The organism is Stenotrophomonas sp. Br8 (genome assembly GCF_014763005.1).
Taxonomy (GTDB): Bacteria; Pseudomonadota; Gammaproteobacteria; order Xanthomonadales; family Xanthomonadaceae; genus Stenotrophomonas; species Stenotrophomonas lactitubi.
In genome coordinates, this window is the sequence record NZ_JACGTN010000006.1 from 1 (window position 1) to 57,671 (window position 57,671).

Sequence of the window (57,671 nt, forward strand, 5' to 3'; positions counted from 1 at the left end):
TGGGTTTACGGCGTGTCCCGCCTGGCCGCCCCGACCCATCCCAGCACGTATCAACACAGAGTCATGAGCGCTGTTGCTGTTGCTGTTGCCCCAAAAGCCTGCCGCAGGCAGCGCCGCAGCCGCCGCTGCAAGAAAATCTGAATACGTTCGAACAGCCCACCTCAATCCCCCGCCCCCGCGGCCGATAACGGTCATGTCACCGCTGCTCCCGACCAGCACCGGCGCCTCCACCCACCACGACCCGGGTACTGCTCGATGAATCTCCTGCATCGCTGGCAACACTACTTCAGCAATCTCTCCGTCCGACGCAAGCTCAATCTGCTCACGCTGCTGATCGCGCTGGGCGTGATCGCGCTCTCGGTGATCGCTGCCCGCATGCAGTACCTGGACCTGACCGATACCCGCAAGTCTTCGCTGAAGACCCAGGTCGAACTGAGCTACGGCATCCTCGACCACTACCATCGCCTCGCCGGAACCGGAGAGCTCAGCGAAGAGGCTGCAAAGGCCGCCGCGCTGCAGGCGCTGGAGGTCATGCGCGCGCACAACGACACCTACTACTACAACATCTACGACACCGGCTATCACGTGCTCATGCACCCGTTCCGCAAGGATCTGGTGGGCAAGGACATGAAGGATTTCCGTACCGGCGATGGCATCCGCATCTACTACGACCAGATCGAAGCGGCCAAGGCCGGCGGCGGCTTCGTCGCCTACCGCTGGGCCAAGCCCGGCGAGAAGGGCGAGGTCGAAAAGGTCGCCTATGCCGGCATGTTCAAGCCCTGGAACTGGGTGGTCAGCAGCGGCGTCTACATGGATGACGTGCAGCAGCAGGCACTGGTCTTCACCGCCATCATGACCCTGGCCGGCGGCGTACTGGTGCTGATCGTGCTGGCGTTGAGCTGGGTCATCGGCAACCGCATCGCGCGACCGCTGAAGCAGGCCACCGCCGTGGCTGAAGGCATCGCCGGCGGCAAGCTGGACAGCCACATCGGCCCGCAGCCGCATGACGAACCCGGTCGCCTGCTCGAAGCGATGTCACGCATGCAGCAGCAGCTGCACGCGGTCATCAGTGGCCAGCGCGAAATGGCACGCCGTCACGATGAAGGTGAACTCAGCTACCGCATCGACGCCAGCGCCTTCCCCGGCGAGTACGGGCTGATGGTGCAGGAAACCAATGTCCTGGTCGGCAGCCACGTGCAGACCCTGCACGATGTACTGAACGTGGTGCAGCAGTACGCCGTCGGCGACCTCAGCGGCGACATCGCCCGCTACCCAGGCGAAAAGGCGGCGATGACCACCACCGTCGACACGGTCAAGGCCAACCTCGGCCGCATCAATGCCGAGATCAAGCAGCTGGCCAGTGCTGCAGCTGCGGGTGACTTCAGCCAGCGCGGCGACGCACAGCGCTTCGATCACGATTTCCGCACCATGCTGGAAAACCTCAACGCCATGATGGCGGTCAGTGATGACAACCTCGGCAAGCTCTCGCAGCTGCTGTCGTCCATCGCCGACGGCGACTTGACCGCCCGCATGCACGGTGACTACCAGGGCGTGTTCGCGCGCATGCGTGACGATGCCAACGCCACGGTCAGCCAGCTGACCCAGATCGTTGGCCAGATCCAGCTCAGTGCTTCCAGCATCACTTTGTCGGCCGGCGAAATAGCCTCGGGCAACAGCGACCTGTCGCGTCGCACCGAACAGCAGGCGGCCAATCTGGAAGAAACCGCCGCGTCGATGGAGGAACTGACCTCCACCGTGCGCCAGAACGCCGAACACGCGCGCCAGGCCAACCAGCTTGCCATCGGTGCGCACGGCGTGGCCTCGCAGGGCGGCAGCGTCGTTGGCCAGGTGGTCACCACCATGTCGGCCATCGAAGCGTCCTCGAAGAAGATCGCCGAGATCATTTCGGTCATCGATGGCATCGCCTTCCAGACCAACATCCTGGCACTGAACGCTGCGGTCGAATCCGCCCGTGCCGGCGAACAGGGCCGCGGTTTCGCTGTGGTCGCCAGCGAAGTGCGTACCCTCGCCCAGCGCTCGGCCGCCGCCGCCAAGGAGATCAAGGGGCTGATCGACGAATCGGTCGGCAAGGTCGCCGAAGGCTCCAGCCTGGTCCACCAGGCCGGCAGCACCATGGGCGAGATCGTCGCCTCGGTGCAGCGCGTCACCGACATCATGGCCGAGATTTCCGCCGCCTCGCAGGAACAGTCGGCCGGCATCGAGCAGGTCAACCAGACCGTGGTGCAGATGGACGAAACCACCCAGCAGAACGCCGCGCTGGTGGAAGAAGCCACTGCTGCAGCGCGGGCGATGGAGGAACAGGCCGCGCAGCTGGCCGACGCCGTGGCGATCTTCCGCCTCGACAACCAGGTTGCCGTCGCAGTGAAGGCGGTGACCGCCAAGGTCGCGCCGAAGGCCGCCAGTCCTGCGCCTTCGCGGCCGTTGTCGACGCCCGCACCGATCCGCCGTACCCACTCCAGCGCCGTCGTCTCCAACGACGGCGACTGGCAGGAATTCTGATCCTCGCGGCGGCTGCGGCCGCCGCCCCGCCGATGGACACGTCACCCGTGCAGAGCCCTACCCCCATCGTCAGCGGTACGCGCGAATTCGAGTTCGCCGACCGTGATTTCCGCCGCGTCTGCGACCTGATCTACCAGCGCGTGGGCATCGCCCTCGCCCCAGCCAAGCGCGACATGGTGTACGGACGCCTGTCGCGTCGGCTGCGCACGCTGGGCATGCGCAGTTTCCAGCAGTACCTGGATCACCTGGAACAGGGCGATGGTGACGAGTGGCAGGCATTCACCAATGCGCTGACCACCAATCTCACCGCGTTCTTCCGCGAGCCGCACCATTTCGACAAGCTGCGCGAGGAGCTGCAGCAGCGCAACGGCCGCGGCCCGCTGCTGCTGTGGTCGTGCGCCGCCTCCACCGGTGAAGAGCCCTACTCGATGGCGATCACCGCCTGCGAAGCGTTCGGCACTCTGAAGCCACCGGTGCGCATTGTCGCCACCGACGTCGATACCCAGGTCCTGGCCACCGCCGGGCGCGGTGTCTACAACATCGACCGTGTTGCTGGCCTCGATCCAGACCTGCGTCGCCGCTACTTCCAGCGTGGCAGCGGTCCCAACGAAGGCCAGTGCCGCGTGCTGCCGGCGCTGCGCGAGCTGATCGAGTTCCGCCCATTGAACCTGCTGGCACCGCGCTATGACGTCGGCGGTCCGTTCGACGCACTGTTCTGCCGCAACGTGATGATCTACTTCGACAAGCCGACCCAGCGCGCGATTCTTGGCCGCCTGGTCAACCACCTGGCCGACGACGGCCTGCTCTACACCGGCCACTCGGAGAACTACCTGCACGCCGCCGATCTGATCCAGCCCTGCGGCCGTACCCTGTACCGGCGCGCGCAGGGAGCCAGCGCATGAATGCTTCGCTGCGCACCGATGATGTGATGCGCTACCAGGACGCACGCTTCAAGACCATCGCCGCCAAGCTGCTGCCGACCCAGTACCTGGTGGTGGATGACACCACTGCGCTGACCACGACCCTCGGCTCCTGCGTGGCGGCATGCCTGCGCGACCCGGTGCTGAAGATCGGCGGCATGAACCACTTCCTGCTGCCCGAGGGCAACGCCGGCGACGGCGCGCCCGCACGCTATGGCAGCTATGCGATGGAACTGCTGATCAACGACATGCTCAAGCGCGGCGCCCACCGCAAGCGCATCGAGGCGAAGGTGTTCGGCGGTGCCAACGTGCTGAAGGGCTTCACCAGCAATCCGGTAGGCACGCGCAACGCCGAGTTCGTGCGTCAGTACCTGCAGGCCGAGCACATCCCGATCCTCGCCGAAGACCTGTGCGGCATCCACCCGCGCAAGATCTGGTTCTTCGCCGATACCGGCCGCGTCGTCGTGCAACGCCTGCCGCATGCACACGAAGCCGAAGTGGCCGCGACCGAATCGGCCGTGCGCGCACGCCTGTCCAAGGCCCCGGTCACCGGTGGCGTGGAGCTGTTCGAATGACCCTGACCGGCAACGCCCCCTGCCGGGTCCTGATCGTCGACGATTCTGCCGTCGTGCGGCAGATGCTCACCGAAATCCTGTCCAGCGATCCGGCCATCGATGTAGTCGGTACTGCCGCCGACCCGCTGCTGGCCCGCGAGAAGATCAAACGCCTGGCTCCGGACGTGATCACCCTGGACGTGGAAATGCCACGCATGGATGGCCTGGCGTTCCTGGAAAACCTGATGCGCCTGCACCCGCTGCCGGTGGTGATGATCTCTTCGCTGACCGAACGCGGTGCCGATACCACCCTGCAGGCGCTGGGGCTGGGCGCGGTGGACTTCGTCTCCAAGCCCAAGCTTGATGTAGCCCGCGGCCTGCAGGCCTATGCCGATGAAATCATCGCCAAGGTGAAGATGGCTGCGCGCTCACGGGTACGCCCGCTGGTGCGCGTGGCTGCACCGAAACTCACGCTGGACGCCGCCCCTGCCGTGCGTCCGGCAGCAACGCAGTTCCGCACCACCGACCGTCTGATCGCCATCGGCTCGTCGGCCGGTGGTACCGAAGCACTGCGTGTGGTGCTGGAAGGCATGCCCGCCGACGGCCCCGCAGTGGTGATGACCCAGCACCTGCCCGCCAGTTTCAGCACCGCCTTCGCCGAGCGTCTGGACCGCCATTCGGCGATGGCCGTACGCGAAGCCAGCGATGGCGAAGCGGTGCTGCCCGGCCACGCGTACCTGCCGCCCGGCGGCAAGCACCTGCGGATCATCCGCGACGGTGCGCGCTGGCGCTGTCGGGTCGACGACGGTCCGGCGGTAAACCGGCACAAGCCGGCGGTGGACGTGCTGTTCCGTTCGGTGGCGCAGGCCGCAGGTGGCAATGCCATCGGCGCCATCCTCACCGGCATGGGCGATGACGGCGCACGCGGCCTGCTGGAAATGCGCCAGGCCGGCGCCCCGACGCTGGTGCAGGACGAGGCCACCAGCGTGGTCTGGGGCATGCCCGGCGCAGCGTTCAAACTTGGCGCGGCCGAGGAACAGGTACCGCTGGAGCGCATTGCCGAGCGTTTGCTGGCGCTGGCACGCGGCTGATGGGACGGCTGTAGAGCCGAGCCCATGCTCGGCTGCTTTTCGGGCCCCGCTCCGGCAAGCCGAGCATGGGCTAGGCTCTGCCGGCCATCACGCAACAAAAAACTTCGGCATTCACCGGGGTTCTTCGGTTCAACGGGCTGCCCGCATCTGTGCTTTGATAGCCGTATTGCACAAGGAATGCTGCGCATGATCACAGGGATATGGAAGGCCGTGCTGACGGCCACACTGCTGTCACTGCCACTGGCACCCGCCGTCGCCAGTGGTGATCTGTTCTACTTCCAGGCCAAGCAGGGTGATGTGTTCTTCATGCTGATGCTGGTGGGGCGCGAAGACCCCGGCGCGGTGAGCGTCAGCTGGAAAGGCGCGTCGATCCCGAAGTATCCGAACGTTCATCGCCGCTACTACATCGAATTCGACCGCGCAAAGCGCCAGGCCTACGTGCGTCCGCTTACCCGTGATGGACTGCCCTGGTTCGAGATGGACGTCTCCGGCGGCCGGGGCAATGTGCTCTTTGCCGGGAAGCGCCTTCAAGGCACTGCCGACTGGACCATCCAGTAGCAGACAACCCTCGGAATGCGCCCGTGGTTCTCCGCTTCAACTGCCTGCCGGGCAATGCCCGGCACCGCCACATCACGCAGTCGCAGTCGCAGTTACGGTCCCGACACCGTGATCCGCACCTTTCCGCGCACCGGTACGCCATCCCTGCTGGCGGCGTTGTAGTTCCATCGATACGCCGCCTCCACGGCCGCCGCATCCAGCGCCGCCGATCCACTGCCGCGCGCGATCTCCACAGCATACGGGCGGCCCTGCTCGTCTACGTCCACCAGCAGCGTGGCCGCACCAGCTCCGCGCTCGGGTGGCTGATGGTTCTCAAGCTGCACGGGATGCTGCCGCTGCGAGTCGGCATCGACCGAGGCGTAGGTTTCCACCTTTTCGGCTGTCTCAGACCTTGACGCGTTGGCCCGGGCGATCTCCAGGAACTGTTCCTGCAGCAGGAACACCCTGCGCTCGTCAGCGCTCATCCGCGTATCGGCAGACGCTTCATCGGCCCGCACATCCTGCTGCGCGATTGCAGCCGGTGCCATGGCCCAGCCCGCCATCATCGCTGCCAGCGCTACCCAGTGTCGTCGATCCGCCAACATCCATGTCCTCCTGAAAAAGCAGGTCGAAGTCTAACGCGCAGCCAGCGCCGCTGGCGCCCACAAAAAAACCCCCGGCTTTCACCGGGGGTTCTTCGTTTACATCATCAACCGATCAGCAGGATCAGGCAGCGACCGTGTTGGCCACGTCCTGGTATTCCTCGATCTGGTCAAAGTTCATGTAGCGGTAGATCTCCGCGCCGCTGGCGGCGATCACGCCCACATCGGCCATGTACTCTTCCTTGGTCGGAATGCGGCCCAGGCGCGAGCAGATCGCGGCCAGTTCCGCCGAACCCAGGTACACGTTGGTGTTGCGGCCCAGACGGTTCGGGAAGTTGCGGGTCGAGGTCGACATCGCGGTGGAGCCTTCGCGGATCTGCGCCTGGTTGCCCATGCACAGCGAGCAGCCCGGCATTTCCATGCGTGCGCCGGTGGCGCCGAAGGTGCCGTACACGCCTTCCTTGGTCAGCTCGGACGCATCCATCTTGGTCGGCGGGGCCACCCACAGGCGGGTCGGCAGGTCGCGCTTGCCTTCCAGCAGCTTCGCAGCGGCACGGAAGTGACCGATGTTGGTCATGCACGAACCGATGAACACTTCGTCGATCTTCGCACCAGCGACTTCGGACAGGGTCTTCACGTCGTCCGGGTCGTTCGGGCAGGCCACGATCGGCTCGTGGATGTCGGCCAGGTCGATCTCGATGACGGCGGCGTACTCGGCGTCGGCATCCGGCTCCAGCAGCTCCGGGTTGGCCAGCCACGCTTCCATCTTCTCGATGCGACGCTGCAGCGAACGCGGATCCTGGTAACCCTCGGCGATCATCCACTTCAGCAGCGTGATGTTGCTGGTCAGGTACTCGATGATCGGTTCCTTGTTCAGGCGCACCGAGCAGCCGGCAGCCGAACGCTCGGCCGAGGCATCGGACAGTTCGAATGCCTGTTCGACCTTCAGTTCCGGCAGGCCTTCGATCTCCAGGATGCGACCGGAGAAGATGTTCTTCTTGCCAGCCTTGGCCACGGTCAGCAGGCCCGACTTGATCGCGTACAGCGGGATCGCGTTGACCAGGTCACGCAGGGTCACGCCCGGCTGCATCTTGCCCTTGAAACGCACAAGCACCGACTCCGGCATGTCCAGCGGCATGACGCCGGTGGCAGCGGCGAAGGCAACCAGGCCCGAACCGGCCGGGAACGAAATGCCCACCGGGAAACGGGTGTGCGAGTCACCACCGGTGCCGACGGTGTCCGGCAGCAGCATGCGGTTGAGCCAGCTGTGGATCACGCCGTCACCCGGACGCAGCGAGATGCCTCCGCGGGTGGAGATGAATTCCGGCAGGGTGTGGTGGGTCTTGACGTCCACCGGCTTCGGGTAGGCCGCGGTGTGGCAGAACGACTGCATCACCAGGTCGGCCGAGAAGCCCAGGCAGGCCAGGTCCTTCAGCTCGTCGCGGGTCATCGGGCCGGTGGTGTCCTGCGAGCCCACCGAGGTCATCTTCGGTTCGCAGTAGGTGCCCGGGCGCATACCCTGCCCTTCGGCCAGGCCACAGGCGCGGCCGACCATCTTCTGTGCCAGCGAGAAGCCCTTGCCGGTATCGGCCGGCTGCACCGGCAGGCGGAACAGGTCGGTCGGGGCCAGGCCCAGCGCTTCACGCGCCTTGCCGGTCAGGCCACGGCCGATGATCAGCGGAATGCGGCCACCGGCACGCACTTCGTCGAACAGTACTTCGGACTTGACCTGGAACTCGGCGATCACTTCGCCGTTCTTCAGCGCCTTGCCGTCGTACGGACGCAGCTCGACCACATCGCCGTGCTCCATCTTCGACACGTCCAGCTCGATCGGCAGCGCGCCGGCATCTTCCATGGTGTTGTAGAAGATCGGTGCGATCTTCGAACCCAGGCAGACGCCACCGGCGCGCTTGTTCGGGATGTACGGAATGTCATCACCGGTCCACCACAGCACGCTGTTGGTGGCCGACTTGCGCGAAGAACCGGTGCCGACCACGTCGCCGACATAGGCCACCAGGTGGCCCTTGTCCTTCAGCGACAGGATCTGCTGGATCGGGCCACGCTTGCCGTCTTCTTCCGGGGTGAACGCTGCATCGTCACGCTTGTTCTTCAGCATCGCCAGGGCGTGCATCGGAATGTCCGGGCGGGTGGTCGCGTCCGGTGCCGGCGACAGGTCGTCGGTATTGGTTTCGCCCGGCACCTTGAACACGGTGACGGTCAGGCTCTGCGGCACTTCCGGGTTGCTGGTGAACCACTCGGCATCGGCCCAGCTCTGCATCACGGACTGGGCGTTGGCGTTGCCGGCCTTGGCCTTTTCCTGCACGTCGTGGAAGGCGTCGAACACCAGCAGGGTCTTCTTCAGCGCGTCGGCAGCGATGGCGCCGACGCTGGCGTCGTCCAGCAGCTGCACCAGCGGCGCGACGTTGTAGCCGCCCAGCATGGTGCCCAGCAGTTCGGTGGCGCGCTCGCGGCTGATCAGCGGGTTCTGCTCGCTGCCCAGTGCGATCGCGGCCAGGTACGAGGCCTTGACCTTGGCAGCGTCATCGACGCCGGCCGGCACCCGGTGGGTCAGCAGGTCGAGCAGGAACTCGGCCTCGCCCTGCGGCGGGTTCTTCAGCAGTTCGATGACATCGGCCGTCTGCTGCGCGGTCAGCGGCAGGGGCGGGATGCCAAGCGCAGCGCGCTCGGCGACGTGGTGGCGGTAGGCTTCCAACATGACAACTCCCGGGTAATGCGTGAGGTGAATAAAAAGTGGGCTCAGGCTTGCGGCACGATCAGCTTCAGGCCCTTGAAGTAGTCGCGATAAAACGTGTCGTTCCAGGTGATCAGGCCATCGCACTGCAGCAGGGCGTGGGCACCGATCATGAATTCGTCCAGGCCACGGCGCTGGCCGCTGCCGCGCTGGCGATGGCGGCGGTGCATTTCACCGGCGCGCAGTGCCGATTTGGCTTCCAGCGCGTTGAAGTGCACGCCCATTTCTTCCAGCGCTTCCAGTACCTCGGCACCGCCGCGCAGGGCGGCGCAGATCTCGGCCAGGGTGGCGCCGCAGACCACCACGCGGCCGCCGACCAGGCTCTGCCGCAGGCAGGCTTCCACCGCATCGGCCTGCGGGCCGTTGCTGAGCAGTTCGACCAGCACCGGTGAATCGACGGCGATCATCACCGCTTACTCCTCGTCGCGCAGGTCGCGCACGGCCGCGTCGGCCGATTCGAAGCCGTCCAGCGAGAACTTGCCGCGGGCGCGGGAGATCGCATCGTCCACGCTCTTGCGCAGGATGATCCGGCTGCCTTCCAGCTCCACCTTCAGCAAGGTGCCCTTGGTCAGGCCCAGCGCATCACGCACTGCCTTGGGCAGGGTGATCTGTCCGCGTTCAGCAACGGTGGCTTCCATGGGGTACGCCTCAAAAAGTATGTATGAATTATACATACCCGTCGCATCCGGAACAAACCACCTGATATGTGACCTTCATCCCGCGTCAGTCGCATCCGGGGGTTAGACTCCCTCGGCAGCCCTGCTGCGCTCCGGCTGGACGCCCCCGGCGCTCCTACCGCACCTATCCGCTCCATAAATAAGGAAGTTTCATGCGCGCTCTCACTCTTGCCCTGATGCTGGCTGCCCCGTTGGCCCTGTCGGTCCCGGCGGCCCACGCCTTCAACCCGTTCGGTGCCTACGTAACCGGCACCGAGATCACCCCGGCGCAGATGGACGCGGCGGAGATCGGCAAGACCACCCAGAAGCAGGTCAGCGAGGCCTTTGGTGCACCCAATCGCCGCGAGCAGCTGGGCGACACCCAGGTCTGGTACTACGACTTCACCAAGATCAAGAGCTTCGGCAAGAACATCAACGAATCGACCGTCTTCGAATTCAACAAGGCCGGCGTGCTGACCGCCAAGTCCAAGAGCAACGGCACCAGTGGCGCCAAGACCGGCAACCCGCTGCTGGATGCCGCCAACGGCAAGTAACTCCTGCAGCCGATGCATTCCTGGACGGGGCGCCCATGAGCGCCCCGTCTGCGTGCGGGCCGGCGCAAAAACGATGGGTACGCTGACACGAAGGCTACACACATCGCTGTAACCTTGCGTTCCAAGCCTGCCGGGTCATTGCCGGGCGCTGGATCGCCGATACTGGGCAGGATCCGGGGCCGGAGTGCCACCGGCAAACGCAAGCAGGCCCGCCCATGCGGGCCACTGCAAGCCATCCGCAAGAGGAGTCATCCCGCATGAGCGATTCGTTCTCCACCCGCAGCCAGCTGGACGTCGGCGGCAAGACCTACGACTACTTCAGCCTGCCCAAGCTGGGCCAGCGCTTCGACATCTCCCACCTGCCCTACTCGATGAAGATCCTGCTGGAGAATCTGCTCCGGCACGAGGATGGCGGCGTCACCGTCGGCAAGGATCACATCGAGGCCGTCGCCCGCTGGCAGCCCAGCGCAGAGCCCGACACCGAAATCGCCTTCATGCCCGCACGCGTGGTGCTGCAGGACTTCACCGGCGTGCCCTGCGTGGTCGACCTGGCCGCGATGCGCGATGCCGTGGTCAAGCTGGGCGGTCGCCCCGAACAGATCAATCCGCTGATCCCCTCCGAACTGGTCATCGACCACTCGGTGCAGGTGGATGTGTTCGGCAAGCCCGACGCACTGGACCTCAACGGCAAGATCGAGTTCCAGCGCAACCAGGAACGCTACGGCTTCCTGCGCTGGGGCCAGAAGGCCTTCGACAACTTCAAGGTGGTGCCGCCCAACACCGGCATCGTCCACCAGGTCAACCTGGAAAACCTGGCCCGCGTGGTGATGACCGCGGACAAGGACGGCAAGGCCATCGCCTACCCCGATACCGTGTTCGGCACCGACAGCCACACCACGATGATCAACGGCATCGGCGTGCTCGGCTGGGGCGTGGGCGGCATCGAGGCAGAAGCAGCCATGCTCGGCCAGCCCTCGTCGATGCTGATTCCGCAGGTGGTCGGCTTCAAGCTGACCGGCAAGCTGCCCGAAGGCGCCACCGCCACCGACCTGGTGCTGACCGTCACCCAGATGCTGCGCAAGCTCGGCGTGGTCGGCAAGTTCGTCGAGTTCTATGGCGACGGCCTGCAGCACCTGCCACTGGCCGACCGCGCGACCATCGGCAACATGGCCCCGGAATACGGCGCCACCTGCGGCATCTTCCCGATCGACAACGAATCGCTGACCTACCTGCGCCTGTCCGGCCGCAGCGAAGAGCAGATCGCCCTGGTCGAAGCCTATGCCAAGGCGCAGGGCCTGTGGCACGACGCCAACAGCCCGCATGCGCAGTACAGCACCACGCTGGAACTGGACATGGGCACGGTGAAGCCCTCGCTGGCCGGCCCCAAGCGCCCGCAGGACCGCGTGCTGCTGGAAGACGTGCAGAAGAACTACCGCGACGCGCTGGTCGGCATGACCGCCAACCGTGACAAGCGCAGCGAGGATGTCTCCACCTTCGTCAATGAAGGCGGCGGCGCCGCCGTGGGCAACGAGCAGTTGGCCAAGGGCTACGCCGACATCGAAATGGACGGCAGGAAGGTGCGGCTGAAGGATGGCGCGGTGGTCATCGCCGCCATCACCTCGTGTACCAACACCTCCAACCCGGCGGTGATGATCGGCGCCGGCCTGCTGGCCCGCAACGCGGCCGCCAAGGGCCTGGATCGCAAGCCATGGGTCAAGACCTCGCTCGGCCCAGGCTCGCGTGTGGTCACCGACTATCTGGAAAAGGCCGGTGTACTCACCGAGCTGGAAAAGATCGGCTTCTATGTGGTCGGCTATGGCTGCACCACCTGCATCGGCAACTCCGGCCCGCTGCCGACCGAAGTCAGCGCCGGCATCGCCAGTGGTGATCTGGTGGTGACCTCGGTGCTGTCGGGCAATCGCAACTTCGAGGGCCGCGTGCACCCCGAAGTGAAGATGAACTACCTGGCCAGCCCGCCGCTGGTGGTGGCCTACGCCATCGCCGGCACCACCGACATCGACCTGACCACCGAGCCGCTGGGCACCGGCAGCGATGGCCAGCCGGTGTACCTGCGCGACATCTGGCCGAGCAACAAGGAAATCGGCGACGTCATCGCCGCTACCGTCGGCCCGGAGATGTTCAAGCAGAACTACGCCGACGTGTTCAAGGGCGATACCCGCTGGAACACCATCGCCTCGCCGGACGGTGATCTGTACGAATGGAGCGACGCCTCCACCTACATCAAGAACCCGCCGTACTTCGACGGCATGACCATGCAGGTCGGCACCATCGATGACGTGCACGGCGCGCGGGTGATGGGCCTGTTCGGCGATTCGATCACCACCGACCACATCTCCCCGGCCGGCAACATCAAGAAGGATTCGCCGGCAGGCCGCTTCCTGCAGGAGCGCGGCGTGCAGCCGGCCGACTTCAACAGCTACGGCAGCCGCCGCGGCAACGATGACGTGATGGTCCGCGGCACCTTCGCCAACATCCGCATCAAGAACCTGATGTTCGGTGGCGAAGAAGGCGGCAACACCCTGTACTACCCGGCCAACGGCGGCCAGCCGGAAAAGCTGGCGATCTACGATGCCGCCATGAAGTACAAGGCCGACAAGGTGCCGCTGGTGGTGCTGGCCGGCAAGGAATACGGCACCGGTTCCTCGCGCGACTGGGCCGCCAAGGGCACCCTGCTGCTGGGCGTGAAGGCGGTCATCGCCGAGAGCTTCGAACGCATCCATCGTTCGAACCTGGTCGGCATGGGCGTGCTGCCGCTGCAGTTCCGCAACGGCGAAAACGCACAGTCGCTGGGCCTGGATGGTTCGGAAGTGATCGATGTCACCGGCCTGCAGGATGGCGCCAGCAAGCGCGCCACGGTCACCGCGACCAAGGCTGATGGCACGAAGAAGACCTTCGAAGCCTCGGTGATGCTGCTGACCCCGAAGGAAGTGGAGTACTTCCGCCACGGCGGCCTGCTGCAGTACGTACTGCGCCAGCTGGCTGCGCGTTGATCGATCGCACTGCATAGGTAGAGCCAGGCCATGCCTGGCTGCTGTCAGCGGAAAGACGAAAGGGCCGGATCCTCGCAGATCCGGCCCTTTGCTTTACACGTTATGGGCGCACAGCAAACAGATGCCACGCGGTCCGCTGCGGGGGCCCATGCGCATCCAGAAAGCCCAGCCCCTCTTCCCACAGCGTGTGCCCGTCGGCCGCATCGACATTGATGACCTGCACCACCATCACACCTCCCGCATGCGGGGTGTCCTCCATGCGGTAGCAGACCGCCCCCTGGCCATTGCGATACAGGTTGAACTGGAATCCCGACGGGCACTGCACGCCGGTCACCTGATAGCCGCTGACCACTCCACTGTCCATGGTATTCATGTGGATCGAGTAGAGCGCCAGCCCGCCCGCATGCGGAGCCAGCTGCAGGCGCACCGGCGCGGTTTCACCCAGCACCAGCACCGGGAAATCCAGCTGCACAGGAGGGGCGGCCACCGCCGCCGGCAGGCAGCAAAGGGAGAAAATCAGGGAAACAACCAGGGTACGGACCATCGCGCGACTCCTTCAGAAGCATGTCGAGCGATGATTGCAGTCGGCAGGTACGGCTGTCTTTCAGAGAACGACGAAATCCTCATCACCCACCCTTATCGCCGCGGTGCATCCGGGTCGGTACGCAGCGCCTTCAACAGGCCCCACATATAGAACGCCAGGATGAACGAGAACGGCAGGCCGCACAGCACCACCGCTGTCTGCATCGCGCTGAAGTTGCCGGCCAGCAGCAGGCCGACGCTGGCCACGGTGATGCCCGCCGCCCAGAACACGCGCAGCCAGATCGGCGCGTCATGCCCATCCTCCACGCCATCGTCGACACGCCGGGTGCACAGGTTGGCGATCATCAGCGTGCCCGAATCGACCGGGGTCAGGAACAACACGAAACCGATCACCACCGCCGCGCCGGCGATGTACGGCGCTGCAGGCAGATACTCCAGCAGCTTGAACAGGGTCATCGCCGCATCATGCTGGGCCACTTCGCCCAGTGCCGCCTGGCCGTGGTTCAGCACCAGGTCGATGGCGGTGTTGCCGAAGATCGACAGCCACGCCAGGGTGAAGCCGAGAGGGATCAGCAGCACGCCCATAATCACTTCGCGGATGGTGCGGCCGCGCGAGATGCGCGCCACGAACAGGCCCACGAACGGCGCCCAGGCAATCCACCACGCCCAGTAGAACAGCGTCCACGAGCCCATCCACTCACGCCCCTTCGGGTCATTGAGGTACATGTCGAAGCTCTTGCGCACGAACGCGCCCAGATAGTCGCCGGTGTTCTGCACCAGGCCGTCGAACAGATGCAGGGTCGGCCCGGTTACCAGCACGAACAGCAGCAACAGGCACAGCAGGCGCACGTTGAGGTTGGACAACCAGGCGATGCCCTTCTCCACACCGGCAACGACGCCGATGGTGGCCACGACCATCATCACCAGCACGATCGCCACCAGCACCTGCGGCGTATCCGGGATGTGGAACAGGTAGACCAGGCCGGACTGCACCACCAGCGCACCGATGCCGAGGTTGGTAACCATCGAGATCAGCGTCGCCAGGATGCCGAAGCCATCGACCATGTCACCGATGCGGCCATGGATGCGCTCGCCGAAGATCGGGTACAGCGCCGAACGCAGCGCCAGCGGCAGGTTGCGTCGATAGGCAAAGTAGCCCAGCGCCACGCCGACCAGCGCGTACAGCGCCCAACCGTGCAGGCCCCAGTGCAGGAAGGTCAGCACCATCGCTTCGCGGCCGGCCGCAACCGTGCCGCCGGGCTGCCCGGGCGGGTTGAGGAAATGGTCCAGCGGCTCGTAGGCGCCGTAGTACAGCAGCGCGATGCCGATGCCGGCCGAGAACAGCATCGACACCCAGGCCACGTAGCCGAAGGCGGGCGACTCCTCGTTATGACCCAGGCGGATGCGGCCATACGGCGAGAACGCCAGCCACAGCACGAAACCCAGGCAGGCCACGATCAACAGCATGTACCACCAGCCGAACGCCGCCGAGACCTCGGCCTGCGCCCATTGCAGCCAGTGCTCGCTGGCCTGCGGGAAGAACACGGTCAACGCACCGAGGATGCCGATGGAGACCGACGAACTGAAGAACACGAAACGGTTCAAGCGCAGGGGCGAGCGCTTGGGATGAGCCAGGGAAGACATGGGGTCGTCTCATCAGTCCAGGGGGGCACATGGGCGGGGCCGGACCGGAAACCGGGCCCATGGCGTGGGGGCGCGACCGGCATCGTAGGGTTTATTGATTGAACGTTCAATCAATAAAAAGTATGATCTTCACCAGCCCGGCATCCCGGGTCGCAATCCGTGGAGAGACAATGCCGAAGAAAGGCGTGGAACCGGTCCGCCGCGAGCAGTTGATCCGGGCCACTTTCCAGACCATCGACGAGATCGGCATGGCCGATGCCACCGTCGCCACCATCGCAAAGAAGGCCGGCCTGTCCAGCGGCATCGTCGCCCACTACTTCGGCGACAAGGACGGGCTGCTCAATGCCGCGATGCGGCAGATCCTGCGCGAGCTGAAGGCCGCCGTCGCCCGCTATCGCGACGCCGCGCCGGATGACGCACGTTCACAGCTTCGCGCCATCGTCGATGGCAACTTCGACGACAGCCAGACCAACGGGACCGCCATGCGTGTATGGCTGACGTTCTGGGCCGCGAGCATGCACCAGCCGGAACTGACCCGGCTGCAGCGCGCCAACGACCAGCGACTGTTCTCCAACCTCTGTCACCAGTTCAACCGCCAGCTGCCGCATGCGCAGGCACGCCTGTCCGCACGCGGACTGGCCGCCATGATCGACGGCCTGTGGCTGCGTGGCAGCCTGGTCGGCGGTGACTTCAACGCCGACAAGGCACGCCGCATCGCCTACGGCTACATCGATTTCCAATTGCAGGCCAACGCGCCCTGAGCGCGCCAGCAACCCGCCCCACCCCTTCCAGGAGCAAGCCGATGACCACCCTGCCCGTGCAACAGCTCTACATCCACGGCCGCCGCGTCGATGCCACCAGTGGCAAGACCTTCCAGACCATCAACCCGGCCACTGGCCAGGTGCTGGCCGACGTGCAGATCGCCAGCCAGGCCGATGTCGAGCGCGCGGTTGAAAGCGCCAGTGAAGGCCAGAAGGTGTGGGCAGCGATGACCGCGATGGAGCGCTCACGCATCCTGCGCCGCGCCGTCGAGATCCTTCGCGAGCGCAATGACGAGCTGGCCCACCTGGAAACCCTGGATACCGGCAAGGCACTGGCCGAAACCACCACCGTGGACATCGTCACCGGCGCCGACGTGCTGGAGTACTACGCCGGCCTGGCCACCGCCATCGAAGGCATCCAGCTGCCGCTGCGCGAATCGAGCTTCTTCTATACCCGCCGCGAGCCGCTGGGCGTGGTCGCCGGCATCGGCGCCTGGAACTACCCGATCCAGATCGCCATGTGGAAGTCGGCCCCGGCCCTGGCCGCCGGCAACGCGATGGTCTTCAAGCCGTCCGAAGTGACCCCGCTGACCGCGATCAAGCTCGCCGAGATCTACACCGAAGCCGGCGTGCCGGACGGCGTGTTCAACGTCGTGCAGGGCCCTGGCCGCGAGATCGGCAACTGGCTGACCGAGCACCCGGTTATCGAGAAGATCTCCTTCACCGGCGGCGTCGCCACCGGCAAGAAGGTCATGGCCAGCGCCGCGTCGTCGTCGCTGAAGGAAGTGACGATGGAACTGGGCGGCAAGTCGCCGCTGGTGATCTGTGACGACGCCGATCTGGACCGCGCCGCCGACATCGCAGTGATGGCCAACTTCTTCAGCTCCGGCCAGGTCTGCACCAACGGCACCCGCGTGTTCGTGCCGCGCAGCATGCTGGCCGCGTTCGAGGCCGCCGTGGTCGAGCGCGTCAAGCGCATCCGCATCGGCGACCCGATGGCCGCCGAGACCAACTTCGGCCCGCTGACCAGCTTCCCGCACATGGAAAACGTGCTGCGCTTCATCGAAAGCGGCAAGAGCGAAGGCGCGCGCCTGCTGACCGGCGGCGGTCGTGCCACCGATGCAGCCCTGGCTGATGGCGCCTATGTGCTGCCCACAGTGTTCTCCGACTGCCGCGATGACATGACGATTGTCCGCGAAGAAATCTTCGGGCCGGTGATGAGCATCCTCGCCTACGACGACGAGGACGAAGTGGTGCGTCGCGCCAACGACACCACCTTCGGCCTGGCCGCAGGCGTGGTCAGCAAGGACATCAGCCGCGCACATCGCATCATCCATCGCCTGGAAGCCGGCATCTGCTGGATCAACACCTGGGGCGAGTCGCCGGCCGAAATGCCGGTGGGTGGTTACAAGCAGTCCGGCGTCGGCCGCGAGAACGGCATCTCCACCCTCGGCCACTACACCCGCATCAAGTCGGTGCAGGTCGAACTGGGCGACTACGCCAGCGTGTTCTGACCGGCGCGCCCTGAGCACCGCCCATCGTCCGGCCACCGCGCCGATCCGACATTCCGCCGGGACGCCTGCATGCAGCGCGCCCGGCCTGCAGGAGAGCAACCATGAGCACCCATAACGAGTACGACTACATCATCATCGGCGCCGGTTCGGCCGGCAACGTGCTGGCCACCCGCCTCACCGAAGATGCCGACGTCAGCGTGCTGCTGCTGGAAGCCGGTGGCCCGGACTACCGGCTCGACTTCCGTACCCAGATGCCGGCCGCGCTGGCCTTTCCGCTGCAGGGCAAGCGCTACAACTGGGCGTACAAGACCGATCCCGAGCCCTTCATGAACAACCGCCGGATGGATTGCGGTCGTGGCAAGGGCCTGGGCGGTTCGTCGCTGATCAACGGCATGTGCTACATCCGCGGCAACGCGATGGACTACGACAACTGGGCCGGCATGCCGGGCCTGGAAGACTGGACCTACCTGGACTGCCTGCCGTACTTCCGCAAGGCCGAAACCCGCGACATCGGCGCCAATGACTACCACGGCGGCGACGGCCCGCTGCGCGTCACCACGCCCAAGGCCGGCAACAACGAACTGTTCGCGGCGATGGTCGAGGCCGGCGTACAGGCCGGTTACCCGCGCACCGACGACCTCAACGGCTACCAGCAGGAAGGCTTCGGCCCGATGGACCGCACGGTCACGCCGAAGGGCCGTCGTTCCAGCACCGCGCGTGGCTATCTGGACCTGGCCAAACCGCGCCCGAACCTGACCATCGTCACCCACGCGCTGACCGACCGCATCCTGTTCTCGGGCAAGCGCGCAGTGGGCGTGCAGTGGCTGCACAACGACCAGCCGCAGCGCGCCACCGCACGCCGCGAAGTGCTGTTGTGCGGCGGCGCCATCGCCTCGCCGCAGATCCTGCAGCGCTCCGGCGTCGGCCCGGCCGACCTGCTGCGCAGCCTGGACATCGACCTGGTGCACCACCTGCCCGGCGTCGGCGCCAACCTGCAGGATCATCTGGAAATGTACCTGCAGTACGAGTGCAAGAAGCCGGTCTCGCTGGCCCCGGCACTGAAGCTGTACAACCAGCCGGCAATCGGCGCCGAATGGCTGTTCCTGGGCACCGGCATCGGCGCCAGCAATCAGTTCGAGGCGGGCGGCTTCATTCGCAGCGATGCCGAATTCGACTGGCCCAACCTGCAGTATCACTTCCTGCCGGTGGCGATCAATTACAACGGCTCCAACCCGATCAAGGCGCACAGCTTCCAGATGCATGTCGGCTCGATGCGCTCGCCGAGCCGTGGCCGCATCCACGTACGCTCGAAGGACCCGCGCGAAGATCCCAGCATCCTGTTCAACTACATGTCGCACGACCAGGACTGGCGCGAATTCCGCTCGGCGATCCGGATCACCCGCGAGATCTTCGCGCAGCCGGCGCTGGCACCGTACAGCGGTCGCGAAATCTCGCCGGGCAGCGCGCTGCAGACCGATGCGCAGATCGATGCGTTCGTGCGCGAGCATGCCGAGACCGCCTACCACCCGTCCTGCTCGAACAAGATGGGCCACGCTGATGATCCGATGGCGGTAGTCGACGGCCAGGGTCGCGTGCATGGCCTGGAAGGCCTGCGCATCGTCGATGCCTCGATCATGCCGCAGGTGGTCACCGGCAACCTCAACGCACCGACCATCATGATCGCCGAGAAGCTGGCCGATGTGATCCGTGGCCGCACTCCGCTGCCGCGCAGCACTGCACCGTACTTCAAGGCCAACGGCGCGCCGGTACGCAGCCGCGGCTGACGCGGCTACTCCGCCGGGCACGGCCCGGCGCTACCGGCACCTTTGCCCCCTTCGGTAGCGCCGGGCCATGCCCGGCGTCTTTTGCCGCATCCAGCCGCTACGCGGCGGGCCTCTTCGCGTTTTCCCTACGGGGCGGTATGCTGCGGAGAGCGGTTCTGGCGGATACTGTCCGCGCCGCACCCATCATCACGATTCCTGGAGGGGGAATATGAGTCTGGATCGTCCCTGGCTGCAGAGCTATCCGAAAGGCGTTCCCGCCGAAATCGACGTCAACGAGTTCCATTCGGTAGTTTCGGTCTTCGACGCCTCCGTCGCGAAGTTCCGCGACCGACCGGCCTACTCCAGTTTCGGCAAGACCCTCACCTACGGTGAGACCGACGCCCTGGTCGAGCAGTTCGCCGCTTACCTGCTGGGCGAGCTGAAGCTCAAGAAGGGCGACCGCGTCGCCCTGATGATGCCCAACTGCCTGCAGTACCCGGTGGCGACCTTCGGCGTGCTGCGTGCCGGCTTGACCGTGGTCAACGTCAACCCGCTGTACACCGCGCGCGAGCTGAAGCATCAGCTGGTCGACGCCGGGGTTGCCGCGATCGTGGTGGTGGACAACTTCGGCGACACCGTCGAACAGGTCATCGCCGATACGCCGGTCAAGCATGTGGTCACCACCGGCCTGGGCGACCTGCTCGGCACCAAGGGCGTGATCGTCAACTTCGTGCTCAAGTACATCAAGAAGATGGTGCCCAACTACCATCTGAAGGGCGCGGTGCGCTTCAAGCAGGCGCTCAAGCTGGGCAGCCGCCACACCCTGCCGAAGGTCGAGATCGACCACGACGACGTGGCGTTCCTGCAGTACACCGGCGGCACCACCGGTGTGGCCAAGGGCGCGATGCTGACCAACCGCAACCTGATCGCCAACATGCAGCAGGCCTCGGCCTGGATCAGCGCATCGGGCATCGAGATGGGCAAGGAATGGATCATCACCGCCCTGCCGCTGTACCACATCTTCGCGTTGACGGCGAACGGCCTGGTCTTCATGAAGTTCGGTGGCTGCAACCACCTCATCACCAACCCGCGTGACATGAAGGGCTTCGTCAAGGAGCTCAAGTCGGTGCGCTTCACCGCGATCACCGGCGTCAACACGCTGTTCAACGGCCTGCTCAACACCCCCGGCTTCGACACCGTCGATTTCTCCTCGCTGAAGGTGACCCTGGGCGGCGGCATGGCCGTGCAGCGTGCGGTCGCCGAGCGCTGGAAGAAGACCACCGGCGTCACCCTGGTCGAGGCCTACGGCCTGACCGAGACCTCGCCGGCGGCCTGCATCAACCCGCTTACCCTGGCCGAGTACAACGGCTCGATCGGCCTGCCGATTCCGTCCACCGATGCCTGCATCAAGGACGACAACGGCAACATCCTGGCGCTGGGTGAAGTGGGCGAACTGTGCATCCGCGGCCCGCAGGTGATGAAGGGCTACTGGCAGCGCCCCGAGGAAACCGCCAAGGCCATCGACGCCGACGACTGGCTGCACACCGGTGACATGGCGAAGATGGACGAGCACGGCTTCTTCTACATCGTCGACCGCAAGAAGGACATGATCCTGGTGTCCGGCTTCAACGTGTACCCCAATGAAGTCGAAGACGTGATCGCGATGATGCCGGGCGTGCTGGAAGTGGCCGCAGTCGGCGTACCGGACGAGAAGTCCGGCGAGGTGGTCAAGGTGGTCATCGTCAAGAAGGACCCGAACCTGACCGCCGAGATGGTCAAGGAACACGCCCGGGCCAACCTGACCGGCTACAAGCACCCCAGAATCGTTGAATTCCGAAAAGAGCTGCCGAAGACCAACGTCGGCAAGATCCTGCGTCGCGAACTCCGCGATACGCCCGCCCCGTAAGGGTTTGCGGAAAGTTGAACGCGCTCAGGCCCGGGTCGGCAACGACCCGGGCCTTTTCGCGTGCGTGGGCCCGGGGCCGGTGTAGCATCGCCGCGTGAGTGGACCGTTCGGCCCGCCGGCCACCACCTTGATCTGCGGGCCGCACCGCCGAGGACCCTTCCATGAGTACCATCGAAAAGCTGCCCAGCAGCGGCTCGCCCTATGCCACCATCCGCACCCAGGACAGCGCCGACGGCGCCGCCCACTGGCTGTTCATGCACGCCGACGCCTCCACCGGCGTGCGTCCCTGCTGCCGCAAGGACATGCTGGACGAAATGTGGAGCTACATGAGCGCCATCACCCGCGGCCCGGCGCAGCGCCACAGCGGCCAGCTGCGCCATTTCGTGCTGGCCTCCGACGCCGCCGCCTACAACCTGGGCGGCGACCTGGACCTGTTCACCCGGCTGATCCGGGAAGGCAACCGCGACCTGCTGCTGACCTACGCCCAACGCTGCGTGGAAGGCGTGCACCACCTGCACACCGGCTTCGGCGGCGACGTCCGCTCGATCGCCCTGATCCAGGGCGACGCATTGGGTGGCGGCCTGGAAATGGCACTGGCCTGCCACACCATCGTGGCCGAGGAAGGCTGCGGCATGGGCCTGCCCGAAGTGCTGTTCGGCCTGTTCCCGGGCATGGGCGCCTATTCGTTCCTGTGCCGCCGGGTGTCACCGCAGCTGGCCGAGAAGATCATCCTCGACGGCCGTGTCTACAGCGCCGAGGAGATGCACGCGATGGGCGTGGTCGACGTTCTGGTCAGGAAAGGTGAAGGCCGCAGTGCAGTGGAAGAGATGATCCGCCAGCAGCAGCGCCTGCCGCAGTCGTACCTGGCAATGAATGCCGCGCGCAACCTGGCGCAGGCGGTCAGCTATGACGAACTGCTGGAAATCACCAAGGTCTGGGTCGATTCGGCACTGGCCCTGGGCGATCGTTCGCTGCGCACCATGGACCGTTTGATCAAGGCGCAGACCCGACGCGCCAATCTGGATGTGGCCTGATACGTTCCCCTCCCCCGCAGGGTTCAAGCCCGGCTGGCCACCGGGCTTTTTTTATGGGGCGCGCGAGCATGGGTAACCCGCCGCACAGGTCGGGCAGGCCCGGCGCTAGCGTTCGCCGTCGTCGGCCACGCCACGTGCCTTGCGTTCGGCGCGCGCATCGAGTGCATGCCGGCCTTCCTTGATCGCCCCCTGCAGCACCGCAAGACGCTGCCGCCATTCGGCTTTCAGCTGCCAATCGGCCATCCGCATCAATTCACCGGCGCGGTTGGACGCGCGTATCAGGCCGAGGTTGCTGGCCACACCCTTGATCGCATGCGACTGCTCGCGGAAAGCGTCCCAGCGTGCCGCTTCGCCATCGCCTTCGGCCTTGCGCAGGCACGATTCGGCATCATCCAGGCACTGGCGGATGAACTCGCGTTCGAAACCCTCGCCCATTCCCAGCGACGCCAGTTCATCCAGCACGCCGGTATCAAGCACGCCATCGAGGTTGGTGACGGTGCGCACGATCGGCGGCGCACTGGACTTGAGCTGGGCGTTGTTGGCGATCTCGGCCAGGGTGTCCAGCAGGCGCACGGCCACCACAGGCTTGGCCAGGAACGCGTGTGCACCGGCCTGGGTACAGCGCTGGATCGCTTCGGGAGTAACGTCGGCGCTGAGCACCAGCACTGGCGTGCGCGGGCCGCCACCGGCCTGCATCACCCGCAGCTCCTTCAGCATGTCCAGGCCACTCATGCCCGGCATGTGCAGATCGACGATGGCCGCATCGAACTCGCTTTCGGCCAGTGCGTCGAGCACTGCCTCGCCACCATCGACGCACAGCACCTTGTGCCCGGCCTTCTGCAGAAGCCGCTGCAGCACCATGCGGTTGGCCTCGTGGTCGTCGGCGACCAGGATCTGCATGCTGCGCACCCGCGCGCGATGGCGCAGGAACGGGTCGGCGAACGCAATGACGTTGCCGCCAGCATCGGCTTCGTCGCCCGCAGCAAGGGTCGGCACCGCACCTGGGACCACCGGCTGCGGCGGCGCGAACGGCAGTTCCACCCAGAAGTGGCTGCCCTGCGGCGGGTTGTCCAGATACCCGATCTCGCCGTCCATCGCTTCGACCAGCCCCTTGGCGATGGTCGTGCCCAGGCCGGTACCTTCATGACGACGGGCCATGCTGACGTCGGCCTGCTCGAAGGCCTCGAACAGACGCGGGCGCATCGCCGGTGCGACGCCGATGCCGGTATCGAGAATGTCGAAGCGCAGCCGCACCCCACCCTGCGTGTCTGCATGGACAACGCAGACGCGGATCTCGACCCGGCCATGATCGGTGAACTTGACCGCGTTGCCGGCCAGGTTGAGCAGGATCTGCCGCAGATGCCCGACATCGCCGCGCAACGTCGGCGGCACGGTCTCGGCTACCTTCACCCGATAGTCCAGGCGCTTGGCCTTGGCCTGCGGCAACAGGATCAGGCCGATGGCCTGGATCACCTCGGAAAGGACGAAATCCTCGGCAACGACGCGCAGTTTGCCGGCCTCGATCGCCGAGATGTCCAGCACTTCCTCGACCAGCGCCAGCAGGCTGCGCGATGACGCCTGGATGGTACTCACGCACTCACGCTGTTCGTCGTCCAGGCGCGTGGTCGCCAATACTTCTGTCATGCCATTCAATCCATTGAGTGGGGTACGAAACTCGTGGCTCATGTTGGCCAGGAATCGACTCTTGGCTTCGCTGGCGCGCCGCGCCTCGGCCATCGCTTCGGTCAACTGCCGCAGCAGCGTGGAAAAATACAGGGGAACCGCCGCCAGGCCAAGCCACAGGCCGATGGCCAGGCGTGCGTTCTGCTGCCAGTACGGGGTGGACAGTGCGGTGCTGCCGAAGCTGACCATCGCCATCGCCACAGCCACATACAGGTAGTGGTTGCCGAAGCGCATGCCGTTGCCCACCGTCACCCACATCACCACGATGTAGACCCACGACAGCGGCTCACCCATCTGGATCATGCCGGCGGCGATCAGCCCGTAGTCGGCCAGCATGCCCAGCACGCGCCGGGGATCGGAGCGCTGCGGTCGCCACAGCAGCCAGCCGAACAACAGCAGCGACAGGCTCAGGCCGGTCAGCACGATCGCCAGCACACCGACATACTGGCTGTGCGGCAGTTCATGCCGTGCCGAAGGCAGCAGCACGTACGCCAGGATCAGACTGATCAGGATGATGCGGACGATCTGCTGTCCGTGCTCGCTGTCCTGTCGCTGGGACAGGCGCAGCCGCAATCGCGACAGCAGGCGTTTCACGCGCCCAGTCCCGGCCGTGCAGAGGCGATGGAGTGCTCGGCGCAGATCTGTTCCAGCTGCTCGCGGCCGCGCAGCAATGCATCCACGCAACGCGGATCGAACAGACGCCCACGCTGAGCGTACAGGTAGGCCATGGTGGCTTCCATCGTCCACGCTTCCTTGTAGGGGCGTGGCGAGATCAGCGCATCGAACACGTCGGCCACGGCGACGATACGCGCCTCCAGCGGAATCGCGTCGCCGACCAGGCCATCGGGATAACCACTGCCGTCGTAGCGCTCATGGTGACGCAGCGCGATCAATGCACCGACCTGGATGAAGCGGTTCTGGCTGCCACTGAGCAGCTCATGGCCAATGCGCGGATGCCGACGCATGATCGCCAGCTCCTCATCATTGAGCTTGCCCTGCTTGAGCAGCACCGCATCGGGAATGGCGATCTTGCCCATGTCATGCAGCGGCGCAGCCATTTCGATCAGTTTGACGTCGTCTTCCGGCAGGCCCAGCTGCTCGGCGATCAGGCCCGCCACGCGCGCCATCCGTTCAAGGTAGGCACTGGTTCCGGCATCACGGAACTCGATCGCACGTGCCAGCCGCGAAAGCGTCTCACGCTCGCGCTCCTCCACCTCATGCATGCTGGCCAGCAGCCGCTGCTCCAGTGACAGGGCGCGCTGCTTCACGTTCTCGGTCTGCTGGCGCAACTGCAACAGGTTGTAGCAGCGTGCGCGCAGCTCGCGCGGGCGGATCGGCTTGACCAGGAAATCGATCACGCCGGCTTCGAGCGCCGCCTGCCGGATCGGCTCGTCGCCGACCACGGTGATCAGGATTACCGGGATATCGCGATGCTTGGGCAGCCGGCGGAAGCGGCGGGCGAATTCCAGCCCGTCCATCTCCGGCATGCGGTAATCGAGAAGCAGCAGGTCGACCGGATACGATTCGCACCATGCCAACGCGGTCAACGGATCGCCGAAGTCATGCACGCTCAGTTCCGGCGCGATGTCTTCGATGACGTGACGAAGCATCGTCCGTGCGGAAGTCTGGTCATCGACGATGACGATGTTCAAGGCGTTCTCTGCCTGCCTTCTCGACCATGCTGAAAGGTCAGCGGGCGAGGATACCCCGCCGCTGTGCACGCTGGCACCCTGCATCGGCTCGACTCCCGTCACAAGCTCCCCGATTCATGATCGTCGTCACAATGTGAAGCGGATTCTCCACATTGCGGCCTCCCCTGACGCCATCAAGCCATAGCCGGTGTCAAGGTTGTGCAATAACGATACGCCGAGTGCGGGACGCGTCAATCGCGCCGTCTCAAACCGAGACGGCGCGCACAAACGGACGCCGAAAAAGCCGGTTACTGCTCCGGACGCATGTACGGGAACAGCAGCACGTCGCGGATCGAGCTGCTGCCGGTCAGCAGCATCACCAGGCGATCGACGCCGATGCCGAGGCCGCCGGTCGGCGCCATGCCGTACTCCAGCGCACGGATGTAGTCGGCGTCGTAGTGCATGGCCTCGTCGTCGCCGCCTTCCTTCGCCGCCACCTGCGCCTGGAAGCGCTGGGCCTGGTCTTCCGGGTCGTTCAGCTCGGAGAAGCCGTTGGCCAGCTCCTTGCCGTTGACGAACAGTTCGAAACGGTCGGTGTAGCCCGGATCGTTGTCGTTGGCGCGGGCCAGCGGCGAGACCTCCACCGGGTGATCGGTGATGAAGGTCGGCTGGATCAGGGTGTGTTCGACGGTGGCTTCGAAGATCTCAAGCAGCAGCTTGCCCCAGCCGTAGGACGGCTTGACGCGGATCTTCAAGCGCTCGCAATGGCGCAGCAGCGCATCACGGTCGGTGCAGTCGGCAGCGGAGATTTCCGGGTTGTGGTGGCGCACCGCCTCGTCCATGCGCCAGCGGCGGAACGCCGGGCCCAGGTCGATGTTGGCGCCATCCCACTCCACCGTGGTGGAACCGTTGACCGCCTGCGCCACGTCACGGATCACGCCTTCGGTCAGGTCCATGATCTCGTTGTACGTGGCATACGCCTCGTACAGCTCCATCATGGTGAATTCCGGGTTGTGGCGGGTGCTGACGCCTTCGTTGCGGAAGTTGCGGTTGATTTCGTAGACGCGCTCCAGGCCACCGACGGTCAGGCGCTTGAGGTACAGCTCCGGCGCCACGCGCAGGTACAGGTCAAGGTCCAGCGCATTGTGGTGGGTGGTGAACGGCTTGGCCGCCGCGCCGCCCGGGATGTAATGCATCATCGGCGTCTCGACTTCGAGGAAGTCGCGGTTGTCCAGCCATGCACGCATCGCACGGATGATCTTCGAGCGCTTGATGAACACCGCGCGCGACTCCGGCGTCACGATCAGGTCGACATAGCGCTGGCGGTAGCGCTGCTCGACGTCGGCCAGGCCATGCCACTTGTCCGGCAGCGGGCGCAGCGACTTGGTCAGCAGGCGGATCGACTCGGCCTTGACCGACAGCTCGCCGGTCTTGGTACGGGTCAGGCCACCTTCGACCGCAATGATGTCGCCCACGTCCCAGCCCTTGAAGGCGGTGTAGGCATCGCCCAGCACGCTGCCCTGCAGGAACAGCTGGATGCGGCCGGATTCGTCCTGGATCTGGGCGAAGCTGGCCTTGCCCATGACCCGCTTGGCCATCAGGCGACCGGCCATCTTCACCTGGCGGCCGTTGCCTTCCAGGGTTTCGGCGGTCCACTGTTCCGCGTCGGCGAACTCGTCCTGCAGGCTGCCGGCGAAGTCCTCGCGACGGAAGTCGTTCGGGTACGCGATGCCCTGCCCACGCAGCGCTTTGAGTTTCTCACGGCGCTCGGCGATCAACTTGTTTTCGTCGACGGGGGGGGTATCGGTAGCTTCGCTCATGGATCTGCGGGAATCGTGTAGTGAGGGGGAGTCTTGCGCCCGGCACAGCCGGTTGCCCAGCATACCAAAAGCGCCCTGCCCCGGCCCCTGGGCGGCCCCTCCCCCGCCGTGGGCCGCCCCTGCTCGGTAGCCGCCAACCCAGGTTGGCGATTCATCGTGTGTCGACCAAGGTCGACACCTACCGGATATCACGGCACCGACGCCCTGGTAGCCGCCAACCTTGGTTGGCGCCCCCGTGTCGACCAAGGTCGACACCTACCGGGCCATGCCCCGGATTCACCCGTTCCCGGGGAATGCCTGCCGCAGCTCGTCCACCAGCACCCGCTGGTTCTCCGAATAATCAATCGGCACCGACACCAGGTGCACGCCGCCCGCGGTGAAAGCCGCTTCCAGCGTCGGAATGAACTGCTCGATCGCGGTCACCTCATGCCCCTGGCAGCCATAGGCCTCGGCGTATTTGACGAAGTCCGGATTGCCGAAGGTCATGCCGTAGTCGGCGAAGCCGTCCACCGCCTGCTTCCAGCGGATCATGCCGTAGGCGCCGTCGTTGAGGATCAGCACCACCAGGTTCAGGCCCAGCCGGCGCGCCGTCTCCAGCTCCTGGCTGTTCATCATGAAACCGCCATCGCCACATACCGCCAGCACGCGGCGCTGCGGGTACAGGATCGAGGCCATGATCGCCGACGGCAGGCCCGCACCCATCGTCGCCAATGCGTTGTCCAGCAGCAGCGTGTTCGCCACCTGGGTGCGGTAATTGCGCGCAAACCAGATCTTGTACATGCCGTTGTCCAGCGCAACGATGCCGTCCGGCGGCATCACCTGGCGCACGTCATGCACCAGCCGCTGCGGCGTGAAGCCGGCCTCTTCGGCACGATCGGCGATGTGCTCCAGGATCGTCGCACGCAACGGCAGCAGCGCCGCGGCGTTGTCGACCTTGCCTTCGATGCGGTCGGCCAGCAGGGTCAGCGAACGGCCGATATCGCCGATCACCTCCACCTGCGGGAAATACACCTGCTCAACCGCGGCCTGCGAATAGCCGATGTGGATGACCGTGCGGCCACCCGGGCGCATCACGAACGGCGGCTTCTCCGTCACCTCGTGGCCAATGGTCACGATCACGTCGGCCTGGTCGATGGCCATGTGCACGTAGTCGCGCTCGCTCAGCGCCGCCGTGCCCATGTACAGGCCCGAGCCGCCGGCCACCGCGCCCTTGCCCATCTGCGTGGTGACGAACGGAATGCCGGCGCGCAGCACGAAGGCCGACAGCGCCTCGCTGGACTGCGGCCGCGATGCCGCCGACGCGATCACCAGCAACGGCCGCTTGGCGTCGCGGATGATCTGCGCCGCGCGATCCAATGCCTCGGGGCTGGCAATCGGCCGATCCACCGGGTGCGGCGGAATCATTGCGACGTCCTCGACCTCCATCGCCGCAATGTCCTCGGGCAATTCCAGCAGCACCGGGCCGGGGCGTTCTTCCAGGGCCGTGCGGAACGCCTCGCGCACGATGATCGGGATGGTGCGTGCCGAGACGATCTGCCGTGCGGACTTGGTCAGCGGCTTCATCGTGCCGACGATGTCCACGATCTGGAAGCGCGCCTGCTTGCTGGCAACGATGCCCTTCTGCCCGGTGATCATGATTACCGGCCACGCACCGAGCAGTGCATAGGCCGCACCGGTGGTGAAGTTCAGTGCGCCCGGGCCGAGCGTGGCCAGGCAGACGCCCGGCTTGCCGGTCAGGCGGCCATAGGTGGCGGCCATGAACACGGCAGCCTGTTCGTGGCGGGTGATGACCAGCTCGATGCTGGAGTGGCGAAGCGACTCGACGACATCGAGGTTCTCTTCACCGGGAATGCCAAAAATGCGCTCGACGCCCTCGTTTTCGAGTGCGGCGACGAGCAGATCGGAACCCTTGGACATGGAATGACGTCCTTCTCGCAATGCGTGATGATGGAACGTTGCAGGGATGCTGACAGGAAGCGTGGATGGTCCGCGTCAACGACGGTCGAACCACACCGTCTGCGCGTTGACGAATTCGCGGATACCGAAGTGCGACAGCTCGCGGCCGAAGCCACTTTTCTTCACGCCTCCGATCGGCACGCGCGGATCGGAGGCCGAGAAGCCGTTGACGAACACGCCACCGGTCTGCAGACGGCGTGCCAGCTGCATCGCGCGGGCGTGGTCGCCCGTCCACAGATTGCCGCTGAGCCCGAACTCGCTCTGGTTGGCCAGTTCCACCGCATGATCGGCATCGCGCGCGCGGCTGATCGATGCCACCGGCCCGAAGGTCTCGGTGTCGAAGGCCTGCATTCCCGGCTCGACGCCGGCCAGCACGGTGGGGGCATAGAAGCTGCCGGGGCGATCGAGCTGCTTGCCGCCCACCAGCAGCTGCGCACCGGCCTCGACCGAGGCGCGCACCTGCGCATCAAGCTGTTCAAGCAGGTCCTGGCGGGCCATCGGGCCGATCCGGTTGCCGGCCTCTCGGCCATCGCCCACGGTCAGCGCCTGCACCCGCTCGCAGAACAACGCCACGAAGCGCTCGTACACCGGCGCTTCGACGATGATGCGCTTGCCGGCAATGCACACCTGCCCGGTGTTCTGGAAACGCGAGGCCACAGCAGCATCGACCGCGGCATCGAGGTCGGCGTCAGCCAGCACGATGAACGGATCCGAGCCACCCAGTTCAAGTACCACCTTCTTCAGCGCCTGCCCGGCCTGCGCGGCGATGCTGCGCCCCGCGGCGACGCTGCCGGTCAGGGTCACTGCCGCGATGCGGTCATCGGCGATGGCAGCACTGGTGCCCTCGCGGCTGATGTTGGCGGCGATGAAGGCGCCCTCCGGCAGGCCCGCATCGCGCCACGCAGCGGCGAGCAGCGCGGCGGTGCCGACGATGTTTTCGGCAGGCTTCAGCAGGAAGCCATTGCCGCCCATGAGGATCGGCACGGCCGCGCGCATCACCTGCCAGTACGGGAAGTTCCACGGCATGATGCCGAGCACCACGCCCAGCGGCAGATAGGAGACATAGGCCTTGTTGTCGGCCACCGCCGTCGGCTCGTCGCGCAGGAACGCCGCGCCGTTGTCGGCGTACCAGTCACACAGGACCGCGCACTTCTCGATCTCAGCCAGCGACTCGGCGTGGACCTTGCCCATCTCGGCGGTGGCCAGCTCGGCCAGGGGCTGGCGGTCGCGACGCAGCACGGCCGCCATCGCACGCAGCACGCCCGCGCGTTGTTCGAGTGACTGCGCACTCCAGGCAGCAAAGCCGGCCTGTCCGCGATCAAGGATCGCTTCCAGCTCGGCGTCAGTGGCGAAGGGGTGGCTGGCGATCTGCTGGCCGGTGGCCGGATCGCGGGAAATGGCAGCGGGGGCTGCGGGGGAAGCGGACATGCAGGTCTCCTGTTGTCTCGACAACGGGCGGCTGCCCGTTTCCTGACAAGGAATGTGGACCCGATCGGCAAAGGCAACAAGGCGTCTGTCTATCCTGTGACCTGCACTTACCTGCCTGAATAGGGTTTGTTTCCTGGCAGGGCTTGCAGCCCTGCACCCGCGGTAGTGCCGGCCGCTGGCCGGCAACCTCAGTAGCCGAAGCAACATCAACAGCGGCACTCCGTGGGATGGCGGGGTGGGTCCGGTTGCGGGAGACGCCGTAAACCCATCCATGGGGGCTTGTCCGCGGCATCCATGCCGCGGACACTCCCGCCACCGGACCCACCCCGCCTTCGACAATTTCCTGCTGCTGTTGGTAGGTGTCGACCTTGGTCGACACGGTAGATCCACGCCATGCGTGGATGAATTTCCATCGAGATCGAATATCTCGAATTGAAATCGAAAAGCATCCACGCATGGCGTGGATCTACCCGATCGCGGGGATCTGTCAGAGGTGGGGCGGTGTCGGATTGCGGGGTGTCAGCCGCATGGATGCGGCTGCCAAGCCCCCAGGGATGGGTTCACGGCGCCCCCGCAATCCGACACCGCCCCGCCAACTCAGGGACAGCCCGCTGTTGCTGTTGCTGTTGCTACTGAGGTTGCCGGCCAGCGGCCGGCACTACAGCAGGTGCAGGGCTGCAAGCCCTGCCGAACAACCCTCTACCTGCGCGGCAGGTAGGTCACCAGTGACAGGTCATGCCGGCTCTCCGGCACCAGCGCCACGTACTGCAGGTCCAGCAGCCCGCGCGTGGGATGGTTCAGCTTCTTGGCACCTTCGTCGAAACGACGCACATCGTGCTCCGGCCACCACTCACGGAACTGCTCGCTGTGCGTGCCGATATCCTCGGCCAGCGCCAGGAACGGCGCCTTGTCCGGTGCCTGCGCCATCGCCGCACGGAAGCTGGCCAGCAGGCCGCGGGTCATTTCTTCCCAGTTGAGAATCAACGTTCTGTACGGCGGATACAGGAACATCAGCCGCAGCGTATTGCGTTCATGCGGCGCCAACTGACCGTAGTCGACAAACAGATCGGCGATGGCCGGATTCCAGGCCAGGATGTCGAAACGGGTATTGCGCACGTAGGCGGGGATCGGCTGCATCGCCTCCACCAGCTGGCGCAGGCCGTCGGTCACCGTTTCGTCGGGGGACTCCAGCGGCACCCCGTAGCCGGACAGCGCGAACGCGTAGGCGCGCTCGTCGTCGCTCATCCGCAGCACCTGCGCCAGGCGCTCCAGCACCTCGGGCGAGGCACGAACTTCGCGGCCCTGCTCGATCCAGGTGTACCAGCTGACGCTGACCCCGATCGCCAGCGCGACTTCCTCGCGCTTCAGGCCCGGCGTGCGCCTGCGCCCCGCGGGCAGCCCCAGTGTTGCTGGCTCGACCCGAGCGCGGCAGGCCTTGAGAAAGCCACCCAGTTCCTTGCGTTCGGCTTCACTGCGCATCATCGCCCTGCCCTGCAGGTTTCAACAGCATTGCGGGACGCCCATGACGTCCCGCAACGCAGGGCCCGGACAGCGGACGGTACCGCTGTCGCCGGGCACGCATCAGGCGTCGATGCGCTTGGAGCCGACCGCCAGGCCGGCCTTCAGGCTGGCCTCGACGAATTCGTCCAGGTCACCATCGAGCACCTTCTGCGTATCCGAACGCTCGATGCCGGTGCGCAGGTCCTTGATACGGCTCTGGTCGAGCACGTAGTTGCGGATCTGGCTGCCCCAGCCGATGTCGGACTTGGTGGCTTCCACCGCATCGCGCTCGGCGTTGCGCTTCTGGATTTCCAGCTCGTACAGCTTGGCGGCCAGCATCTTCATCGCGTTGTCGCGGTTCTGGTGCTGGCTGCGGCCGGTCTGGCAGGCCACGACCGTGTTGGTCGGGATGTGGGTGATACGCACCGCCGACTCGGTCTTGTTGACGTGCTGACCACCGGCACCGGACGAGCGGTACACGTCGGTACGCAGATCGGCCGGATTGATGTCGATCTCGATGTTGTTGTCCACTTCCGGCGACACGAACACCGAGGTGAAGCTGGTATGGCGGCGGTTGTCCGAGTCGAACGGCGACTTGCGCACCAGGCGGTGCACGCCGGTCTCGGTCTTCAGCCAGCCATAGGCGTAGTCGCCTTCCACGCGCAGCGTGGCCGACTTGATGCCCGCGACGTCGCCACCGGAGACTTCCATCAGCTCGGTCTTCCAGCCACGCGATTCGCACCAGCGCAGGTACATGCGCAGCAGGATCTCGGCCCAGTCCTGGGCTTCGGTGCCACCGGCGCCGGCCTGGATGTCGACGAACGCCGGGGCGGTGTCCATCTGGCCGGAGAACATGCGCTGGAACTCCAGCTTCTCCACGTGCGCCTGGTGCTTGTCCAGGTCGGCCACCACGGCCAGCGCGGTGTCCTCGTCCTGCTCGGACTCGGCCAGCTCCAGCAGTTCGGTGGCGTCGCTCAGGCCTTCCAGCACCGCGGCGATGCCGCCCACGGTCTTTTCCAGGGTCGAGCGCTCGCGCCCCAGGTTCTGGGCGTACTCGGCGTTGTTCCAGACGTCGGGGCTTTCCAGCTCCCGCGTTACTTCTTCAAGACGCTCTTTCTTGGCGTCGTAGTCAAAGATACCCCCGGAGCGACAACACGCGATCGGTCAGATCGGCGATGCGCTGGCGGACAGGATTCAGTTCGATCATGTCGGCGGTTATGCATTCAAAAGATGACTGCAAATGATACCGCAGCCCGGAGTGAACCGGCGCAAAAGCCAGGTTCGTACAGCCCCGGCCCTACCCGCCCAGTGCCTGCCGCAGCAGCGGCAGCTGGCGCCGGCTGCACGGCACCCGGGCCCCGTCAGCCATGTGCAGCAAGGCCTCGCCGCCATCCAGCGGCTCAATCGAGCGCAGCTGGTCACGATTGACCAGCCAGCTGCGGTGGCTGCGCAGGAACAGGACCGGGTCCAGCCGCGCTTCCAGCACCGCCATGGTGATCCGCAGCGGGTAGTCATGGCCGCGCACCCGCAGGTTCACGTAGTTGCCGGCGGCCTGGGCGTACTCGACATCGGCCGTGGCCACCAGGAACTCCTTGCCCAGCTTGCGCACCAGGAAATGGTCGGGACGATCGACCGGCTCGACCGGCGGGCCCTCATCGGGGGCGGCCAGAAGGGTCGCTTCGCCCTGCCTGCGCCGACCGAACCAGGCCACGGCATGTACCGCCGAGACCAGCAGCGCGTAGGTCTGGATGTCCTTGAAGAACTCATAGAACCATTGCGCCGGCCAGTCACCGAAGGTGTAGTGGCTGCCAAGCAAGGCGTGCGCGGCCTTGCGCAGCAGCACCATCCCACTCACGTGCAGCAGCCACCACGCGACCGCACCCAGCAGGTACGGCATCAGTCGCTGCCGCCAGGTATCGGCATGCAGCGGCCAGCGTGAGGCGGCACGGATCAGCAACACCAACAGCAGCAGCGACACCAGCGCACTGCTGAATTCATCGATCGTCACCGCCATCCACTGCGGTGGCACTCCGTCACGCGCCGCCATCATCACCTTGGCCAGCACGTTGGCCGCCGCCGTACCCAGGAACAACAGGGCCCAGAACACGGCCACCTGCCGTCCTTGCCTGCTGCTGCCCATCGGTTCGCCACGCACTTGCGGGTCCTGCTGGTTGTGCTCGTCCATCACTGGATTATCGCCAACCACAGCCCCGGTGACGTACGCCATTCGTCCCCCAGCCCCGCCATTGGGCCCTGCGGGGCATCCAGCCGCCCCCTCCTGCTGGTGACACCCCGGAAGACCTTCCACTCTGCGACAACGCCAACACGGATGCCGCCATGACCCGCCGCCACGACCTCGACACCCTGCGCATCGGCGCCTTCGGGCTGTTGATCCTCTATCACGTGGCCATGGCTTACGTGGCCGGATGGGACTTCCACCTCAAGAGCGCTCACACGGCCGGGTGGCTGCAGTGGCCGATGATCGCGCTGAATCGCTGGCGCATGCCCCTGCTATTCGCGATTTCCGGCATCGCGCTGGGCCTGTGCCTGCCCGCGCACGGCCGTTGGCAGTTTGCGTTGCGGCGCGGCTGGCGCCTGTTGTTGCCGCTGCTGTTCGGCATCGTCGCGGTCGTCTCGCTGCAGGCCTACTGCGAGGCGGTGGACAAGGGCGAGGTCACGCCGGGGCTCGGCGCATTCCTGTGGCGCTACTGGCAATTCCGGCCGTGGCCGGGCGCCAGCTTCAGCGGTGCAGCCTATGGCTTCACCTGGAACCACCTGTGGTACCTGGCATACCTGATCCCCTACACGCTGCTGGCCATCCTGTTGGCCAGCATGTTGCGGCCGCTACGCCAGCGCCTGCCGGATCTGCCTCTGGGCGACCGTTGGATCGCCACGCTGGGTCTGCTGCTGCCGGTGCTGTGGCTGGCGTGGGCACTGCTGGTCATCCTGCCCGCGCACCCGCCAACCCATGCGCTGGTCGATGACCTGTACGTCCACGCCGAATCGCTGCCCCTGTTCCTCGGCGGCTTCCTTGCGGCGCGCTGGCAGCGTGGATGGGACCTGCTGGTGCGTGGCCGGCGGTTGACCCTGGTATTGGCCGTGATCGGGCTGACTGTCGAACTGGGCATCCGCGCACTGGCCCGGATGCCCGACGTTGGCGATCTGCCTGAGTGGGTGCTGTCGCTGCCATGGGCGCAGACCGAGCGCGTCGGCCGCGCGATGTACACCTGGTGCGCCCTGCTGGCCATCTTCGGCTGGGCACAGGTCCTGCTTGCGCGGCCATGGCGTGGCCTGGGCTACTGCCGCGAGGCGGTCTTCAGCTGGTACATCCTGCACCAGACCGTGCTGATCGTACTGCTGTACTGGCTGCGGCCGCTGCAACTGGGCGCTTGGCTGGAGCCGGTGCTGGTGATCATCGGCACTGTCGGTGGCTGCCTTCTGATTCACGAACTGCTGGTGCGGCGTGTGTGCTGGCTGCGGCCGCTGTTCGGGCTGCGTGCCAATCCGCCGTCGTCGCCGGCTGTACTCGCCGTGACAGTGCAATGAGGTCGTCGCCGCTGTAGAGCCGAGTCGGCGCTCGGCTGCTTCTGCCATGAGCCGAGCATAGGCTCGGCTCTACCTCGAGGCAGTCGAGCAAGCTCGACGCTACAAGAGCCCGGGATCGATCAACGCACCTCGAATTCGCCGACCAGCACGGTCTCAGCACGGTCCTTCAGCCGCATCGTCACCATCTGGTCCTTCTGCTTCGACGTGCCCCAATGAGTAGTCAGGCGCAGCATCAGCGTCGTCGCACCGGTCACCAGCTGCTGGCGGCTGCCGAAGTAGTTCGCCTCCACCTTGTACTTGCCGGGCTTGGCGTTGCGCAGCGAGAACTGTTCCGGGCCATAGCCACCGGTGAAATCCTGTGACATCTGCCCGCCCTGGTAGGTCAGACGGTTGCCGTAGTACGCGCGCTCGCCGTTCGGGTCGGTCACCCACAGGTCCATGTCGCTGTTGTCGGCATCCCAGGCCAGCACCACGCGCAGGTCCAGCGGCATCGCCTGCAGCAGGCGCGGGTCGATGCCCCGGGTGTCCAGGCGCGGCTTGCTGCCGGCCACCAGGTTGGTCAGCTCATCCAGGGCGATCAGCGCGATGCCGTCGAAACGGGAATCCCAAGGGCGCACGACCACCTGATACAGCGGCGCCAACGCCTGCTGCGGTTTGCCCGCTGCAGCCAGTGCCAGGCCAAGGTCGCGGAAGCTCTGCGGTTCCTCCTGACCCATCGCCAGCACCTGCTCGAACACCGGCACCGCCAGCGCCGGAGCGTCGGTCTGCAGCAACCGGTAGCCGAGCACGCGCAGCAGATGGCGATTGTCCAGCTCCATCTCGGCCAGGTTGGACAGCACGCGCAGGGCAAGATCGCGCTGCCCCTGTTCGATCAGCAGGTCGGCCACGTCGAGGAAGAATGCGCTGCTGTTGGCATGCGCATCGCGCTCGGCCAGATAGCGGTCATACAGTTGCGACGCCGGGCCCTGGCGCAGCCGCCGGGCGATGGCCGAGTCTGGCTGCCATGCCGCCAGCCGGATGCCGAGCTGACCGTCGTTGGCGGCAGAGGAAGGGGCAGCAAGGCCACTGGTGAGCGTGATCAGATCCAGCGCCTTGTTCGATGCAGGCGCTGAGCGACGTGCACGCGCACTGCTGGCTTCCATGCGCTGCTCGGCAGCCGCTGCCACCGGCGCGGGGGCGGGCGGAGCCGCCGGGGACGGCGCAGCAAGCATCGCTACCGGCGCCGAATCCATTGCGTAATCTGCAGACGCCACCTCCAGCGCCTTCGCGTCCGCCTGCGGAGGTGCACCCTTCGGCCAACTGCGATTCCACCACTGCTGGCGCTGCTGCCACTGCGTCACCACCTTGTCGAGCCGCTGACGGTCGGCCGCATCGCGGTCTGCAACCTTGCGCGCGAAGCGCTGGTCGTACTCTGCGCGCAGCTTGCCCGACGGTCGGATTGCATAGCGCAGGTAGTCATCCAGGGTTTCCAGCACGATCAGCGAGGTGTCCGGGCCCACCAGGCTGAACTGCTGCGACAGCAGCTGCATCGCCTCGCGGTTGCTGCGTCGATCGGTCGACAACTGCTGCAGACGTGCCTGTGCCCACAGGCCGGCCAGCAGATCACCGTCTTCGCTCTTCTGCGTCGCGGGCAGTGCCTGCCACTCGCCGCCGGCCACGCGTACCCGCATCGGAACACCTTCGGCCGCCAACCGCGCATGCAACCACAGCCAGCCCTGGGCCTGGCTGCGGCGATCGATCACCACATCCTGCACGCCACGGCCGGCATCGATCTGGACATCCAGCGGTACCGACAGCAGTTCCCGTGCGGCGGCATCGACATCGCTGCCGAGTGCCACGAAACTGCCGCCATGCGCCTCGCTCCAGCCGCGCAGGCGGCTGGCATCGGTGCGTGCACCAGCACTGCTGATCGCGAACAGCCGCTGGTCGGCAGCCAACGCCGGCAGTGCTTCCGGCCCGTAGGTCAGCAGGCCATCGCTGACCATCAGGTATTCCTTCACCTCGGCCTGGAGCTGCCACTGCGCCAGTGCACTGGCACCATCCGGCTGTACCGCCATCAACGCCCGGCGCAGTTCACTCCAGTCGCCGCTGCGGATACGGAACCGACGCACAGGCTCCGCACGATCACGCAGCACGGTCAGTGCGACGTTGCCCTCGCCCATCGCCGCGAAGTAGCGATCAAGCAACGCCAACTCGCGAGTGCGGTCGCGCTGGCCAGCGGAACCGGAACCGTCCCACAGCAGCCCCACTTCCGACGGCACACGGCGCGGCGCGGCTGACGTCGGCACCGGCAGCTGTGCCAGCAGGTAATGACCGTCCTGCCAGCGTGCAACCTGCACCTGTGCCTTGCGCTCGGCCGGCAGCGTCCATTGCAGCTGGGCCGGCAACTGTGCGCCGCGCCCTTGCCAGTGCAGGCGGCCATCGGCGATGCGGAACGGTGCGCTGCCGGTGACAGCACCCTTCGGCGCCTGCACGTCCAGTTCAACGGCGGCGGCGCCGGCGACGAACTGCAGCGGCAATGTCCAACGCCAGCCCTGCCCGGCATATGCCAGCGGCTCGCGCACGACCAGCTGCACGCGGCGGCTGCCGCCGGCCGGCAGCGGATACACACGCAGCCGGAACTGGTTGCCCGCGGTCTGCTCCAACAGGCCCGGATCGACGCCCCGACGGGCGATCTCCTCGAACACCTGGCGACCGCGGTCCTTGGGCACCGGCACCGCCTCGCGCAGTTCGCCATTGATGTCCAGAGCAAAGCCAGTGATCTGCTGGCCCTCGCCCAGCGGGAACTGCAGTTCGCCTTCCAGCACGCGCTGATTGGGATTGTGGAACTCCAGGGTGATCCGGGTCTGGGCGATGCCGGCCTGCACCTCGCCCTCGATACGCGCCTGCCGCAGCTGCACGGGCTGTTCTGCTGCGGGTGCGATCAGCAGCGGCGTGGAGGCGATCGGCGGTGCCGGACGACGCGACGCTTGGGGCAATGCCGGCCAGGTTGCCAGGGCCAACAGCAGTACGGTGCAGCATCGGGCGAAGACCATGACAGGACTCCAGTGGGATCGTGATTGCTTGAACGCACCAAACGGGTGGATGGGGTTAACGCGATTCGATGCTGGCTCTTCGCCGCCCCTGGGCGCACCATGTGCGACTTCCCGATCCCGCGCAAGGATGCCCATGCGTTCTCCCCTGCTTCCCGCCCTGCTGGCCCTGTGCTGGCCACTGGCCGCCGGCGCCGTCGATGCGCCTGCCGGGCTGTATTTCCAGCATCACGACTGGGTCCTGGCCTGCGACAACACCCGCACCTGCCGCGCGGCCGGCTATGCCAGCGGCGATGACAGCACCCTGAGCGTGCTGCTGACGCGGAAGGGTGGCCCCGATCAAGCCATCAACGGCCGCGTGTCGTTGCAGCCGATCGATGACCAGCCGCAGCCGAAGGGCGCGCTGCACCTGCGCGTCCAGCAGCGTGACCTCGGCGTGCTGGCGCCGACCAAGGACACAGGCACCTACGCGCTGAGCCCAACGCAGACCACCGCAGTGCTGTCGGCGCTGGTGCGCGATGGCGGCATCACCGTTGTCGATACCGCCGGCCATGCGTGGCCGCTGTCGGACAAGGGCGCAGCGGCTGTATTGCTGAAGGCCGACGAGTTCCAGGGCCGCGTGGGGACGCCGGGCGCGGTGATGCGCAAGGGTACTGCGGCCGAAAGCAGCGTACCTGCCGCCGTTGCCAAACCCGTGGTGCGCAAGGCAGCGACCATGTCTACGCCGCCGGACGACCCGGCATTCGCCAAGCTGGCCGCGTCACCGGCGCTGCGTGCAGCGCTGCGCGCCACCCTGAAAGAGCCCAGCTGCGAAGGCCTGCTCGACGCCGACCCGGATCTTCCGATCAGCAATTCGCCACTGCAGATCCAACGTCTGGATGCCAAGCACCTGCTGGTCAACGTTCCCTGCTGGCGCGCGGCCTACAACACCGGCGATGGTTACTGGGTCATCGGTGAGAAAGCGCCTTTCCAGCCGCAGTGGGTGACCAGCGATGCGATCGACTACGGCGACGGGCAGATCGTCGCCTCGCACAAGGGCCGCGGCCTGGCCGACTGCGTGTCGGATGAAGCGTGGACCTGGGATGGCACGCGCTTCATCGCGACCTCGGCGATCAGCGGCGGCCTGTGCCGCGGCGTTCCCGGTGGAACCTGGGAACTGCCGACGCGGGTGACCGAGGTCCGCTGACCTCACAGAAAAAGGGGACGGAGGGGATTAAGTCGCAAACGGCAAACAAGGCACAAGCGACTTAATCCCCTCCGTCCCCTTTTTTCATGCGGGCAGGCAGTGCTCGACGATCAGCTGGATCGCGGCGCCACCGCGATAGTCATCGCAGGCCAGGCGATAGGCCAGGTGGACATGCTTGCCTGGCGCGTTGCCGTGCCAGCCACCGAAGTGGATCGCGTTGATCGTGCCCGGTACGCCGGGCAGGCGCAGTTCCAGCTTCAGATGCCGTTCCTTCAATACGCGCCAGTTGGCCACTTCGAAGTGGCCGTCGAACAGCGGCTCGGGGAAGCCCTGCCCCCACGGCCCGGCCTGGCGCAGCGCATCGGCGTGGCGATGATCGAGTTCGTCCGCTGCCAGTTCGCCATCACTGAGCACCTGCTGCTGCAGTGCCGCCGGGTCGAGCATCTCCAGCACGGTAGCGACGAACGCAGCTTCGAAGTCGGCCAGATGATCCAGACGCATGCTCAAGCCCGCAGCCATCGCGTGACCCCCGAAGCGCTCGATCAAGCCGGGATGGCGTGCATCGACCAGGGCCAGCGCATCACGGATATGCAGGCCGGCGATCGAACGCGCTGAACCGCGCAGGGTGTCGGCGCCCGGTTCGGCCGGCGCGAACGCGATCACCGGACGATGCAGGCGATCCTTCATCTTCGACGCGACCAGGCCGACCACACCGGGGTGCCAATCGGCATCGAACAGGCAGGCCGCCACCGGACGCTGCCCTGCGGTATCGAGCACCACCCGTGACAGCGCCTGTTCGGCGTCATCGGTCATCGACTGCTGCACCGCACGCCGCTCGGCGTTGATCTGCTCCAGCGTCTGCGCGATGTCGCGGGCCTGCCGCGGATCTTCGGTGAGCAGCAGCGCGATTCCCAGCGCCATGTCTTCCAGCCGACCGGCCGCATTCAAGCGCGGGCCAAGGCCGAAACCGATATCGGTGGCGGTCAGTCGCGCGGCGTCGCGGCCACTGGCCTCGATCAATGCCTTCAGGCCGACGCAGCCCTGGCCGTTGCGCAGCCGACGCAGACCAGCACTGACCAGGGCGCGGTTGTTGGCATCCAGCACCACCAGGTCGGCCACGGTACCCACGGCCACCAGATCCAGCAGCGCGGTCAGGTCCGGACCTTTGCCATCGGCAAATACACCCGCTTCGCGCATCTGCCGGCGCAGCGCCATCAGCACGTAGAAGATCACGCCGACACCGGCCAGCGACTTGCTGGGGAAGGCGTCGCCGTCCAGATTGGGGTCGACGATGACATCGGCCGGTGGCAGCTGCGGACCGGGCAGATGGTGATCGGTCACCAGCACCTGCCAGCCCCGCGCTTTGGCTGCGGTCACGCCGGCATGGCAGGCGATGCCGTGATCGACGGTGACCAGAAGATCCGGCTGCAGCGCAGCCAGCTCGTCCACCAGCGACGGCGACAGACCGTAACCATGCACCATGCGGTTGGGCACCGCGTGGAAGACATGCTGCGCGCCGAGCATGCGCAGACCGCGCACGCCGACCGCGCACGCGGTTGCGCCGTCGCAGTCGAAATCACCCACCACCAGGATGCGCTTGTCGGCGGCGATGGCTTCGACCAGCAGGTCCACGGCCGCATCGATGCCGGTCAGCAGCTCCGGCGCGTGCAGGTTGCCCAGCTTGGGCAACGCCAGCTCCGGCGTCTGCGCTCCGCGTGCGGCGTACAGGCGGGCCAACAATGGCAGCGTGCCGTCCGGCCAGGCGCCGGGTACGGCGACATCGCGGCGGCGGATCGTCGGGGTATCTGAAGACGGCGGCACAGCGTCGGCGGCAAGGGACATCGGCATCGCCGGGTTACGGAAGACCCGCGCAGGATACCCCGATCGGCTTGCCAGGCTCTCCGCGGGCTTGGCGCAGGCGTGCTGATCGCCCATGCTTGTTCGCTTCTGAAACGGAATTCGCCATGTACCGCCCGCTGTCCGTACTGCTGGCCAGCCTCCTGCTGCCACTTGTTTCCGACGCTGGAAACACACCGTTGGAACCCGGTATCGAGTTCGTGCACCACGACTGGTTCCTGGCCTGCGACAACACCGGCACCTGCCGTGCCGCCGGCTATGGCCCGGAACAGGCTGACAGCCTGCTGGGCCTGATGCTGGAACGTGCCGGCGGCCCCGGCACGGCAGTGAAGGCGCGGCTGCGGGTCGGTGAGGATGGCGAAAGCACAATGCCTGAAGGATCGATGCGCCTGCAGGTGAACGGACGCGATCTGGGTCCCGTGCAGGACACCGGGCCCGACGACGCAGTGACGCTGCGACCAGCGCAGGTTGCAGCCCTGCTGGCCGCCCTGCCCCGCCAGGCCCGCATCGAGGTGATCGACAGCAGGGGCACGCGCTGGCCGATTTCCGATCTTGGTGCCGCTGCAGTGCTGTTGAAAATGGACGAGGCACAAGGGCGCGTGGGCACGCCCGGCGCCCTGGTACGGCGTGGCACGCGTGCCGAAGCGAGCGTGCCGGCTGCGCGCGTCAAGCCTGTGATCGTGAGCGCGGCACTGACGGCCCCACGCTCCGAAGACAGCGCATTGGGCAGCAGCGAAGCGCTGCGCGACGCGTTGATTGCCACGCTCGGCGACAGCGACGACTGCCCGCGCCTGATCGAGTACAAGGGAACCCCGGAAATGGTGATCGAGCGGCTGGACGAGCGCCATGTGCTGGTGCAGGCGCTGTGCCAGATGGGTGCGTACAACTACAGCAATGGCTTCTGGATCGCGCGCGACCAGCCACCATTCGCCCCGCAGACGGTTACGCTGGAGGCTGAGGGCTTCTCGCGCGTCGAGCGCACGCTGTACGCACGCTACAAGGGCCGCGGCATCGGCGACTGTGTTTCCGGCTCGGACTGGGCATGGGACGGCCGCGGATTCCAGCCCGCCAGCGCTTTCAGCACCGGTCTGTGTCGTGGCATGCCGGGCGGACACTGGACCCTGCCGACGCTGATCAGCGAGGTTCGTTGAATGCGTGCATTCTCACTATTGCGGACACCCCTGCTGCTGGCCTCCCTCACTCTGGCGCCGATTGCCTCGGCCACTGAATCGCTCGGCACATCGTTCGTCGAGGGCGACGGCGTGATGGCCTGCGACAACACCCGCACCTGCCGGCTGGCAGCCTACGGCCCGCTGGCACCGCTGATGCTGAGCGTGCTGCTCGAACGTGTCGGCGGGCCGCAGACCGCGGTCACCGCACGGCTGTCAATGGCCGAGGGCGCCGAGGACGCGCCTCGTACCCCTGTGGCGGTGGCACCCGAAGGGGCATTGCGACTGCGCGTGGACGGAAGGGACATCGGTGACATCGGCCACAGCGAAGCGCTCGACCTTGGCCTGGAACTACCCTCCCGCTACGTGGCAGCGATGATCGATGCACTGGTGAATGGCAAACGCATCGAGATGAGCGATGCCTCGGGTCACGCCTGGCCGCTGTCGGATCGTGGCATCCGCACGTTGCTGCTGAAGATGGACGAAGCACAGGGTCGGTTGGACACCCCAGGCGCACTGGCGCGCAAGGGCGCACAGCCGGAATCGAAGGTGCCGGCCGCGGTAGCCGCGCCACCACTGAAGGCGCCGCCCCTGCTGGTCGAAGCACATGACGACGATGGGCAGCTGGCTGAGCGGACAGACCTGCTTCAGCAACTGCAGCCGGTGGCCGCCGCGCGGAACGCCTGCGAACAGATGTCGTCGCGCCAACTACGCATCGAACGGGTGGATGCTACCCATGTCCTTGCCCTGTTGAGCTGTGCAACCGACCACCACATCGTGTCAGCGGGCACCTGGCTGATCCGCGACCGTCCCCCCTTCGCACCCACGCTGATCGCCCGGACCACGCTGTTTCCGCTCTACCCGCACGCCGTGTTCCTTGAAGAAGGGTTCGTGGCCGGTACGGATGCCTGCGGTACGAGCCGGCATTGGGCGTGGGATGGAACCCGTCTGAGCCTGAGCGCGGAGTTTGTCGGTCACTACTGCACCGGCCCGAGCCGCAGGCACTGGCAGCTGCCGACCTACGTCACCGATGTTCAATAGCACATCCGCCGGGCATGGTCCGGCGCTACCGCCTTGCCTCAACCGTCGTGCAGTTGCCGAGGCTTCTTCCAGAACTGCCAGCGCTGGCCCTTGTCCAGCTGGAACTGCAGGCCGTCCTCGAAATCCAGTACCAGACGCTGCAGTTCACCACGCTTGAGCGCGGCCAACAGCGGGCGGATCGCATCATTGCCCAGCTGCTGCAACGAGCGCAGCTGGCGCAGATCAACCAGTGCATCGACCGATTGCTCGCCATCCACCGCTACGCCTGCGGCCTGGGCCAGACCCTGCAGCAGCGCATCGCGGCTTCGCACCTGCGCATGTGGCGTGGCCACCGATACCGGCATCACGCCACCGCCCCAGAACCACAGCGAATTGATCGGCTGCTGCCCCTGTGCAGCGCGCTGCTGGTTCCACGAATGGGTATGCAGCAGCACCTGCGCTTCGGTCATCAATGCGCGCCAGCGGCGGCCCGCCTCGCCCGGTGGCAGGTGCGAGAACAGATCATCACCCAGCACCTCGTCCGGACCGTCGAACTCCGGCAGTTCGGTACCGATCGGCAGCCGCAGGTACCAACGCGAAGGATCGGGTGCATCCAGCACGAAGCCTGCATCCGCAAACAGCGGCTGCAACACAGGCAGCAGGGCCAACGTATCGGCCAGGCTGGGCCGCAGCGTTTCGCCATGGCCCATCATCCGTGCGCCATGCATGTCCGGCACCATGCAGGCCGGATCTGCACGCAGCCAGCAGGCGCCGGCGGCATCGCCGACGTCACGCTGGCGGGTCAACGCGGCCACCGGCCAGTGCGGCGCGGCGACCGTGAAGTGACGCAGCAGCTGCGCCCGTTCACCGGCGTCGCCCTGCGAGGTGGTGGCGCGGCCCAGGGCACGCGCCACATCATCCGGCAATGCAGCCACCGCAAAGCGGCTGCGTGCCGGCAACAGCAGGGTCGCCGTCGCCACGGATCAGTCCTGGTAGCTGACGCTGACGATCTCGTACTCGCGCTGGCCGGCCGGCGCATCGATCACGATCGAGTCACCTTCCAGCTTGCCGATCATCGCGCGGGCAACCGGCGAGGAAATGGCGATCAGGCCCAGTTTGATGTCCGCCTCCAGATCGCCAACGATCTGGTACTTCTTCTCTTCGTCCGATTCCACGTCGGCCAGGGTCACGCTGGCGCCGAACACCACCTTGGAGCCTGCATTGAGCTTGCTCACGTCGATGATCTCGGCGTGCGACAGCTCGCCTTCCAACTGCTTGATTCGGCCTTCGATGAAGCCCTGTTCCTCGCGCGCGGCGTGGTACTCGGCATTCTCCTTCAGGTCGCCATGCTCGCGCGCTTCGGCGATCGCAGCGATCACCTTCGGGCGCTTGACCGACTTCAGGTGATCCAGCTCATCGCGCAGTCGCTGCGCGCCCTTCATCGTGATGGGTGCTCTCATGCGTTCAACTCCTTGTGCAGTTCCTGCAGCGACCAGACCGGGCCGGTACCGCGGAATTCCAGTGAATCCACCAGCGCCTTGGCACCGGCAATGGTGGTCGAATAGGTGACGCGGTGCTGCAGCGCCTCGCGGCGGATCGAGAACGAGTCGTTGATCGCGGCACGGCCTTCGGTCGTGTTGACGATATAGACGATCTCGCCGTTCTTGATCGAATCGACGATGTGCGGGCGACCCTCGACCACCTTGTTGATGATCTCGCAATCCATGCCGTGCTGCTGCAGCCACGCTGCGGTGCCACGGGTGGCGACCAGGCTGTAGCCACGTGCCAGCAGGGCCTTGGCCACCGGCAACACGCGCTTCTTGTCCGGGTCTCGCACCGACACGAAGGCCTTGCCCACCGGCGGTGCCTTGATGCCGCCGGCTTCCTGCGCACGCGCGAAGGCGGCGTTGAAGCTGCGGCCCACGCCCATCACCTCACCGGTGGAGCGCATCTCCGGCCCAAGGATCGGGTCGACGCCCTGGAACTTGGCGAACGGGAAGATCGCTTCCTTCACCGAGTAGTAGTCCGGCACGATTTCCTTGGTGGCGCCCTGCTCTTCCAGGGTCTTGCCCGCCATGCAGCGGGCCGCGATCTTGGCCAGCGGCATGCCGGTGGCCTTGGACACGAACGGCACGGTGCGCGAGGCACGCGGGTTCACTTCCAGCAGGAAGATGGTGTCGTTGCCTTCCTCGTCGGTCTGGATCGCGAACTGGGTGTTCATCAGGCCCACCACGTTCAGGGCCTTGGCCAGTTCGACCACCTGGCGACGCAGTTCTGCCTGGGTTTCAGCCGACAGCGAGTACGGCGGCAGCGAGCAGGAGGAATCGCCCGAGTGCACACCGGCCTCTTCGATGTGCTCCATCACGCCACCGATCAGGACGTTGCCCTGGGCGTCGGCGATGATGTCCACGTCGCACTCGACGGCGTTGTCGAGGAAGCGGTCCAGCAGCACCGGCGAATCGTTGGACACCTTCACCGCGTCACGCACGTAGCGGGCCAGGTCGGATTCGCCGTAGACGATTTCCATCGCGCGGCCACCCAGCACGTAGCTCGGGCGCACCACCAGCGGGTAGCCGATCTCGCGCGCCAGCAGCAGGGCTTCCTGGTCGTTGCGGGCGATGCGGTTCGGCGGCTGCTTCAGGCCCAGCTTTTCCACCAGCTGCTGGAAGCGCTCGCGGTCTTCGGCCAGGTCGATCGAGTCCGGGCTGGTGCCGATCACCGGCACGCCGTTGGCTTCCAGCGCGCGTGCCAGCTTCAGCGGGGTCTGGCCGCCGTACTGCACGATCACGCCCTTGGGCTGCTCCAGCTCGACGATTTCCAGCACGTCTTCCAGGGTCAGCGGTTCGAAGTACAGGCGGTCGGAGGTGTCGTAGTCGGTCGACACGGTTTCCGGGTTGCAGTTGACCATGATGGTTTCATAGCCATCCTCGCGCAGCGCCAGTGCCGCGTGCACGCAGCAGTAGTCGAACTCGATGCCCTGGCCGATGCGGTTCGGGCCACCGCCGAGGATCATGATCTTGTCGCGGTTGCTCGGCGCGGCTTCGCACTCGTCCTCGTAGGTCGAGTACAGGTAGGCGGTGCCGGTGGAGAATTCACCTGCGCAGGAGTCCACGCGCTTGTACACCGGACGCACCTTGTGCGCCCGACGCAGCGCACGCACGGCCGCTTCGTTGGTGCCGGTCAGCTGGGCCAGGCGGGCGTCGGAGAAGCCGGCGCGCTTGAGCTTGCGCAGGCGCGCTGCATCCAGTGCGTCGATGCCATCGGCCGCGACCTGGGTCTCGGCGGCGATGATTTCTTCGATCTGGTCCAGGAACCACGGATCGATGTAGGACAGCTTGAAGATGTCCTCCACGCTCATGCCGGCGCGGAACGCATCGCCCACGAAGAACAGGCGTTCCGGACCCGGTGCCTTCAGCTCACGACGCAGGGTCTGCAGATCATCTTCACTGGTCAGGTCCAGGCCGGTCGGGTCGAAGCCGACCTTGCCGGTTTCCAGGCCACGCAGGGCCTTCTGCATCGACTCCTGGAAGGTGCGGCCCATCGCCATCACCTCGCCCACCGACTTCATCTGGGTGGTCAGGCGTGCATCGGCGGCCGGGAACTTCTCGAATGCGAAGCGCGGAATCTTGGTGACGACGTAGTCGATGGACGGCTCGAACGAGGCCGGGGTCAGGCCGCCGGTGATCTCGTTCTTCAGTTCGTCCAGGGTGTAGCCCACGGCCAGCTTGGCGGCGACCTTGGCGATCGGAAAACCGGTGGCCTTGGAGGCCAGCGCCGAGGAACGCGACACGCGCGGGTTCATCTCGATCACCACCACGCGGCCGGTGTCCGGGTTGATGCCGAACTGCACGTTCGAACCACCGGTATCCACGCCGATCTTGCGCAGCACGGCGATGGAGGCATCGCGCAGGCGCTGGTATTCCTTGTCGGTCAGGGTCTGCGCCGGAGCCACGGTGATCGAGTCACCGGTGTGCACGCCCATCGGGTCCAGGTTCTCGATCGAGCAGACGATGATGCAGTTGTCCGCCGTATCGCGGACCACTTCCATCTCGAATTCCTTCCAGCCCAGCACCGACTCTTCGACCAGCACTTCGGAGGTCGGCGACAGTTCCAGGCCGCGGTTGACGATCTCGATCAGCTCTTCGCGGTTGTAGGCGATGCCGCCGCCACTGCCGCCCAGGGTGAAGCTGGGGCGGATGATGGTCGGATAGCCGACGCGGGTCTGGATCTCCAGCGCTTCGTCCAGGGTGTGGGCAACGGCGGCGGTCGGGCACTCCAGGCCGATCTCGCCCATCGCCACGCGGAACAGTTCGCGGTCTTCGGCCATCATGATCGCTGCGCGCTTGGCACCGATCAGCTCGACGTTGTACTTCTCCAGCACGCCGTTGTCGGCCAGGTCCAGCGCGCAGTTCAGCGCGGTCTGGCCACCCATCGTCGGCAGCAGCGCATCAGGCTTTTCCTTGGCGATGATCTTCTCGACCGTCTGCCAGTTGATCGGCTCGATGTAGACGGCGTCGGCCATCTCCGGGTCGGTCATGATCGTGGCCGGGTTGCTGTTGACCAGCACCACGCGGTAGCCCTCGTCACGCAGGGCCTTGCAGGCCTGGGCGCCGGAGTAATCGAACTCACAGGCCTGGCCGATGACGATCGGGCCGGCACCGATGATGAGGATGGTCTTGAGGTCAGTGCGCTTGGGCATTTTCTTCTCTAAGTCAGTACAGCGTGACAAGGGGGGTGATCGCACGCTGTCGATCAGGAATCTTGATCCGCAGCGCCGCGCCAGGGGCAGCCGCGATGCGGAGGCTTACGGTCCATCGCGACGCCACCGGCGAACCGGCGGCGTACTGATCACGCCTTGGCCTGTTCCATCAGCGCCACGAAACGGTCGAACAACGGGCCCACATCGGTCGGGCCCGGTGACGCTTCCGGATGGCCCTGGAACGAGAAGGCCGGCACGTCGGTGCGGGCAATGCCCTGGTTGGTGCCGTCGAACAGCGAACGGTGGGTCACCCGCAGGGTGGCCGGCAGGGTCGCTTCATCCACTGCAAAGCCGTGGTTCTGCGAGGTGATCATCACCCGGCCGCTGTCCAGGTCCTGCACCGGGTGGTTCGCACCGTGGTGGCCATGGCCCATCTTGATGGTCTTCGCGCCCGAGGCCAGGCCCAGCAGCTGATGGCCCAGGCAGATGCCGAAGGTCGGGATCTTCACGTCGATGAAGGTCTTGATCGCGGCGATCGCGTAATCGCACGGCTCCGGGTCACCCGGGCCGTTGGACAGGAACACGCCGTCCGGCTTCAGCGCCAGCACTTCAGCAGCCGGGGTCTGCGCCGGCACCACGGTGACCTCGCAGCCTCGCTCGGCCAGCATGCGCAGGATGTTGGTCTTCACGCCGAAGTCGTACGCCACGACCTTGTACTTGGCCGGCACGCTGACGAAGGCATTGGCATCCAGGTCCAGCTGGCCCTCGGTCCAGACGTAGGTCTTGTCGGTAGTCACGACCTTGGCCAGATCCATGCCCTTCAGACCCGGGAACTTGCGGGCCGCTTCCAGTGCCTTTTCCACATCGATGCCGTCGCCGGCCATCAGCGCGCCATTCTGGGCGCCCTTCTCGCGCAGGATGCGGGTCAGCTTGCGGGTGTCGATGCCGGCGATGGCGACCACGCCACGCTGGATCAGCCAGTCCTGCAGCGACACCTGGCTGCGCCAGTTGCTCGGGCGGCGCGGTACGTCGCGCACGATCAGGCCGGCCGACCACACCTTGGACGCTTCATTGTCCTGGTCGGTCATGCCGGTGTTGCCAATGTGCGGATAGGTCAGCGTGACCATCTGCCGGGCGTAGGACGGGTCGGTCAACACTTCCTGGTAGCCGGTCATGGCGGTGTTGAACACCACCTCACCGACGGACAGGCCGGGCGCGCCTACGGATTCGCCCTCGAATACGGTGCCGTCTTCGAGGACGAGGATTGCGGCTTGGGTCACGGAATTCTCACTTTGGCTACCGAGGGGGTGCCGAAGTCACGCCTGCGCTTCACGGAAATCCGGTTGCAAAAAAGCGCGGACGTACGGTCTGGGACCGGTCCGGCTTTCGTGATTCGGCGAGTGCGAATTGTAGCGGTGCCGGGGCGCGCGCGCCAGCGGTTATCGCCATTCATGAACAGGCGATTGCGCATTCACTTCAATCCGGGGCCGTATGCAGGCCCTGCGCCCGGTAGTGCCGGCCGCTGGCCGGCAACCACGGGGTGCCCGACGGCAAGGGGAATGCCGGCCAGCGGCCGGCACTACCTGTCTTATTCCAGCAGGTCGCGTACCCGGTAGCTGCCCGCCGCCCGGCCCTGCAGCTGGCGAGCGGCAAACAGCGCCCCACGGGCGAAGATGTCGCGGTTGGTGGCCCGGTGCACCAGCTCGATGCGCTCGCCCAGGCCAGTGAACTGCACCAGATGCTCGCCGACGATGTCACCGGCGCGCAGGCTGGCGTACTGCGGCTCAGCCCCGCCCCGCTGTGCTGCGGCGCCCAGGGTCAGCGCCGTGCCCGAGGGCGCGTCCTTCTTCTGCGTATGGTGCGACTCGACGATGTCGCAGTTCCAGCCCGCCAGCGCCTGCGCCGCACGCTCCACCAGCTCGTCCAGTACCGCCACGCCCAGGCTGAAGTTCGACGCCCACACCAGCGGGATCTTCACCGCCGCCGCCTCCAGCGCCTGCCGCTGCGCAGTGGAAATGCCGGTGGTGCCCGACACCAGGCCTGCGCCGCGCTCCACGCACAGTGCCAGCAGTGCGTCGAAGCCCTCTGGAAGGCTGAAATCGATCGCAACGTCGAACACCGGCGCCCCCGGCAACTCGCTGGCGGCGAAGAACGGCACACCATCGATCACCCGCTGGGCCGGCGCGCGGCCGGTCACCGCAGCGACGATCTGCGGGGAATCAGGGTGTTCGGCGGCCAACCGCAACAGGGCCTGGCCCATGCGCCCGGAGGCGCCGTGAATAAGCAATCGCAGGGGAGTCTGGTTCATGCACGCAGGCTAGCGGCAGCACACATGGTCCGGCAAGCACTGTCGCTGCTACGCTGCGTGCCCTTTTGCCATGGATTGCCTGACCATCATGCAGATCAGCGAACAGCTGGTACTGGTCACCGGCGCCGGTCGCGGCCTCGGCCAGCACATCGCCCGCGCCTTCGCCGCGCAGGGCGCGCGGGTTGTCATCAACTATCACCGCAGCGAAGCAGCGGCACGCGCACTGGCCAGCGAGCTGGGCGGCCAGGCCATCGCCCTGCAGGCCGACGTCACCGACCGCGCCCAGGTCGACAACCTGCTGCAGCACGCCCTGGCGCACTTCGGCCAGGGCGTGACCACCGTGGTCAACAACGCGTTGGCCGCGTTCTCGTTCAATGGCGATGCCCGCGACAGCGCCGCCGACATCGCCTGGCCGGCCTTCCAGGCGCAGTTCGAAGGCAGCGTGCGTGGCGCCATCAACACCGTGCAGGCCGCCCTGCCCGGCATGCAGGCGCGGCGCTTCGGCCGGGTCATCAACATCGGCACCAACCTGTTCCAGAACCCGGTGGTGCCCTACCACGACTACACCGCCGCCAAGGCCGCGCTGCTGTCGCTCACCCGCACCCTGGCCGGCGACCTCGGCCCGCACGGCATCACGGTCAACATGCTGTCCGGCGGACTGCTGCGCACGACCGACGCCAGCGCCGCCACGCCGGAAGCCGTATTCGACTACATTGCCGCCAACACGCCGCTGCGCAGCGTCACCACCCCGGCCGAGTTCGCCGATGCCGTGCTGTTCTTCGCCAGCCCGTGGTCGCGCGCGGTGACCGGCCAGAATCTGGTGGTGGATGGCGGACTGGTCAGGGACTAGTAGATCCACGCCATGCGTGGATGAAGACCAAGGGTGTGCGAACCAAGGTTCGCACCCACCAAAGCGGAAAAGGCAGGCTCAGTGCTGCTTCGGCGGCGTCGGTCCGCAGCTGTCACAGCCGCCACACGCGCCGCCACCGCCAGTGGCCGGCGGCGCGATCTTCCGGCCCAGCGCCTGCAGCCAGGCCGCACGGCCCGGCTTCAGCAGCGCCAGTGCCAGCGCACCACGCAGCTTGCGCACGGTGCCGGGCGCCTGCTTCTTCAGCACCACCCAGGCACTGACCAGCACGGCCACCGCGATGATCAGGTACTGGATCAGCAGGCCGGCGTCCATCAGCCGCCCCCCAGCGCCACGGTCACCTGGTAGGTGATCAGCGCCGCGACATAGGCCGCAGCAAACAGGTAGAACGCCGAGAAGCCCATCGTCTTCCACGAGTTGGTCTCGCGCTTGATGGTGGCCAGCGTCGAAATGCACATCGGCGCGTAGATGAACCACACCAGCAGGGCCAGGCCGGTGGCCAGCGACCAGCCATCAGCCACCACCGGCGACAGCGCGGAGATCGCCGCATCGTCATCGGCAGCCGACAGCGCATACACCGTCGCCAGCGAGGACACCGCCACTTCACGCGCCGCAAGGCCCGGAATCAGCGCGATGCAGATCTGCCAGTTGAAGCCCAGCGGCGCGAAGATCGCCGTCATCGCATGGCCGATCTGGCCGGCATAGCTGTAGTCGATGGCCGGCATCGTCGCATCGGCGGGCGCACCCGGGAACGACAGCAGGAACCACAGCAGGATGGTCAACGCCAGGATGATGCCGCCGACGCGCCGGAGGAAGATCATGCCGCGCTCGTACAGGCCGACGGCGAGGTCGCGCGGATGCGGAATGCGGTACGACGGCAACTCGAGCATCAGCGGGTGCTCGCTCTTGTCGCGGCGCCACTTCTTCATCACCCATGACATCACCAGCGCGCTGAGGATGCCGGCCACGTACAGGCCGAACAGCACCAGGCCCTGCTGGTTGAAGATGCCGATCTTGCCGGCCGGAATGAACGCGCCTATCAGCAGCGCATACACCGGCAGGCGCGCCGAGCAGGTCATCAGCGGCGCCACCAGGATCGTGGCCAGGCGGTCACGCGGGTCCTGGATACTGCGGGTGGCCATGATGCCCGGCACGGCACAGGCGAAGCTGGACAGCAGCGGGATGAACGAACGGCCGGACAAACCCGCCGCCGCCATCATGCGATCCAGCAGGAACGCAGCGCGCGGCAGGTAACCGGACTCCTCCAGCGCGAGGATGAAGGCGAACAGGATCAGGATCTGCGGCAGGAACACCACCACGCCACCCAGGCCGGCGATGATGCCGTCGGTCAGCAGGCTGGTCAGCGGCCCTGCCGGCAACACGCTGGCGGCCAGTTCACCCAACCAGGCGAAGCCGGCCTCGATGCCATCCATCAGCGGCGTCGCCCAGGCGAACACCGCCTGGAAGATCAGGAACATCACCACGACCAGGGTGATCAGGCCGAACACCGGATGCAGCAGCCAGCGGTCGAGCGTGTCGTCGATCTTCGCGGTCCGCGCCGGCATGCGCACGGCGGCGGCCAGGATCGCGCGCACCTGCGCGTGGTAGTCCGCGCCACTCTCAACACCGGCCAGCGGCGCATCCAGGTGCGGCACCATCGTGTCCAGGCGCTCCACCAGCGCGCGCGCGCCCTGCTTGCGCACCGCCACGGTTTCCACCACCGGCACACCGATCTCGCGTTCCAGCGCGGCAACGTCGATCTGGATGCCGCGACGCTGTGCAGCGTCGACCATGTTCAGGGCGATGATCATCGGCTTGCCCAGCTCACGCAGTTCCAGCGCGAAACGCAGGTGCAGACGCAGGTTGGTGGCGTCGATCACGCACAGAAGAACGTCCGGCGCGGCCTCACCCGGGTAGAAGCCCCGGCACAGGTCGCGGGTGATCGCCTCGTCGAGGCTGGCCGGATGCAGGCTGTAGGCGCCCGGCAGGTCAAGCACCGCGAACTCGCGGCCGGACGGCGCACGCAGGCGGCCTTCCTTGCGCTCGACGGTGACGCCGGTGTAATTGGCGACCTTCTGCCGGCTGCCGGTCAGCTGGTTGAACAGGGCGGTCTTGCCGCTGTTGGGATTGCCGACCAGCGCGATGCGCAGCGGGGCGGTGGTTGCGGTGGCGCTCATGCGCGTCGCTCCTGGCTGGCCGGGTCGATGACCACGCGCCGTGCCTCACTGATACGCAGCGCGAAACGGGTGAACCCGACCTGCACCAGCAGCGGCTCGCCACCGACCGGACCTCGCGCCACCAGGCGCACTTCCTCACCCTTGACGAAGCCCAGCTCGCGCAGGCGCCGGGCGATGGCATCGTTGGCATGCAGGTCCTGCACGGAATCGACCACGGCCGAGGTGTGCAGGGGCAGTTCGGACAGCGTCATCTAGCGTGTTCTCTGCTGGATGTAAATGGTTCTCGATTCTAACATTCCCGCGTCGCGTCATGGCCCATGACCAATGGCCCGCTATGATCCATACAGGTATGGAGCAACCCCGGAATCCCATGAACGATGCTTTGCAGATCGAGCGCAATGGCGCTGTCCTGACCCTCTGGCTGAACCGGCCGGAGCTGCACAACGCCTTCGATGCCGGCCTGATCGCCCGGCTGACCGCCGCCCTGGAAGCGGCCGGCCGCGATGACACCGTGCGCACGGTGGTGGTGGCCGGCCACGGCGCCTCCTTCTCCGCCGGTGCCGACATGCAGTGGATGCGCGGCATGGCCACAGCCAGCGAGGCGGACAACCGCGAGGACGCCCTGGCCCTGGCCCGGCTGATGCGCACCCTGGACGAGCTGCCCAAGCCGACCCTGGCCCGGGTCCACGGCGCCGCCTTCGGTGGGGGTGTCGGCCTGGTGGCCTGCTGCGATATCGCCATCGCCACCAGCGCCGCCCGCTTCGGCCTGACCGAAAGCCGTCTGGGCCTGTTGCCGGCGGTGATCTCGCCCTATGTGATCGAGGCCATCGGCAGCCGCCAGGCCCGTCGCTGGTTCGCCACCGGCGAGCACTTCGACGCCGACACCGCCCTGCGTATCGGCCTGATCCACCATCTGGTGGAGCCCGAACGCCTGGACGAAGCGGTACAGCGGCAGCTGGCCCTGCTCGACAAGGCCGGGCCGATCGCCTCGGCCTCGGCCAAGCTGCTGGTCCGGCAGGTTCGCGACGCCGATGATCGCGACAGCCTGGACCGTGACAATGCCGCCCTGATCGCCCGCCTGCGGGTGTCGGCCGAAGGCCAGGAAGGCCTGGGCGCGTTCCTCGACAAGCGCGCGCCGCACTGGGTCACGGAGGCCTGACATGCTGGACCATATCGGTTTGAACAGCGGCGACCTGCCGCGCAGCAAGGCCTTCTTCCTGCAGGCGTTGGCACCGCTGCAGATCGGCCTGGTGATGGAGGTCAGTGCCGAACAGACCGGCGCCCACGACCACGTGGGTTTCGGCAACCACGGCAAGCCGTTCTTCTGGCTGGGCAATGCGGCGCCCCTCAGCCAGGGTGTGCACGTGGCCTTCGTCTGCGGCGAACGCGCCCAGGTTGATGCCTTCCACGCCGCCGCCCTGGCCGCAGGTGGCCGCGACAACGGAGCGCCCGGCCTGCGCCCGTGGTACCACCCGGACTATTACGCCGCCTTCGTGATCGACCCCGATGGCAACAACATCGAGGCGGTCTGCCACCTGCCCGGGTAGGCCCTTCCGCCACAACCAGGCGCAGGCGTGGCCGCTTGTGCGACCCGCCTGCGTATCTCATCTGGCAGCCTGGCGAAGACCGGGCCGCCCCCGTTTCCCAGGAACCGCCGTGACCCCAGTCGATCCCATCCGCCCTGCCCGTCCCGCCTCGCCTGCCGTGGGGGTGCCGCGATGAGCGATTTCGTCCGCATCGTCGAAGTCGGCCCACGCGATGGGCTGCAGAACGAAAAGCAGGCCGTGGCCACCGCCGACAAGATCGCCCTGATCGATCGCCTGTCGGCCACCGGCCTGCATACCATCGAGGCGACCAGCTTCGTCAGCCCACGCTGGGTCCCGCAGCTGGCCGACGCGGCCGAGGTCTATGCCGGCATCCGGCGCCGCCCGGGCATCGCCTATCCGGTACTGGTGCCGAACGAACAGGGCTACGACCGTGCGCGCGCCGTCGGCGTGCAGGAAATCGCGGTCTTCACCGCCGCATCGGAAGCCTTCAACCGCACCAACACCAACGCCGGCATCGATGAATCGCTGGCCCGTTTCGAGCCGATCCTGCGCCGTGCGGCGGCTGATGGTGTGCGCGTGCGTGGCTACGTCTCCACTGTGCTCGGCTGCCCGTACCAGGGCGAGGTGCCGCTGGCCGACGTTGTGCGTGTGGCCCGTGCCCTGCATCAAATGGGGTGTTACGAAATCTCGCTGGGCGACACCATCGGCGTCGGTACGCCGCGCAAGGCCCGCGCGATGCTGCAGGCAGTGGCCGCCGAGATCCCGATGAGCGCACTGGCCGTGCACTTCCACGATACCTACGGCCAGGCCATCGCCAACATCGCGGCCTGCCTGGAAGAAGGCGTGCGCGTGGTCGACAGCGCCGTGTCCGGTGCCGGCGGCTGCCCGTACGCCAAGGGCGCCAGCGGCAACGTGGCCAGCGAGGACGTGGTGTACCTGCTGCAGGGCCTTGGCCTGGAGTGCGGCGTCGACCTGCCTTCGCTGGCCGAGACCGGCCGCTGGCTTGCCGGGCTGCTCGGCCGTGCTACCGCCAGCCGCGTCGGGCAGGCGCTGGCGGCGACATGAACGACAGCGGCCCGCGCGACCGTCCGGCCATCGGCGATGCTTCCGCCGCAACCGACGACGCGCTGGCCGCTCTGGACGCCGCGTTGGCCGCTTCCCCATCGCCGGCCCAGGCCAGGCTGCTGCGCCAGGCGCGGCAGGCGTTGGCCGGTGCACAGCAACGCGAGCTGGATACCCAGGCCCGCTATGCCGCGCTGTTCGACGCCGTGCCCGACCCGGTCAGCATCCTCAGCGCCGAAGGCGTGGTGCTGGACGTCAACCGTGCAGGCATCGTGGCCTACGACCGCCCGCGCGAAGACATCGTCGGCCAGCCGATCGAACTGCTCAACCCGGACCTGCCCAGCGACCACCTGCAACCGGTGTGGGAAGCGCTGAACCGCGGCGACACCTACGTCATCGAAGTGACCAACATGCGCGGCGACGGCAGTCGCTTTCCGGTGGAAGTGCATTCGGCCGGCTTCCAGGACCGAGGCCAGCCCTGCATCGTCGCCGTCGCCCGTGACCTGAGCGGACGCTGGCGCGCGGAGTCCCGCTATCGCCTGTTGATGGAGTCGATCGACAAGGGCGTGATCCTGTTCGACCGTGATCTGCGCGTTCTGTCCGCAAATCCCGCAGCGCACCGCATCCTCGGCCTCACCGGTGGTGGCGTGGGCTTGAATTCGATGCTCGATCCCGAAGCCTGGATCATCGTCGACGAACACGGCCATCCGCTGACCCAGTCACAGTGGCCGACCAGCCGCTGCTTCCAGGCCGGGCGGATGATCCGCAGCACCATCATCGGCCTGTACCACCGCCCGCGCGGCCGCATGCTGTGGTTGTC

The 57,671-nt window shown here is 66.4% G+C and carries 45 protein-coding genes (1 of these 45 running past the window's edge); 21 read left to right on the forward strand and 24 right to left on the reverse strand.

The window, feature by feature from the left end; translation table 11 throughout:
* Positions 1–255: 255 nt before the first annotated feature.
* The 5 genes from H3005_RS05790 to H3005_RS05810 all read left to right on the forward strand — a co-directional run bounded on the left by H3005_RS05790 (position 256) and on the right by H3005_RS05810 (position 5,643).
* On the forward strand, positions 256–2,520 hold the full coding sequence (locus H3005_RS05790) for a methyl-accepting chemotaxis protein (protein WP_191077757.1): 2,265 nt from the start codon (positions 256–258) through the stop codon (positions 2,518–2,520).
* Between the two features lie 32 nt (positions 2,521–2,552).
* Positions 2,553–3,422 carry a CheR family methyltransferase gene (locus H3005_RS05795; RefSeq protein WP_099818374.1) on the forward strand — a complete coding sequence of 290 codons (870 nt, stop codon included), beginning with the start codon at positions 2,553–2,555 and terminating at the stop codon, positions 3,420–3,422.
* Positions 3,419–4,015, forward strand: coding sequence for a chemoreceptor glutamine deamidase CheD (gene cheD / locus H3005_RS05800; RefSeq protein WP_025878962.1), 597 nt, complete (start codon positions 3,419–3,421; stop codon positions 4,013–4,015). Before H3005_RS05795 ends, cheD begins: the two co-directional genes overlap by 4 nt.
* Entirely contained in the window at positions 4,012–5,085 is a 1,074-nt protein-coding gene (locus tag H3005_RS05805) for a chemotaxis response regulator protein-glutamate methylesterase (RefSeq protein WP_100552458.1), read from the forward strand. Before cheD ends, H3005_RS05805 begins: the two co-directional genes overlap by 4 nt.
* A gap of 186 nt (positions 5,086–5,271) precedes the next feature.
* Positions 5,272–5,643 (forward strand): hypothetical protein, encoded by a 372-nt coding sequence (locus tag H3005_RS05810; protein WP_133120067.1) that lies wholly within the window; start codon positions 5,272–5,274, stop codon positions 5,641–5,643.
* A 92-nt stretch (positions 5,644–5,735) separates the two neighbouring features.
* Here the strand turns inward: H3005_RS05810 and H3005_RS05815 are convergent, their stop codons facing one another.
* From H3005_RS05815 to H3005_RS05830, 4 genes are all read right to left on the reverse strand, one after another.
* Positions 5,736–6,227: a TonB family protein gene (locus H3005_RS05815; protein WP_100552456.1), complete on the reverse strand. Its 492-nt coding sequence runs from the start codon at positions 6,225–6,227 to the stop codon at positions 5,736–5,738.
* 121 nt (positions 6,228–6,348) lie between these two features.
* On the reverse strand, positions 6,349–8,940 hold the full coding sequence (gene acnB, locus H3005_RS05820) for a bifunctional aconitate hydratase 2/2-methylisocitrate dehydratase (protein WP_100552455.1): 2,592 nt from the start codon (positions 8,938–8,940) through the stop codon (positions 6,349–6,351).
* Positions 8,941–8,981: 41 nt separating this feature from the next.
* Positions 8,982–9,383, reverse strand: coding sequence for a type II toxin-antitoxin system VapC family toxin (locus H3005_RS05825; RefSeq protein ID WP_089240966.1), 402 nt, complete (start codon positions 9,381–9,383; stop codon positions 8,982–8,984).
* Between the two features lie 6 nt (positions 9,384–9,389).
* Entirely contained in the window at positions 9,390–9,614 is a 225-nt protein-coding gene (locus H3005_RS05830) for an AbrB/MazE/SpoVT family DNA-binding domain-containing protein (protein WP_025878955.1), read from the reverse strand.
* A 191-nt stretch (positions 9,615–9,805) separates the two neighbouring features.
* Between H3005_RS05830 and bamE the strand changes: the two genes are divergently transcribed.
* Complete coding sequence (bamE, locus tag H3005_RS05835; protein WP_100552454.1) at positions 9,806–10,186, forward strand: outer membrane protein assembly factor BamE; 381 nt, start codon at positions 9,806–9,808, stop codon at positions 10,184–10,186.
* A gap of 257 nt (positions 10,187–10,443) precedes the next feature.
* Positions 10,444–13,197 (forward strand): aconitate hydratase AcnA, encoded by a 2,754-nt coding sequence (acnA, locus tag H3005_RS05840; protein WP_100552453.1) that lies wholly within the window; start codon positions 10,444–10,446, stop codon positions 13,195–13,197.
* A 100-nt stretch (positions 13,198–13,297) separates the two neighbouring features.
* On the opposite strand, the gene H3005_RS05845 is transcribed toward acnA, so the two are convergent.
* Both H3005_RS05845 and H3005_RS05850 read right to left on the reverse strand, forming a co-directional pair.
* Entirely contained in the window at positions 13,298–13,741 is a 444-nt protein-coding gene (locus H3005_RS05845; RefSeq protein ID WP_223880084.1) for a hypothetical protein, read from the reverse strand.
* A 92-nt stretch (positions 13,742–13,833) separates the two neighbouring features.
* Positions 13,834–15,384: a BCCT family transporter gene (locus tag H3005_RS05850; RefSeq protein WP_089240960.1), complete on the reverse strand. Its 1,551-nt coding sequence runs from the start codon at positions 15,382–15,384 to the stop codon at positions 13,834–13,836.
* A 170-nt stretch (positions 15,385–15,554) separates the two neighbouring features.
* Between H3005_RS05850 and betI the strand changes: the two genes are divergently transcribed.
* The 5 genes from betI (at position 15,555) to H3005_RS05875 (ending at position 22,362) form a co-directional block, all read left to right on the forward strand.
* Positions 15,555–16,145, forward strand: a complete 591-nt coding sequence (gene betI / locus H3005_RS05855; protein WP_100465265.1) for a transcriptional regulator BetI — start codon at positions 15,555–15,557, stop codon at positions 16,143–16,145.
* A 41-nt stretch (positions 16,146–16,186) separates the two neighbouring features.
* Positions 16,187–17,659 (forward strand): betaine-aldehyde dehydrogenase, encoded by a 1,473-nt coding sequence (betB, locus tag H3005_RS05860; protein ID WP_100552452.1) that lies wholly within the window; start codon positions 16,187–16,189, stop codon positions 17,657–17,659.
* A gap of 101 nt (positions 17,660–17,760) precedes the next feature.
* Entirely contained in the window at positions 17,761–19,443 is a 1,683-nt protein-coding gene (gene betA, locus H3005_RS05865) for a choline dehydrogenase (protein ID WP_100552451.1), read from the forward strand.
* A gap of 208 nt (positions 19,444–19,651) precedes the next feature.
* Positions 19,652–21,328 (forward strand): long-chain fatty acid--CoA ligase, encoded by a 1,677-nt coding sequence (locus H3005_RS05870; protein WP_100552450.1) that lies wholly within the window; start codon positions 19,652–19,654, stop codon positions 21,326–21,328.
* A gap of 161 nt (positions 21,329–21,489) precedes the next feature.
* Positions 21,490–22,362 (forward strand): crotonase/enoyl-CoA hydratase family protein, encoded by an 873-nt coding sequence (locus H3005_RS05875; protein WP_180166977.1) that lies wholly within the window; start codon positions 21,490–21,492, stop codon positions 22,360–22,362.
* 105 nt (positions 22,363–22,467) lie between these two features.
* On the opposite strand, the gene H3005_RS05880 is transcribed toward H3005_RS05875, so the two are convergent.
* The 8 genes from H3005_RS05880 to H3005_RS05915 all read right to left on the reverse strand — a co-directional run bounded on the left by H3005_RS05880 (position 22,468) and on the right by H3005_RS05915 (position 34,520).
* Positions 22,468–24,639 carry a response regulator gene (locus tag H3005_RS05880; RefSeq protein WP_100552448.1) on the reverse strand — a complete coding sequence of 724 codons (2,172 nt, stop codon included), beginning with the start codon at positions 24,637–24,639 and terminating at the stop codon, positions 22,468–22,470.
* Positions 24,636–25,781: a two-component system response regulator gene (locus H3005_RS05885; RefSeq protein WP_100552447.1), complete on the reverse strand. Its 1,146-nt coding sequence runs from the start codon at positions 25,779–25,781 to the stop codon at positions 24,636–24,638. The genes H3005_RS05880 and H3005_RS05885 overlap by 4 nt, the downstream gene beginning before the upstream one ends.
* A 203-nt stretch (positions 25,782–25,984) precedes the next feature.
* The gene (gene lysS, locus H3005_RS05890) at positions 25,985–27,496 is read right to left on the reverse strand and encodes a lysine--tRNA ligase (protein ID WP_100552446.1); all 1,512 of its coding nucleotides are present in this window, start codon (positions 27,494–27,496) and stop codon (positions 25,985–25,987) included.
* Positions 27,497–27,772: 276 nt separating this feature from the next.
* Positions 27,773–29,413 carry an acetolactate synthase large subunit gene (locus H3005_RS05895; RefSeq protein WP_100552445.1) on the reverse strand — a complete coding sequence of 547 codons (1,641 nt, stop codon included), beginning with the start codon at positions 29,411–29,413 and terminating at the stop codon, positions 27,773–27,775.
* Between the two features lie 75 nt (positions 29,414–29,488).
* The gene (locus H3005_RS05900; RefSeq protein WP_100552444.1) at positions 29,489–30,880 is read right to left on the reverse strand and encodes an NAD-dependent succinate-semialdehyde dehydrogenase; all 1,392 of its coding nucleotides are present in this window, start codon (positions 30,878–30,880) and stop codon (positions 29,489–29,491) included.
* Positions 30,881–31,579: 699 nt separating this feature from the next.
* Positions 31,580–32,362: a helix-turn-helix transcriptional regulator gene (locus H3005_RS05905; RefSeq protein ID WP_100465254.1), complete on the reverse strand. Its 783-nt coding sequence runs from the start codon at positions 32,360–32,362 to the stop codon at positions 31,580–31,582.
* 99 nt (positions 32,363–32,461) lie between these two features.
* Positions 32,462–33,587 (reverse strand): peptide chain release factor 2 gene (gene prfB / locus H3005_RS05910; protein ID WP_099818762.1). Its coding sequence is split into 2 segments (ribosomal slippage): positions 32,462–33,511 and positions 33,513–33,587, totalling 1,125 coding nucleotides; the frame shifts between segments, so codons are not numbered across the junction.
* A 90-nt stretch (positions 33,588–33,677) separates the two neighbouring features.
* Positions 33,678–34,520 (reverse strand): LytTR family DNA-binding domain-containing protein, encoded by an 843-nt coding sequence (locus H3005_RS05915; RefSeq protein WP_100554112.1) that lies wholly within the window; start codon positions 34,518–34,520, stop codon positions 33,678–33,680.
* 197 nt (positions 34,521–34,717) lie between these two features.
* Between H3005_RS05915 and H3005_RS05920 the strand changes: the two genes are divergently transcribed.
* Positions 34,718–35,926: an acyltransferase family protein gene (locus H3005_RS05920; RefSeq protein ID WP_100552442.1), complete on the forward strand. Its 1,209-nt coding sequence runs from the start codon at positions 34,718–34,720 to the stop codon at positions 35,924–35,926.
* Between the two features lie 119 nt (positions 35,927–36,045).
* On the opposite strand, the gene H3005_RS05925 is transcribed toward H3005_RS05920, so the two are convergent.
* Positions 36,046–38,961 (reverse strand): VIT domain-containing protein, encoded by a 2,916-nt coding sequence (locus tag H3005_RS05925; protein WP_191077758.1) that lies wholly within the window; start codon positions 38,959–38,961, stop codon positions 36,046–36,048.
* Between the two features lie 133 nt (positions 38,962–39,094).
* Here H3005_RS05925 and H3005_RS05930 point away from each other — a divergent pair, with 133 nt between their 5' ends.
* Positions 39,095–40,144: a DUF1176 domain-containing protein gene (locus H3005_RS05930; protein ID WP_100552440.1), complete on the forward strand. Its 1,050-nt coding sequence runs from the start codon at positions 39,095–39,097 to the stop codon at positions 40,142–40,144.
* Between the two features lie 84 nt (positions 40,145–40,228).
* Here the strand turns inward: H3005_RS05930 and recJ are convergent, their stop codons facing one another.
* A complete protein-coding gene (gene recJ / locus H3005_RS05935; RefSeq protein WP_191077759.1) occupies positions 40,229–41,986 on the reverse strand; it encodes a single-stranded-DNA-specific exonuclease RecJ in 1,758 nt (585 codons plus the stop codon).
* Positions 41,987–42,108: 122 nt separating this feature from the next.
* On the opposite strand from recJ, the gene H3005_RS05940 reads away from it, so the two are divergent.
* Both H3005_RS05940 and H3005_RS05945 read left to right on the forward strand, forming a co-directional pair.
* Positions 42,109–43,152, forward strand: coding sequence for a DUF1176 domain-containing protein (locus H3005_RS05940; protein ID WP_191077760.1), 1,044 nt, complete (start codon positions 42,109–42,111; stop codon positions 43,150–43,152).
* Complete coding sequence (locus tag H3005_RS05945; protein ID WP_100552437.1) at positions 43,153–44,211, forward strand: DUF1176 domain-containing protein; 1,059 nt, start codon at positions 43,153–43,155, stop codon at positions 44,209–44,211.
* Between the two features lie 38 nt (positions 44,212–44,249).
* Here H3005_RS05945 and H3005_RS05950 read toward each other — a convergent pair whose 3' ends face one another.
* The 5 genes from H3005_RS05950 to dapB all read right to left on the reverse strand — a co-directional run bounded on the left by H3005_RS05950 (position 44,250) and on the right by dapB (position 51,197).
* Positions 44,250–45,170, reverse strand: coding sequence for a phosphoglycerate mutase (locus H3005_RS05950; protein ID WP_100552436.1), 921 nt, complete (start codon positions 45,168–45,170; stop codon positions 44,250–44,252).
* Between the two features lie 3 nt (positions 45,171–45,173).
* Complete coding sequence (gene greA / locus H3005_RS05955) at positions 45,174–45,638, reverse strand: transcription elongation factor GreA (protein ID WP_176022519.1); 465 nt, start codon at positions 45,636–45,638, stop codon at positions 45,174–45,176.
* A gap of 8 nt (positions 45,639–45,646) precedes the next feature.
* Positions 45,647–48,889, reverse strand: coding sequence for a carbamoyl-phosphate synthase large subunit (carB, locus tag H3005_RS05960; RefSeq protein ID WP_100552435.1), 3,243 nt, complete (start codon positions 48,887–48,889; stop codon positions 45,647–45,649).
* Between the two features lie 149 nt (positions 48,890–49,038).
* Positions 49,039–50,169, reverse strand: a complete 1,131-nt coding sequence (carA, locus tag H3005_RS05965) for a glutamine-hydrolyzing carbamoyl-phosphate synthase small subunit (protein WP_089240920.1) — start codon at positions 50,167–50,169, stop codon at positions 49,039–49,041.
* A gap of 308 nt (positions 50,170–50,477) precedes the next feature.
* On the reverse strand, positions 50,478–51,197 hold the full coding sequence (gene dapB / locus H3005_RS05970; RefSeq protein ID WP_191077761.1) for a 4-hydroxy-tetrahydrodipicolinate reductase: 720 nt from the start codon (positions 51,195–51,197) through the stop codon (positions 50,478–50,480).
* Positions 51,198–51,267: 70 nt separating this feature from the next.
* Between dapB and H3005_RS05975 the strand changes: the two genes are divergently transcribed.
* Positions 51,268–52,047 carry a 3-oxoacyl-ACP reductase gene (locus H3005_RS05975; protein WP_191077762.1) on the forward strand — a complete coding sequence of 260 codons (780 nt, stop codon included), beginning with the start codon at positions 51,268–51,270 and terminating at the stop codon, positions 52,045–52,047.
* A gap of 78 nt (positions 52,048–52,125) precedes the next feature.
* On the opposite strand, the gene H3005_RS05980 is transcribed toward H3005_RS05975, so the two are convergent.
* From H3005_RS05980 to H3005_RS05990, 3 genes are read right to left on the reverse strand one after another with little or no spacing between them, the layout of a single operon-like run.
* On the reverse strand, positions 52,126–52,380 hold the full coding sequence (locus H3005_RS05980; RefSeq protein ID WP_089240910.1) for a DUF6587 family protein: 255 nt from the start codon (positions 52,378–52,380) through the stop codon (positions 52,126–52,128).
* Positions 52,380–54,242 (reverse strand): ferrous iron transport protein B, encoded by a 1,863-nt coding sequence (gene feoB / locus H3005_RS05985; RefSeq protein WP_089240908.1) that lies wholly within the window; start codon positions 54,240–54,242, stop codon positions 52,380–52,382. The genes H3005_RS05980 and feoB overlap by 1 nt, the downstream gene beginning before the upstream one ends.
* Positions 54,239–54,493: a FeoA family protein gene (locus H3005_RS05990; protein WP_089240906.1), complete on the reverse strand. Its 255-nt coding sequence runs from the start codon at positions 54,491–54,493 to the stop codon at positions 54,239–54,241. Before H3005_RS05990 ends, feoB begins: the two co-directional genes overlap by 4 nt.
* Positions 54,494–54,612: 119 nt before the next feature.
* Here H3005_RS05990 and H3005_RS05995 point away from each other — a divergent pair, with 119 nt between their 5' ends.
* From H3005_RS05995 to H3005_RS06010, 4 genes are all read left to right on the forward strand, one after another.
* The gene (locus H3005_RS05995; protein WP_099818343.1) at positions 54,613–55,401 is read left to right on the forward strand and encodes an enoyl-CoA hydratase-related protein; all 789 of its coding nucleotides are present in this window, start codon (positions 54,613–54,615) and stop codon (positions 55,399–55,401) included.
* 1 nt (position 55,402) lies between these two features.
* Positions 55,403–55,789, forward strand: a complete 387-nt coding sequence (locus H3005_RS06000) for a VOC family protein (RefSeq protein WP_108267325.1) — start codon at positions 55,403–55,405, stop codon at positions 55,787–55,789.
* Between the two features lie 171 nt (positions 55,790–55,960).
* Positions 55,961–56,854, forward strand: coding sequence for a hydroxymethylglutaryl-CoA lyase (locus H3005_RS06005; RefSeq protein ID WP_191077763.1), 894 nt, complete (start codon positions 55,961–55,963; stop codon positions 56,852–56,854).
* Positions 56,851–57,671: the beginning of an EAL domain-containing protein gene (locus H3005_RS06010; protein ID WP_191077764.1), read on the forward strand. Its footprint extends 1,753 nt past the window's final position; 821 of the gene's 2,574 nt are visible here — the first part of the coding sequence; the start codon lies at positions 56,851–56,853; its stop codon lies off the right edge, out of view. The genes H3005_RS06005 and H3005_RS06010 overlap by 4 nt, the downstream gene beginning before the upstream one ends.

What these genes read in the sequence shown, in the direction of transcription:
- H3005_RS05790 (WP_191077757.1), top strand. Translation starts at nt 256, where the DNA reads ATGAATCTCCTGCATCGCTGGCAACACTACTTCAGCAATCTCTCCGTC.
- H3005_RS05795 (WP_099818374.1), top strand. Translation starts at nt 2,553, where the DNA reads ATGGACACGTCACCCGTGCAGAGCCCTACCCCCATCGTCAGCGGTACG.
- cheD (WP_025878962.1), top strand. Translation starts at nt 3,419, where the DNA reads ATGAATGCTTCGCTGCGCACCGATGATGTGATGCGCTACCAGGACGCA.
- H3005_RS05805 (WP_100552458.1), top strand. Translation starts at nt 4,012, where the DNA reads ATGACCCTGACCGGCAACGCCCCCTGCCGGGTCCTGATCGTCGACGAT.
- H3005_RS05810 (WP_133120067.1), top strand. Translation starts at nt 5,272, where the DNA reads ATGATCACAGGGATATGGAAGGCCGTGCTGACGGCCACACTGCTGTCA.
- H3005_RS05815 (WP_100552456.1), bottom strand. Translation starts at nt 6,227, where the DNA reads ATGTTGGCGGATCGACGACACTGGGTAGCGCTGGCAGCGATGATGGCG.
- acnB (WP_100552455.1), bottom strand. Translation starts at nt 8,940, where the DNA reads ATGTTGGAAGCCTACCGCCACCACGTCGCCGAGCGCGCTGCGCTTGGC.
- H3005_RS05825 (WP_089240966.1), bottom strand. Translation starts at nt 9,383, where the DNA reads ATGATCGCCGTCGATTCACCGGTGCTGGTCGAACTGCTCAGCAACGGC.
- H3005_RS05830 (WP_025878955.1), bottom strand. Translation starts at nt 9,614, where the DNA reads ATGGAAGCCACCGTTGCTGAACGCGGACAGATCACCCTGCCCAAGGCA.
- bamE (WP_100552454.1), top strand. Translation starts at nt 9,806, where the DNA reads ATGCGCGCTCTCACTCTTGCCCTGATGCTGGCTGCCCCGTTGGCCCTG.
- acnA (WP_100552453.1), top strand. Translation starts at nt 10,444, where the DNA reads ATGAGCGATTCGTTCTCCACCCGCAGCCAGCTGGACGTCGGCGGCAAG.
- H3005_RS05845 (WP_223880084.1), bottom strand. Translation starts at nt 13,741, where the DNA reads ATGGTCCGTACCCTGGTTGTTTCCCTGATTTTCTCCCTTTGCTGCCTG.
- H3005_RS05850 (WP_089240960.1), bottom strand. Translation starts at nt 15,384, where the DNA reads ATGTCTTCCCTGGCTCATCCCAAGCGCTCGCCCCTGCGCTTGAACCGT.
- betI (WP_100465265.1), top strand. Translation starts at nt 15,555, where the DNA reads ATGCCGAAGAAAGGCGTGGAACCGGTCCGCCGCGAGCAGTTGATCCGG.
- betB (WP_100552452.1), top strand. Translation starts at nt 16,187, where the DNA reads ATGACCACCCTGCCCGTGCAACAGCTCTACATCCACGGCCGCCGCGTC.
- betA (WP_100552451.1), top strand. Translation starts at nt 17,761, where the DNA reads ATGAGCACCCATAACGAGTACGACTACATCATCATCGGCGCCGGTTCG.
- H3005_RS05870 (WP_100552450.1), top strand. Translation starts at nt 19,652, where the DNA reads ATGAGTCTGGATCGTCCCTGGCTGCAGAGCTATCCGAAAGGCGTTCCC.
- H3005_RS05875 (WP_180166977.1), top strand. Translation starts at nt 21,490, where the DNA reads ATGAGTACCATCGAAAAGCTGCCCAGCAGCGGCTCGCCCTATGCCACC.
- H3005_RS05885 (WP_100552447.1), bottom strand. Translation starts at nt 25,781, where the DNA reads ATGCAGGGTGCCAGCGTGCACAGCGGCGGGGTATCCTCGCCCGCTGAC.
- lysS (WP_100552446.1), bottom strand. Translation starts at nt 27,496, where the DNA reads ATGAGCGAAGCTACCGATACCCCCCCCGTCGACGAAAACAAGTTGATC.
- H3005_RS05895 (WP_100552445.1), bottom strand. Translation starts at nt 29,413, where the DNA reads ATGTCCAAGGGTTCCGATCTGCTCGTCGCCGCACTCGAAAACGAGGGC.
- H3005_RS05900 (WP_100552444.1), bottom strand. Translation starts at nt 30,880, where the DNA reads ATGTCCGCTTCCCCCGCAGCCCCCGCTGCCATTTCCCGCGATCCGGCC.
- H3005_RS05905 (WP_100465254.1), bottom strand. Translation starts at nt 32,362, where the DNA reads ATGATGCGCAGTGAAGCCGAACGCAAGGAACTGGGTGGCTTTCTCAAG.
- H3005_RS05915 (WP_100554112.1), bottom strand. Translation starts at nt 34,520, where the DNA reads ATGGGCAGCAGCAGGCAAGGACGGCAGGTGGCCGTGTTCTGGGCCCTG.
- H3005_RS05920 (WP_100552442.1), top strand. Translation starts at nt 34,718, where the DNA reads ATGACCCGCCGCCACGACCTCGACACCCTGCGCATCGGCGCCTTCGGG.
- H3005_RS05925 (WP_191077758.1), bottom strand. Translation starts at nt 38,961, where the DNA reads ATGGTCTTCGCCCGATGCTGCACCGTACTGCTGTTGGCCCTGGCAACC.
- H3005_RS05930 (WP_100552440.1), top strand. Translation starts at nt 39,095, where the DNA reads ATGCGTTCTCCCCTGCTTCCCGCCCTGCTGGCCCTGTGCTGGCCACTG.
- recJ (WP_191077759.1), bottom strand. Translation starts at nt 41,986, where the DNA reads ATGTCCCTTGCCGCCGACGCTGTGCCGCCGTCTTCAGATACCCCGACG.
- H3005_RS05940 (WP_191077760.1), top strand. Translation starts at nt 42,109, where the DNA reads ATGTACCGCCCGCTGTCCGTACTGCTGGCCAGCCTCCTGCTGCCACTT.
- H3005_RS05945 (WP_100552437.1), top strand. Translation starts at nt 43,153, where the DNA reads ATGCGTGCATTCTCACTATTGCGGACACCCCTGCTGCTGGCCTCCCTC.
- carB (WP_100552435.1), bottom strand. Translation starts at nt 48,889, where the DNA reads ATGCCCAAGCGCACTGACCTCAAGACCATCCTCATCATCGGTGCCGGC.
- dapB (WP_191077761.1), bottom strand. Translation starts at nt 51,197, where the DNA reads ATGAACCAGACTCCCCTGCGATTGCTTATTCACGGCGCCTCCGGGCGC.
- H3005_RS05975 (WP_191077762.1), top strand. Translation starts at nt 51,268, where the DNA reads ATGGATTGCCTGACCATCATGCAGATCAGCGAACAGCTGGTACTGGTC.
- H3005_RS05980 (WP_089240910.1), bottom strand. Translation starts at nt 52,380, where the DNA reads ATGGACGCCGGCCTGCTGATCCAGTACCTGATCATCGCGGTGGCCGTG.
- feoB (WP_089240908.1), bottom strand. Translation starts at nt 54,242, where the DNA reads ATGAGCGCCACCGCAACCACCGCCCCGCTGCGCATCGCGCTGGTCGGC.
- H3005_RS05990 (WP_089240906.1), bottom strand. Translation starts at nt 54,493, where the DNA reads ATGACGCTGTCCGAACTGCCCCTGCACACCTCGGCCGTGGTCGATTCC.
- H3005_RS05995 (WP_099818343.1), top strand. Translation starts at nt 54,613, where the DNA reads ATGAACGATGCTTTGCAGATCGAGCGCAATGGCGCTGTCCTGACCCTC.
- H3005_RS06000 (WP_108267325.1), top strand. Translation starts at nt 55,403, where the DNA reads ATGCTGGACCATATCGGTTTGAACAGCGGCGACCTGCCGCGCAGCAAG.
- H3005_RS06005 (WP_191077763.1), top strand. Translation starts at nt 55,961, where the DNA reads ATGAGCGATTTCGTCCGCATCGTCGAAGTCGGCCCACGCGATGGGCTG.